The sequence below is a fragment of the Nocardiopsis moroccensis genome, from assembly GCF_055763695.1.
In genome coordinates this window covers 804,624-860,623 of the sequence record NZ_CP199747.1, presented here as the reverse complement: position 1 = coordinate 860,623, position 56,000 = coordinate 804,624, and the positions used below count along the sequence as shown (strand labels likewise).

51 protein-coding genes and 3 CRISPR repeat arrays (2 of these 54 cut by a window edge) are annotated in these 56,000 nt (G+C 71.6%); of the genes, 23 read left to right on the top strand and 28 right to left on the bottom strand.

The window, feature by feature from the left end; genetic code table 11:
- The 3 genes from ACUKCB_RS03585 to ACUKCB_RS03575 form a co-directional block, all read right to left on the bottom strand.
- Nucleotides 1-1,143, bottom strand: partial view of an SDR family NAD(P)-dependent oxidoreductase gene (locus tag ACUKCB_RS03585; protein ID WP_473039015.1) — the 5' portion only. Its footprint begins 6 nt before the window's first position; only the first 1,143 of its 1,149 coding nucleotides appear in the window; the start codon lies at nt 1,141-1,143; its stop codon lies off the left edge, out of view.
- Between the two features lie 286 nt (nt 1,144-1,429).
- Entirely contained in the window at nt 1,430-1,891 is a 462-nt protein-coding gene (locus ACUKCB_RS03580) for a PPOX class F420-dependent oxidoreductase (RefSeq protein ID WP_473039014.1), read from the bottom strand.
- A 71-nt stretch (nt 1,892-1,962) separates the two neighbouring features.
- Nucleotides 1,963-2,790, bottom strand: a complete 828-nt coding sequence (locus ACUKCB_RS03575) for an endo alpha-1,4 polygalactosaminidase (RefSeq protein WP_473039013.1) — start codon at nt 2,788-2,790, stop codon at nt 1,963-1,965.
- A gap of 452 nt (nt 2,791-3,242) precedes the next feature.
- Here ACUKCB_RS03575 and ACUKCB_RS03570 point away from each other — a divergent pair, with 452 nt between their 5' ends.
- Nucleotides 3,243-4,016, top strand: coding sequence for a potassium channel family protein (locus tag ACUKCB_RS03570; RefSeq protein ID WP_473039012.1), 774 nt, complete (start codon nt 3,243-3,245; stop codon nt 4,014-4,016).
- Between the two features lie 41 nt (nt 4,017-4,057).
- Nucleotides 4,058-5,134: a CRISPR direct-repeat array (repeat unit 29 nt; unit sequence GGGTCCATCCCCGCGTGCGCGGGGAGCAG).
- Nucleotides 5,135-5,232: 98 nt separating this feature from the next.
- Here the strand turns inward: ACUKCB_RS03570 and cas2e are convergent.
- From cas2e to ACUKCB_RS03520, 10 genes are all read right to left on the bottom strand, one after another.
- Nucleotides 5,233-5,583 (bottom strand): type I-E CRISPR-associated endoribonuclease Cas2e, encoded by a 351-nt coding sequence (gene cas2e / locus ACUKCB_RS03565; RefSeq protein WP_473040910.1) that lies wholly within the window; start codon nt 5,581-5,583, stop codon nt 5,233-5,235.
- A complete protein-coding gene (gene cas1e, locus ACUKCB_RS03560) occupies nt 5,580-6,524 on the bottom strand; it encodes a type I-E CRISPR-associated endonuclease Cas1e (protein ID WP_473039011.1) in 945 nt (314 codons plus the stop codon). Before cas1e ends, cas2e begins: the two co-directional genes overlap by 4 nt.
- A complete protein-coding gene (gene cas6e, locus ACUKCB_RS03555) occupies nt 6,521-7,261 on the bottom strand; it encodes a type I-E CRISPR-associated protein Cas6/Cse3/CasE (RefSeq protein WP_473039010.1) in 741 nt (246 codons plus the stop codon). The genes cas1e and cas6e overlap by 4 nt, the downstream gene beginning before the upstream one ends.
- Entirely contained in the window at nt 7,261-7,998 is a 738-nt protein-coding gene (gene cas5e / locus ACUKCB_RS03550) for a type I-E CRISPR-associated protein Cas5/CasD (protein WP_473039009.1), read from the bottom strand. The genes cas6e and cas5e overlap by 1 nt, the downstream gene beginning before the upstream one ends.
- The gene (cas7e, locus tag ACUKCB_RS03545) at nt 7,995-9,182 is read right to left on the bottom strand and encodes a type I-E CRISPR-associated protein Cas7/Cse4/CasC (RefSeq protein ID WP_473039008.1); all 1,188 of its coding nucleotides are present in this window, start codon (nt 9,180-9,182) and stop codon (nt 7,995-7,997) included. Before cas7e ends, cas5e begins: the two co-directional genes overlap by 4 nt.
- A gap of 94 nt (nt 9,183-9,276) precedes the next feature.
- Nucleotides 9,277-9,936 (bottom strand): type I-E CRISPR-associated protein Cse2/CasB, encoded by a 660-nt coding sequence (casB, locus tag ACUKCB_RS03540; protein ID WP_473039007.1) that lies wholly within the window; start codon nt 9,934-9,936, stop codon nt 9,277-9,279.
- Nucleotides 9,933-11,627 carry a type I-E CRISPR-associated protein Cse1/CasA gene (gene casA, locus ACUKCB_RS03535; protein ID WP_473039006.1) on the bottom strand — a complete coding sequence of 565 codons (1,695 nt, stop codon included), beginning with the start codon at nt 11,625-11,627 and terminating at the stop codon, nt 9,933-9,935. Before casA ends, casB begins: the two co-directional genes overlap by 4 nt.
- Nucleotides 11,628-11,676: 49 nt before the next feature.
- The gene (gene cas3, locus ACUKCB_RS03530) at nt 11,677-14,586 is read right to left on the bottom strand and encodes a CRISPR-associated helicase Cas3' (protein ID WP_473039005.1); all 2,910 of its coding nucleotides are present in this window, start codon (nt 14,584-14,586) and stop codon (nt 11,677-11,679) included.
- Between the two features lie 240 nt (nt 14,587-14,826).
- A CRISPR array of direct repeats spans nt 14,827-15,708; the repeat unit is 29 nt; unit sequence GGGGCCATCCCCGCGTGCGCGGGGAGCAG.
- 101 nt (nt 15,709-15,809) lie between these two features.
- A complete protein-coding gene (locus tag ACUKCB_RS03525; protein WP_473039004.1) occupies nt 15,810-16,025 on the bottom strand; it encodes a DUF397 domain-containing protein in 216 nt (71 codons plus the stop codon).
- Between the two features lie 2 nt (nt 16,026-16,027).
- On the bottom strand, nt 16,028-16,882 hold the full coding sequence (locus ACUKCB_RS03520; RefSeq protein ID WP_473039003.1) for a helix-turn-helix domain-containing protein: 855 nt from the start codon (nt 16,880-16,882) through the stop codon (nt 16,028-16,030).
- A 162-nt stretch (nt 16,883-17,044) separates the two neighbouring features.
- Here ACUKCB_RS03520 and ACUKCB_RS03515 point away from each other — a divergent pair, with 162 nt between their 5' ends.
- The 5 genes from ACUKCB_RS03515 (at nt 17,045) to ACUKCB_RS03495 (ending at nt 20,483) form a co-directional block, all read left to right on the top strand.
- Nucleotides 17,045-17,920, top strand: a complete 876-nt coding sequence (locus tag ACUKCB_RS03515; protein WP_473039002.1) for a DUF5753 domain-containing protein — start codon at nt 17,045-17,047, stop codon at nt 17,918-17,920.
- Between the two features lie 103 nt (nt 17,921-18,023).
- Nucleotides 18,024-18,557, top strand: coding sequence for an ATP-binding protein (locus tag ACUKCB_RS03510; RefSeq protein ID WP_473039001.1), 534 nt, complete (start codon nt 18,024-18,026; stop codon nt 18,555-18,557).
- Entirely contained in the window at nt 18,554-18,991 is a 438-nt protein-coding gene (locus ACUKCB_RS03505; protein WP_473039000.1) for a hypothetical protein, read from the top strand. Before ACUKCB_RS03510 ends, ACUKCB_RS03505 begins: the two co-directional genes overlap by 4 nt.
- Before the next feature lie 215 nt (nt 18,992-19,206).
- Nucleotides 19,207-19,344: a hypothetical protein gene (locus ACUKCB_RS03500; protein WP_473038999.1), complete on the top strand. Its 138-nt coding sequence runs from the start codon at nt 19,207-19,209 to the stop codon at nt 19,342-19,344.
- An 8-nt stretch (nt 19,345-19,352) separates the two neighbouring features.
- Nucleotides 19,353-20,483, top strand: coding sequence for a methyltransferase domain-containing protein (locus ACUKCB_RS03495; RefSeq protein WP_473038998.1), 1,131 nt, complete (start codon nt 19,353-19,355; stop codon nt 20,481-20,483).
- A gap of 799 nt (nt 20,484-21,282) precedes the next feature.
- Nucleotides 21,283-22,714: direct repeats of the CRISPR family, unit length 29 nt; unit sequence GGGTCCATCCCCGCGTGCGCGGGGAGCAG.
- A 176-nt stretch (nt 22,715-22,890) separates the two neighbouring features.
- Here the strand turns inward: ACUKCB_RS03495 and ACUKCB_RS03490 are convergent.
- Together ACUKCB_RS03490 and ACUKCB_RS03485 are read right to left on the bottom strand one after the other, a co-directional pair.
- The gene (locus ACUKCB_RS03490) at nt 22,891-24,066 is read right to left on the bottom strand and encodes a UDP-N-acetylglucosamine--N-acetylmuramyl-(pentapeptide) pyrophosphoryl-undecaprenol N-acetylglucosamine transferase (RefSeq protein WP_473038997.1); all 1,176 of its coding nucleotides are present in this window, start codon (nt 24,064-24,066) and stop codon (nt 22,891-22,893) included.
- Nucleotides 24,067-24,263: 197 nt separating this feature from the next.
- Nucleotides 24,264-24,899, bottom strand: coding sequence for a TetR/AcrR family transcriptional regulator (locus tag ACUKCB_RS03485; protein ID WP_473038996.1), 636 nt, complete (start codon nt 24,897-24,899; stop codon nt 24,264-24,266).
- A gap of 110 nt (nt 24,900-25,009) precedes the next feature.
- Here ACUKCB_RS03485 and ACUKCB_RS03480 point away from each other — a divergent pair, with 110 nt between their 5' ends.
- Entirely contained in the window at nt 25,010-25,390 is a 381-nt protein-coding gene (locus tag ACUKCB_RS03480) for a VOC family protein (RefSeq protein WP_191272046.1), read from the top strand.
- Nucleotides 25,387-26,268 carry an alpha/beta fold hydrolase gene (locus ACUKCB_RS03475; RefSeq protein ID WP_473038995.1) on the top strand — a complete coding sequence of 294 codons (882 nt, stop codon included), beginning with the start codon at nt 25,387-25,389 and terminating at the stop codon, nt 26,266-26,268. The genes ACUKCB_RS03480 and ACUKCB_RS03475 overlap by 4 nt, the downstream gene beginning before the upstream one ends.
- Here the strand turns inward: ACUKCB_RS03475 and ACUKCB_RS03470 are convergent.
- The 3 genes from ACUKCB_RS03470 to ACUKCB_RS03460 all read right to left on the bottom strand — a co-directional run bounded on the left by ACUKCB_RS03470 (nt 26,208) and on the right by ACUKCB_RS03460 (nt 29,493).
- Nucleotides 26,208-27,302: a sigma-70 family RNA polymerase sigma factor gene (locus ACUKCB_RS03470; RefSeq protein ID WP_473038994.1), complete on the bottom strand. Its 1,095-nt coding sequence runs from the start codon at nt 27,300-27,302 to the stop codon at nt 26,208-26,210. The genes ACUKCB_RS03475 and ACUKCB_RS03470 overlap by 61 nt on opposite strands.
- Before the next feature lie 125 nt (nt 27,303-27,427).
- Nucleotides 27,428-27,826, bottom strand: a complete 399-nt coding sequence (locus tag ACUKCB_RS03465; protein ID WP_473038993.1) for a VOC family protein — start codon at nt 27,824-27,826, stop codon at nt 27,428-27,430.
- Nucleotides 27,826-29,493: an MFS transporter gene (locus tag ACUKCB_RS03460; RefSeq protein ID WP_473038992.1), complete on the bottom strand. Its 1,668-nt coding sequence runs from the start codon at nt 29,491-29,493 to the stop codon at nt 27,826-27,828. The genes ACUKCB_RS03465 and ACUKCB_RS03460 overlap by 1 nt, the downstream gene beginning before the upstream one ends.
- Before the next feature lie 302 nt (nt 29,494-29,795).
- On the opposite strand from ACUKCB_RS03460, the gene ACUKCB_RS03455 reads away from it, so the two are divergent.
- On the top strand, nt 29,796-30,845 hold the full coding sequence (locus ACUKCB_RS03455) for an NAD(P)-dependent alcohol dehydrogenase (RefSeq protein ID WP_473038991.1): 1,050 nt from the start codon (nt 29,796-29,798) through the stop codon (nt 30,843-30,845).
- 66 nt (nt 30,846-30,911) lie between these two features.
- Nucleotides 30,912-31,211 (top strand): oxidoreductase C-terminal domain-containing protein, encoded by a 300-nt coding sequence (locus ACUKCB_RS03450; protein ID WP_473038990.1) that lies wholly within the window; start codon nt 30,912-30,914, stop codon nt 31,209-31,211.
- 34 nt (nt 31,212-31,245) lie between these two features.
- Here ACUKCB_RS03450 and ACUKCB_RS03445 read toward each other — a convergent pair whose 3' ends face one another.
- Entirely contained in the window at nt 31,246-31,791 is a 546-nt protein-coding gene (locus ACUKCB_RS03445; protein ID WP_473038989.1) for an HPP family protein, read from the bottom strand.
- Between the two features lie 120 nt (nt 31,792-31,911).
- Here ACUKCB_RS03445 and ACUKCB_RS03440 point away from each other — a divergent pair, with 120 nt between their 5' ends.
- Both ACUKCB_RS03440 and ACUKCB_RS03435 read left to right on the top strand, forming a co-directional pair.
- Complete coding sequence (locus tag ACUKCB_RS03440) at nt 31,912-32,541, top strand: CGNR zinc finger domain-containing protein (RefSeq protein ID WP_473038988.1); 630 nt, start codon at nt 31,912-31,914, stop codon at nt 32,539-32,541.
- Nucleotides 32,542-32,616: 75 nt separating this feature from the next.
- Nucleotides 32,617-33,402: an SDR family oxidoreductase gene (locus ACUKCB_RS03435; protein WP_473038987.1), complete on the top strand. Its 786-nt coding sequence runs from the start codon at nt 32,617-32,619 to the stop codon at nt 33,400-33,402.
- Nucleotides 33,403-33,497: 95 nt separating this feature from the next.
- Here the strand turns inward: ACUKCB_RS03435 and ACUKCB_RS03430 are convergent, their stop codons facing one another.
- The 6 genes from ACUKCB_RS03430 to ACUKCB_RS03405 all read right to left on the bottom strand — a co-directional run bounded on the left by ACUKCB_RS03430 (nt 33,498) and on the right by ACUKCB_RS03405 (nt 39,534).
- A complete protein-coding gene (locus ACUKCB_RS03430; protein WP_473040909.1) occupies nt 33,498-34,247 on the bottom strand; it encodes a DUF1295 domain-containing protein in 750 nt (249 codons plus the stop codon).
- A 59-nt stretch (nt 34,248-34,306) separates the two neighbouring features.
- Nucleotides 34,307-35,578, bottom strand: a complete 1,272-nt coding sequence (locus ACUKCB_RS03425) for a class I SAM-dependent methyltransferase (RefSeq protein ID WP_473038986.1) — start codon at nt 35,576-35,578, stop codon at nt 34,307-34,309.
- On the bottom strand, nt 35,575-36,825 hold the full coding sequence (locus tag ACUKCB_RS03420; protein ID WP_473038985.1) for a class I SAM-dependent methyltransferase: 1,251 nt from the start codon (nt 36,823-36,825) through the stop codon (nt 35,575-35,577). Before ACUKCB_RS03420 ends, ACUKCB_RS03425 begins: the two co-directional genes overlap by 4 nt.
- 68 nt (nt 36,826-36,893) lie before the next feature.
- On the bottom strand, nt 36,894-37,706 hold the full coding sequence (locus tag ACUKCB_RS03415; RefSeq protein ID WP_473038984.1) for a DUF1365 domain-containing protein: 813 nt from the start codon (nt 37,704-37,706) through the stop codon (nt 36,894-36,896).
- Entirely contained in the window at nt 37,703-38,995 is a 1,293-nt protein-coding gene (locus tag ACUKCB_RS03410) for an NAD(P)/FAD-dependent oxidoreductase (protein WP_473038983.1), read from the bottom strand. The genes ACUKCB_RS03415 and ACUKCB_RS03410 overlap by 4 nt, the downstream gene beginning before the upstream one ends.
- Before the next feature lie 215 nt (nt 38,996-39,210).
- Nucleotides 39,211-39,534 carry a hypothetical protein gene (locus tag ACUKCB_RS03405; protein WP_473038982.1) on the bottom strand — a complete coding sequence of 108 codons (324 nt, stop codon included), beginning with the start codon at nt 39,532-39,534 and terminating at the stop codon, nt 39,211-39,213.
- Between the two features lie 588 nt (nt 39,535-40,122).
- Here ACUKCB_RS03405 and ACUKCB_RS03400 point away from each other — a divergent pair.
- Nucleotides 40,123-41,598, top strand: coding sequence for a diacylglycerol kinase family protein (locus ACUKCB_RS03400; protein WP_473038981.1), 1,476 nt, complete (start codon nt 40,123-40,125; stop codon nt 41,596-41,598).
- 70 nt (nt 41,599-41,668) lie between these two features.
- Here ACUKCB_RS03400 and ACUKCB_RS03395 read toward each other — a convergent pair whose 3' ends face one another.
- Nucleotides 41,669-42,643: a phosphotransferase gene (locus ACUKCB_RS03395; protein WP_473038980.1), complete on the bottom strand. Its 975-nt coding sequence runs from the start codon at nt 42,641-42,643 to the stop codon at nt 41,669-41,671.
- Nucleotides 42,644-42,749: 106 nt separating this feature from the next.
- On the opposite strand from ACUKCB_RS03395, the gene ACUKCB_RS03390 reads away from it, so the two are divergent.
- Nucleotides 42,750-44,045, top strand: coding sequence for a winged helix-turn-helix domain-containing protein (locus tag ACUKCB_RS03390; RefSeq protein ID WP_473038979.1), 1,296 nt, complete (start codon nt 42,750-42,752; stop codon nt 44,043-44,045).
- A 184-nt stretch (nt 44,046-44,229) separates the two neighbouring features.
- On the opposite strand, the gene ACUKCB_RS03385 is transcribed toward ACUKCB_RS03390, so the two are convergent.
- Entirely contained in the window at nt 44,230-44,970 is a 741-nt protein-coding gene (locus tag ACUKCB_RS03385) for a maleylpyruvate isomerase family mycothiol-dependent enzyme (RefSeq protein WP_473038978.1), read from the bottom strand.
- 160 nt (nt 44,971-45,130) lie between these two features.
- Here ACUKCB_RS03385 and ACUKCB_RS03380 point away from each other — a divergent pair, with 160 nt between their 5' ends.
- Together ACUKCB_RS03380 and ACUKCB_RS03375 are read left to right on the top strand one after the other, a co-directional pair.
- Nucleotides 45,131-46,072: an MBL fold metallo-hydrolase gene (locus ACUKCB_RS03380; protein ID WP_473038977.1), complete on the top strand. Its 942-nt coding sequence runs from the start codon at nt 45,131-45,133 to the stop codon at nt 46,070-46,072.
- A gap of 205 nt (nt 46,073-46,277) precedes the next feature.
- The gene (locus tag ACUKCB_RS03375) at nt 46,278-47,723 is read left to right on the top strand and encodes a WGR domain-containing protein (protein ID WP_473038976.1); all 1,446 of its coding nucleotides are present in this window, start codon (nt 46,278-46,280) and stop codon (nt 47,721-47,723) included.
- 563 nt (nt 47,724-48,286) lie between these two features.
- Here the strand turns inward: ACUKCB_RS03375 and ACUKCB_RS03370 are convergent.
- Complete coding sequence (locus tag ACUKCB_RS03370; RefSeq protein ID WP_473038974.1) at nt 48,287-49,072, bottom strand: class I SAM-dependent methyltransferase; 786 nt, start codon at nt 49,070-49,072, stop codon at nt 48,287-48,289.
- 302 nt (nt 49,073-49,374) lie between these two features.
- Between ACUKCB_RS03370 and ACUKCB_RS03365 the strand changes: the two genes are divergently transcribed.
- The 7 genes from ACUKCB_RS03365 to ACUKCB_RS03335 all read left to right on the top strand — a co-directional run.
- The gene (locus ACUKCB_RS03365; protein WP_473038973.1) at nt 49,375-49,986 is read left to right on the top strand and encodes a hypothetical protein; all 612 of its coding nucleotides are present in this window, start codon (nt 49,375-49,377) and stop codon (nt 49,984-49,986) included.
- The gene (locus tag ACUKCB_RS03360; protein ID WP_473038972.1) at nt 49,983-51,128 is read left to right on the top strand and encodes a PrsW family intramembrane metalloprotease; all 1,146 of its coding nucleotides are present in this window, start codon (nt 49,983-49,985) and stop codon (nt 51,126-51,128) included. Before ACUKCB_RS03365 ends, ACUKCB_RS03360 begins: the two co-directional genes overlap by 4 nt.
- An 82-nt stretch (nt 51,129-51,210) precedes the next feature.
- Nucleotides 51,211-51,480, top strand: a complete 270-nt coding sequence (locus ACUKCB_RS03355; RefSeq protein ID WP_473038971.1) for a hypothetical protein — start codon at nt 51,211-51,213, stop codon at nt 51,478-51,480.
- A gap of 162 nt (nt 51,481-51,642) precedes the next feature.
- Nucleotides 51,643-52,884 (top strand): helix-turn-helix domain-containing protein, encoded by a 1,242-nt coding sequence (locus ACUKCB_RS03350; RefSeq protein WP_473038970.1) that lies wholly within the window; start codon nt 51,643-51,645, stop codon nt 52,882-52,884.
- A 132-nt stretch (nt 52,885-53,016) separates the two neighbouring features.
- Nucleotides 53,017-53,454, top strand: a complete 438-nt coding sequence (locus ACUKCB_RS03345) for a hypothetical protein (RefSeq protein WP_473038969.1) — start codon at nt 53,017-53,019, stop codon at nt 53,452-53,454.
- Nucleotides 53,455-54,437: 983 nt separating this feature from the next.
- On the top strand, nt 54,438-55,274 hold the full coding sequence (locus ACUKCB_RS03340) for a hypothetical protein (protein ID WP_473038968.1): 837 nt from the start codon (nt 54,438-54,440) through the stop codon (nt 55,272-55,274).
- Between the two features lie 157 nt (nt 55,275-55,431).
- Nucleotides 55,432-56,000: the 5' portion of a hypothetical protein gene (locus ACUKCB_RS03335; RefSeq protein ID WP_473038967.1), read on the top strand. 283 nt of this gene lie beyond the right edge of the window; the window shows 569 of its 852 coding nt (coding positions 1-569); it begins with the start codon at nt 55,432-55,434; the stop codon falls past the right edge of the window.

Genomic DNA, 56,000 nt, shown 5'->3' with positions numbered 1-56,000 from the left:
GGCTCGCTCCTCCCCCGCCCTGGAGCGCTGGTTCATCCGCCGACCCGCCCGTTCGTTGAGGACGGCGGCGGCGCCCACCAGGCGCCCCACCCTGCTCCGGGCCGCCTCCGCTCCGAGGCGTTCCTCCGCCTGGCGGGGTGCGTCGGGCAGCAGCCGGCCGACCAGCCGCATCGCCTCCTGGGTGAGCCCCGGCGCGAGCCCGTGCACGGCCAGGCCGACCCGGGCCGCCGGGGAGATGACGAGGAACCCGCGCCGCCGGGCGGTGGCGCGCACGATGCGGCGGGCGGCGTGTTCGGCGCTCACGCTGAGCAGCGGCAGCCCGGCCAGTAGGGCGAACCACGCGTACTCGCGTTCGGGGTCGCCGGTGAAGACCACGCCGCGGGGCGACCCGGTGCGCATCAGGCCGGGCACCACGGTGGTGACCCGCACCCCGGTCCCCGCCGTCTCGGCGGCCATGCCCTCGGACAGCGCGGCCCAGGCGTGTTTGGCGACGGAGTACGGCAGCAGGTGCGGCACCGACAGGTAGGCGCCGACGGAGGTGATGTTGACGATGCTTCCCCGGTGTTCGCGCAGCCGGTCGACCGCGGCCCGGGAGAGGTGGAAGGGTCCCCAGAACATGACGTCCATGGCCTGGACGAAGTGCTCGTCGGACATGGTCTCCTGGGGGCCGACCCGCATGATCCCGGCGCTGTTGACCACCGCGTCGAGGCGGCCGAAGCGCTCCAGGGCCTCGTCGAGCAGCGACTCGACGCTCTCCGGGTCGGTGACGTCGCAGGCCACGCCATGCGCGTCCACACCCCGACCGGTGAGTTCGGCGACCGCCCTCTCCAGGTCCTGCCGTCCGCGGGCGCAGATCACCACCGAGGCCCCGCAGGATCCGAACTCGCGGGCCAACTGGAGGCCGAGCCCGCGGGAGCCGCCGGTGATCAGGACGACCTTGCCGGACATGAGCCCCGAGCGTCGGTGTTCGGACAGCGCCGAGGCGCCCACACCGAGGACTGCTCCGGCCGCGCCCCAGGCGAGGAGTTCGAGGTTGCGCTTGTAGGCGGGCACGGGTTCGGGGGCCGGCGCGTACCTGTGGCGGACCCGGGTCCAGGCCCAGCGGGCCCCGGCCATCGCCAGGGGTGCCTTCCAGCCGGTCACCGGAGACCCCGTCCCGTGCCGGTGCGGGCTGCGGGCGTGTGGCGGGCCTGCGGCATGTGCTCCCCTGTTCGTCAGTCGTCGGATGTGTTTTCAGGGGGATGTGGGTGCTCCGGTACCCGGCGCGCGGGGACCGAAAACGAGAGCTGGGAAGAGATGGGAAAACCGGGTGTCCGCGTTGGGACGACGGGTTCCGGAGGGGTTTCGCGGACCGGGGCCACCGCCGGGGAGAAGCACCGCGATGCCGTCCGGGCACTCCTCGAAACCCCCGGAGCCGGAACCGGGCCGCTCAGACCCGGTCCGCGGGGAACCCGCCGGTCGCCACCGGCCCCCACCGCTGAGGGCTGACGCGCACCAGGGCCTTGCCCTGGCGGCGCATCGCCTCCCGGTACTCGTCCCAGTCGGGGTGCTCACCGGAGATCACCCGGAAGTACTCCACGAGGGGTTCGACGGCGTCCTCCCCCTCGATCACCTCGGCTTCCCCGTCCACCTGCACCCAGGGGCCGTCGAAGTCGTCCGAGAGGACGACGACGCTCACCCGGGTGTCCCTGCGGGCGTTGCGCGCCTTGGCCCGTTCCGGGTAGGTGGAGACCACGATCCGCCCGGCGGTGTCGACCCCGCACACCACCGGCGAGGCCTGGGGGCCGCCGTCCGCCCTCCGCGTGATCAGCAGGGCCCGGTGCCGGGGCCGTACGAACTCCAGGAGCCCGTCGAGGCCGACCTCGGTGTTGGTGGCGATGTTGGGTGCCATGTGCCCGCTTCCCAGAAGACGTCTCCCAGCCACGCCAGACTAGCCAGTGCCCGAGGCGCGGGGAAGAACCCTCAGCAGGCGGCGTACAGGTGTCCCGGTTCGGTGGCGGCCACCAGGTCGTGGTCGCGCAGGACGGTCCTGGCCGGGGCGGAGGCGCCGCCGCACACCTCGTGGAAGGTGAGACCGGCGTCCTCCAGTTCCTGCGGGTACTCCACGGCGAGCACGTTGTCGGGGCCGTAGACCTCGGTGTAGGCGCCGCACTCCGCCCACGCCGCGCAGGACTCGGTCACGGCGAAGTCGAAACCGGCTTCGTCCCTGCCCCGTTCGGCCTGCTCCGCCGCGTTCTTCTGGGCGGCGGCGAGCCCCCGGTCGTGGGCGAGGGCGGTGAGCTCACCGGCCAGGGCCAGGTTGTCGTCGGCGGTCAGCAGCCCGCCGGAACGCAGGTACGAGTCGAGGTTGTCGAACTCCACCGCGTCGAACCCCGAGTCGGCGCACCGGTCGACGGTCGCGGTGAGGAGCACGGCGATCCGCTCCCGCCCCGCGCGGGTGGAGGTGTCCAGCAGTACTTCGTCGGGCCACCCGGGGTCCGCGACCGGCTCCCCGTCCTCGTCGCGCAACAGCAGGTCCGGGGTTTGCGCCAGCCAACGGTCGAGGTCGCCGGGCTGGGTCTGGAAACCGTTGACGTAACAGATCGAGTAGAGCCCCGGGGCGGGCTCGGTTGAGGAATCGCGCACCACGGTGGTGACGCCTTCGGGCGGCGGGTACGCGCCGCCCAGCTGGTAGTCGAAACCGCCCTCGGGCAGGAGCCCTTCCGACGACCCGGTGGTGCCCGTGCAACCGGAGAGGAGCGCCGTCAACACCAGCACGCCGCCGGCGACACTTCCGGTTCGAAAACCCATAACGGCCTCCCAGTTCCCTACCGACAGAGCGGATCTCACAGCACAGAGACAGCACGGAGGAAGCGCAGAGGGGACGCAGAGGAGAACGGGGCCCGTGGCGCGTTCCGGTCATCGCTTCAAAGACCCAGTCAAGCAGTACGCCGAGACCACGGTGACGCCGCTCGCACTTCCGCGTCGGCGCGGAGCAGGGAGCTCATGGGCCCCGGCCGGGAAAGCGCTGGTGAAACAGTGGAACCACAGCACAGGACGCCTCGTCGTAAGCTGCGGTGCCCGTGCCGGTACAGGTCGATGCCGGAGCAGCCCGCAGGATTCCGTATAGTGCCCCTGACCTGTGTCAACCTTCGACACGAACGCAACGCATCCGACCGAATCCCCAGGGTCAGCCACCCGGACCAGGAAACGGCGCCGTCCCGGGTTCCGGGTCACGCCGAGGATTGGAGCCTCCCCCACTCATGGCAACCAAAGAAGAAATCGAACACGGTGAACGCGTCACGCGCTGGGAACGGCGTCTCGAGGTTCCGCTGCTGCTCCTCGCGGGTGCGTTCCTGGTCGCCTACGCCTGGCCGGTCATCGAAGAGGACATGGACCAGGTCATGCGGACCCGTCTCCAGATCCTGTCCTGGACGGTGTGGGCGGCGTTCGCGATCGACTTCCTGATCCGGCTCTGGCTGGCCGAGAAGCGCCTCCTCTACGCGGCACGGCGGTGGTACGACGTCGTGCTGATCCTGGTCCCCATGTTCCGCGCGCTCCGGGTGCTGCGGATGCTCACCCTCCTGCGCATGCTGAACCGTGCGATGGCCGGGACCCTGGCCGGACGGATGTCCCTCTACGTGGGCACCACGTCGGCTCTGATCGTGTTCCTGGGAGCCATCACCGTGCTCGACGCGGAACGGGGCGCGCCCGGAGCCAACATCACCGAGTTCGGGGACGCCCTGTGGTGGGCTTGCGTGACGGTGACGACGGTCGGTTACGGCGACTACTACCCCGTCACGACCGAGGGCAGGCTGGTGGCCGTGGGGCTGATGGTCATCGGCATCGCCCTCGTCGGTGTGCTCACGGCGGCCGTGGCGTCCTGGTTCGTCAAGAACGCGAGCCTGAACGATGAGGTCTCCGCCGAGGGAGCACAGGCCCCGGTGGAAGCGCAGGCCGCAGCGGAGCCCGGGAAGCAGGAGAGCGGTAGCGAGGAGGCCGTCCCGCAGGGCGGTGGCACTTCGTCGTCCGGGTAGCTCCGATCGCCCTGGTGGGGCGAGGGCGGGGCCCGTGTGAGGGCTCTATCCCCGCGTGCGCGGGGAGCAGTCTGGGGCGAGCTTGATGGTGGGGGCGGTCTCGGGTCCACCCCCGCGTGCGCGGGGAGCAGTGTCGGCAGGAGAACGCGGTCGCCTTCCCGCCAGGTCCATCCCCGCGTGCGCGGGGAGCAGGCGTTGGGTGCGGGCGGGTCGGGGCAGCGGGTGGGTCCATCCCCGCGTGCGCGGGGAGCAGCACTGGCAGCTCACGGCCCTCACCCAGGAGGCGGGTCCATCCCCGCGTGCGCGGGGAGCAGATCCGCAAGCCCGCCACGTTCACCGCCGAAGAGGGTCCATCCCCGCGTGCGCGGGGAGCAGGACTCCTTCAACTTCTACCGGTTGAGGCTCCGGGGTCCATCCCCGCGTGCGCGGGGAGCAGAGCCGCTCATCCTGAGAACCGGGTACGAACGCTTCTCCAGCGGGGGTCCATCCCCGCGTGCGCGGGGAGCAGATTCTACCTTCGGGCAGGGTTCGGGGAAATGGGGGTCCATCCCCGCGTGCGCGGGGAGCAGAGCATCCGTTGGCGGACCACCCAGGCGTACAGGGGTCCATCCCCGCGTGCGCGGGGAGCAGGCCTCATGGCACCACTGCCCCAACGGCCACGGGGGTCCATCCCCGCGTGCGCGGGGAGCAGCGCATAGAGATCCCCGGGGCGCACCCGCATGTGGGTCCATCCCCGCGTGCGCGGGGAGCAGGCCACCGGCGGGTGGGCCACCGCGTTCCTCGCGGGTCCATCCCCGCGTGCGCGGGGAGCAGTGGGACGAGCCGGTGGAGATCACCGTGGACCAGGGTCCATCCCCGCGTGCGCGGGGAGCAGCGGGTCGTCGAAGGTGCGGACGTAGGCGCGCAGGGTCCATCCCCGCGTGCGCGGGGAGCAGTGCGGAATCCAACCCCAGGTATTTAGATTCGCGGGTCCATCCCCGCGTGCGCGGGGAGCAGCTCGCGGCCTGGGGCATCGCCACCAACCCTGGGGGTCCATCCCCGCGTGCGCGGGGAGCAGGGGGGAGGCCGGTGGCGGGTGCGCATGGACGCGGGTCCATCCCCGCGTGCGCGGGGAGCAGACTTTTTGACCTGGCTACTTACCAGTGGCAAGTGGCCATTTTTCCAACTTCTCGAAAGACAGACACTGGGAACATATCCCCCATAGACCCCATACGACTCATCGTTTTCCGAACCTACGTCGTTTGGAAGCCTTGCTCCAACCAGTCTTGGGGATGGTGGAACTCCTCCTGGCGGGCTTCTTGGGGCGGTGCATCAGCACCAGCCCTTCGTGGTCCTTGGGCTCCCAGTCGTGTTCGAAGGTCTCGAAAGCGAAACCCTGCTCTGAGTCGTTCCCGTACACGAGCAGGGCCCGGCCGTTGTTCGCGTACTCCTGGACCTCGGCCCACAACGCCTCCCTGACCCTTCGGGACGGGTTTCCGATAAAGACCCCCGAAGAGATCTCCATCAGCCAGCGGCTGAGGAACCCTCTCAGCCCCTTGGGGCACTTGGCCAACACGATGACGGTCACCACACCACCTCCTCGGGGTGGTGTCGTCCGGCCTCCAACAACTGGTCGCCATCACCGACAAGGCCGACCTTGTCCTCTTCCGTCCCCTCCTCGGCCGCATCGCCGAGAAGTAGTTTCCGGACGTCCCCGACACACCGGTCGAGCAGACCCTCCTCGTTGATCCGGTCCCGGAGCAGCCTTCGGGTCACACCGTCAACATCGTCGTCGCCCTGCGCTGCCGCATCGAAGGCCACCGGAATTCCGATCTCCACCTTGTACAGGTCCGCGATGTCCATGACGAACCCCCGCTCGTGCCCCGAGTGCACGAAGCCCAACCCCGGGCTGCACCCCAGGGCGACCGTCACCGTGTGGGCCACCCCGTAGAGGCACTGCGCAGCAGAGGTGATCCCCTTGTTCGGCGCGTCGGACATGTCGTGCTGACCGGGTACGTACTTCCGCCCGCGCCACGGCACACCGGTTCGCTCGGACTCGGCCCGGTAACTGGCCTTGACCCGACCGCTCTCCTTGCCCAGGAGCTGCTGACGGCTGAACTGCTCGACCTCCAGGTCCGGGAAGCGCAGCCGGTACATGGCTCGGGCCACATCCAGCCTCCGTTGCCGGTTGGCCCACGCCGTCGCCTGTGCCTCCACCATCCGTGAAGAGCTCGTCAGCCCCCGCCCCGCCGCGTAGAAGCGCACCCCGTGCTCACCCACCCAGACGACGCTGGCCCCGCACTCCCCCAGGACCTTCATCGCGGCCTGTGTCACGGTCGTCCCCGGTCCCAGGAGGAGCGTGCCGATGGTCGCCCCGGGGATGTACCGGGTCCCGTCACCGTCCTCGGCGGTGATGGCGTTGTCCTCCCGGTGCACCACACACCGCTCCAGGTAGACGAACGACACCCGGTCCCGCATCCGGGTCAGCTCCCGCGGTGACAGTGCCCTCCTGCTGCCGATCGTCGTCATCGCTCCCCCACCGGCGCCAGGGTCATCAACCCGCAGCCGTAGGCCTTGGCCCGGCCGATCCCCGCGCTCAGGGCACGCCGCAGCGCCTCGGGGTCGGTGACGGTCAGCCTCCCGTCGAAGGTCGCGGTGACCACCGGCACCCGCATCCGTTTTCCCTTCCGCTCCGACCTGGGGTCGGGCTTGTCGAACCCCGAGCTGTTGCGGTCGTGCACCAGCAGTTCGTAGCCGTCCACCTCCGGCAGGGCCGGGTCCGGGTCCTTGGCCCGCATCACCTCGAACCCGCACTGCTGCTGCCGTTTGAGCAGCCACCCCGCCTGATGCCGCGGGGTGACGTGCGCGGTCGGTTTGGTGTCCTCGCCGTCCTTGCGCCGGATGCTGTGCACGGGGTTGGCCGTCAGCCGGAATGCCCAGGTCTGCCCCGCCTCCAGCCGGGACAGGAAACCGCCGTACTCGTGGGTCTGCCACCCCGCGCCCGTTTCGACCTGAGGCCAGCCGGCCTGCTCGACCAGGTGGGTGAGTTCGGGCCGGTCGGGGCTCACCACGTACAGGAAGACCTCCGCCCTGGCGTTGCGGTCCACCCGCCACAGCACCCGGGGCCGGCCGGGACCGCCGCCGGGGTCGCCGGGCAGCAGGTCGGGGAATCCACCCATGACGGCGGCGTGCAGGGCCTGCGGTGAGGAGAGCAGTTTCCGGGCGCCGGGCCGGTGGGTGTTGAAGCGGAATCGGGTGAGGTGCATCAGGGGCCTCCCAGCGCGGACAGGGGCTCGTGGTCGGGCGCCGTCTTCACACGGCGCGGGAACGGGTTGGGGACGGCGACCGAACCGGACCGCACCGCGCGCAGGCCGTAACGCCGGTGCCGGGGGTCGAAGCTGAGCGGAAGGTCGCGCAGGGAGTCGGCCCGGCCGTCCCCGGGGTCGGCGTCCACCAGGGTGCCCAGTTCGATCTCCGGCCCCTGGCACCGTCCGACTCGCCGCTGGTACCAGGCCGAGGCCTGCCACGGCTGGTCGCGCAGCACTTCCTCGACGGGGCCCGCGACCGGCTCACCCAGGTCGAGGGGGCGGGACGGCGGGCAGGAGCGCCTGCCGAGGTAGGGCAGGTAGACGGGGCCGCGCACCGCCTCGTACAGCTCCCCGACCAGCTCCGGCTCGCCCTCGACCGCGGCGACGAACACCGCGTCGGACAGGTAGAAGCGCTCGGACACCGGCATGGACACGCCGGTGACCAGGTGGTGGGCGGTCTGGTAGTCGCGTACCCGGGTCCCCGGCTGGTCGGCGCGCACCCCGTAGCGCAGCGCCGCCAGGTCGGACAGGTCGGCGGTGCGGTCCCGGCCCAGGGCCGCGGCGAGCAGCCCGACCACGCCGCTCTTGGTGGGGGCGTTCTCGGTGCCCCGGCGGGCGAACCGGGAGGAGGACCCCCACGCCTGGAGGGGGCCCGCCAGGACCAGGGGCAGGGTGTGTGTGGCGGGCCCGCTCATGCCTGCGGCGCCTGACGCTGGGCGACGGCCGCGCCGACCTGCTCGACCAGTTCGGGCAGGGTGACCTCGGCGCCGAGCCCGGAGAGCTTGGCGGTGCGCTCCCCCACCCGGACCACCCAGGTGTCGACGTCGTCGGCTGCCCCGAAGGCCCGCTCCACCTGCGGCACGTACTCGGCGAGCCGTGCGCTGGCCTGGGCGACGTGCCCGGCGTCGGCCTCGACCGGCTCCTCGAAGGCCCCGACGAAGCTGATCGGGCGCGAGTTGCGCAGCTTGACGATGACGGCGTCGGGCAGGGTGTGGTTGCCGAAGGTGTTGATCTTGCCGGTGGGCAGCGACTCCACGAACCCGCGCACGAACGCCTCCACGGCGCGGCGCAGCGGTTCGGTGACGGGCTCGTCCTCGCGCAGCCCCTCCCCCAGGTTCCTGCGCAGCAGGTCCACGTCCACGGCCGCGTACCGGTACAGGGTGGAGGAGTTGAACTCGACGGTGCCGATCATGCCCGCCCCGGTCTCCTCCTCGGGGTTACGGTCGTCGACCGCCGTGTAGTAGTCCGACTCGGTCTCCACGGGGTGCACGCCGATGGCGTGCGCGACCTGCGCGGCGGCGTCGACGTTGATGTCGGCCCCGTCGGCCACCATCCGGCCGAACAGGGCGATGTCGACGGAGTGGCGGGTGTCCGCGATGGACTTGGCGCGCGCCTTGTTGTCCTTGTCCTTGAGGAAAGCCTTGATGTCCTCGCGGCCCTCCACGGCGAGCTCGGCGAGCCCGTCGCGCTGGCGGGCGCTGAGGAACATCAGGTAGGCGGACTCGGGGGCGGGGTCCTTCGTGCCGTTCTTCTTGGCGGCGTCGGCCTTGCGCTTGGGCACCTCGATCTTGGAGCCGGTCGCCGTCTGCACCGTCTCCGCGGCGAGGGTGAGCGCCTCGGTCTCCTCGATGGAGGCGTCCAGTTCACGGATGCGGGCGGCGATGAGTTCGGCGACGCGCTTGGTGCGAGTGCCCAGGTCCTGGGGGTCGACCAGGGCGTCGAAGGCGAGCCGGGTGGCGCGCTTCCATGCCTGGCTGGAGACCCGGGATCGGCGGGCGCCGCCGTAGACGGCGGTCTTGGGGGCACCGGTGTCGTCTCGGTTGAGGTTGCTGGGCGGCACGGTCTGCAGCACGTGCACGTCGAGAATGGTGCGGCTCATGGGGAGTGTCCTCGTCTTGTCGGTGCGATGCGGTGTTCTATGCGGTGCGCGTACGGGGGGCGTGTCCACCCGGGGCGCGTGTTCACCCGCGGGTCTACTCGGCGGGGTCTGCGTCGCCCTTGTCCTGGTCCTGGCCCTGCGCCTCTGCCGGTTCGGCTCTGCTGGGCCGGTACGCCTGGAAGCTGCGTCCCCAGGAGCGGCGGACGCGTTCGGCTCCGGCGCGGGTCCTGGCGTCGTAGAGCTGGTCAGCGAGGAGCCCGTAGTCCAGCTGCAGGTCCTCGCCGCGCAGGAGGGTGACGATGGCGCGCAGCCGGTCGATACGGGTCGTGGGACTGTTCGCTGTCTGGGCCTGCACGAAGCGTTTGCGCAGGGGTTCGTCGATGTCGCCGGAGGGCATGAGGCAGCGGACCGCCGCGCCGAGTTCGTGTCCGCGCCGGTGCATGCCCTTCTCGCGTTTGGACTGCTGGTGGAGCGCGTAGAGGGTGAGTGCCTCGTGTACGGCGGCCTCGGCGTCGCCGATCCGGGGGTGGTCGAGGGGGAAGTGCTCGTAGAAGGCCTCGTTGGTGGTGAGTCCGACCAGCTCCGGTGCCTCCTCGATCGTCCTGCCCGCGCCCCGGCGGAGTTTGGCCAGGGTGGCCACGGACTCGGAGAGGTCCTTGAGGTATCCGGTCTGGAGCTGGCGGACCCGTTCGTCCACCGCCGTCCCCACGTTCCCGAGGTCGTGGATGAACCGGGTGGGGCTCGTCGTGGTCACTTGGCTTCCTCCATGCTGTGGTCGGAGACGGTCAGGGGCAGGCTCGCGCGCAGGGCTCTGCGGAAGCGCAGGTCGGCGCTGGAGGTGTTGAGCCAGAACGCGCCGCTCTTCGTCTCGATGACGCGTCCCTCCCAGGAGGCCTCGCTGGCCGAGTCGATGAGTTCGTCGCCGAGCCGGGCGAGGGTTTCGCGGACGGTGAGCTGCCACTCCCGACGCTGTTCGATCGGGTACCGAGGGTCGTCCAGGGGGTCGTCGGCACCGTCGGCGGCCCTGGCGGGCACCAGTTCGCTCAGCCACTTGCGGAAGGGTGCGTCGAGGTCGCCGAAGGCGCGGTCTCGGGCGGTGGCGCGCGGCCCGTCGCTCTCGGCCCCCGCGGCCTGGGCCAGGCCGGTGGCCAGGTCGCCCAGGGCGGTGACGGCCTCCTCGGCGTCGGTGACCGCGCTGACGGCGATCCGGGCCAGCTCGCGGTTGCGTTCGTGCAGCAGGACCACGGGCATGGCGACCGCGTCGTCGACGATCTCGTCGATGACGGACTGCTGGGTGCCGTAGACCGCTCCGACCAGCCGGGCCCGCAGGAGGTAACCGTGAGGCAGGTAGTCATTCACAGTGAGACGGGCGATCCAGTCCAGGACGCGGGGACGCACCTTCTCGGCCGCTTCCTGGCGCTGGTCGGCGCCCCGCATCTTCCCGGTGACGAGGGCGCCCAGGCCGCGCCAGGCGGCGCGGGACGGGTCGTGCTCCCGGGGCAGGTAGACGGTGGCCTCGCGGAGTTTCTTCTCCTGGGCGGGGCTGCGCCGCCAGGCGGACATGGGTTCGCGTGGATGCATGTTGCGGGGGGTGAGCGGGTCGCCGTAGGAGAGCAGAACTCCATACACCCCCTCGGTGTCGTGGTGCAGGCGCAGGCGTCGGCTCTGCCAGGTGTAGAGGTCGCGCAGCCCGTAGGGGCGGGTGGCGGCCTGTGCGCCGTCCAGGGGTGCGGCGGTGGCGGGCGGGTGGGCCCAGGCGGGGCGGTCCCGGTCGGGTTCGGTGGCGGTGTCGAGGTTGGGGGTGTCGAAGGCGATGAGGTTGAGCAGGAGGGTCTGGCGCAGGTCGTCGCCCTCCGCGTACACCCCGCCCAGGTTGCCCGCCCAGCCGACGCCCTGGGGGTAGCCCCTGCCGCCCTTCACCCGGGGGTCGCCCTCGGCCCCGGTCTTGATGCCGGAGGGGTCGTAGGCGTGGGCGTGCACCAGCCAGCGGGCGGCCTCGGCGTACCCGAGGCGCCGTGCCCCGTGGGCGCGCATGGTGAAGAAGCGGGCGCCGTTGGGGACGTCGGCGACCATCCTGTCCAGCGGCGAGTGCTCGCCCTTGCTGGTGTGCAGGTCCGCGACCTGCAGGAAGGGGGTGCGCGGGTGCAGGAGGTCGAAGCGCTCGCAGTGGGTGTCCAGGTAGGCGCGCAGCTCGTCCAGAGGCAGCCCGTCCTCCCACAGGTCCGCCCAGTCCTCGATCTCCTGGGGGCCGTCGAGTGTGTCGTGCAGGACGGCCAGGAGCAGGCGCAGGAGCGCGAAGTCCTGGGTGGGTACGTCGCCGACCAGGCGGCGCACGTCCGCGGCCTGCTCGAAGACCTCAGTCAGGGAGAGTTCGGTCTCGGTGCCGTCGTTGCGCAGTACCGGGATCCAGGGGCTGCGGGTGAGGTCGAAGGCGGGCGTGTCCACGAGCGGTGGTTCGCTCGGGGCCCCTGGGGTGGGCGCGGGCGGGGGTGCGTCATGGGGCACGGGTGACCTCCAGGCCGTCGGATTCGGTGTAGTGGAGCCGGTGCCCGGCCAGCTCGGCCCGGTTGTCCTCGTCCAGGAACAGGACCAGTTCCCCGGCGATCCAGTGGGCTTCCTTGGTCTGCCAGGCCTCGACCAGGTCGGTCTCCAGTTCGGTGATGGTGCGGTCGATCATCTGGCCGGTGAGGGTGAACTGGTAGGGCAGGCGGAGGCCGCTGGCCGCGAGCGCACGGGCGGCCTGGGGCGCGGGGACGGACTCGGTGGGCAGCGGCAACCCGCCGCGCCCCCCGCTCAGCCATGGGACGGTGGTGACCGTGCCGTCGGCGCAGCGGCGGGCGACCAGCACCTCCAGGCTCTCTCCGGTGTCGCGGACCTGCGCCTTTCCGCTCTGGCTGTCGTCGGCCTCACCGACCCCGGCGTCCACCCAGCCGATGACCGCCCGGCCGTCGCGGGCCGCCGGGTCGAGGAGGAAGGTGCGAGCCCGGGTGGCCTTGTCGGCCTGTTCGGCCTCCTGGGCGGCGCGGGCCTCGTCCAGGGCCGTGGTCCAGTCGGCCGGTGCGGTGTCGGCGTGGTTATCGGTGTCGCGGTAGGCGGCCTGGACCAGCGGGCTGATGTCGTCGGGCAGCCGGAGGGTGCGGGCGCTGTCGGTGTCCGCTTCGAGGTGCGGGCGGAGCGCGGCGAGGGCGCGCAGGAGCGGGTAGCCGCCGTAGACGGTGCGCGAGCCGCGCACCGGCCGGGGCGGCGTTTCGGCCCAGTCCACCCCGGTGACCAGGCATCGGGCCGTGCGCAGGCGCGGCGGGCGCTGGCTCTGGCCTCCGCCCCTGGGGTGGCGGTGCAGGCGGCCCGTGCGTTGCAGGACCAGGTCGAGGGGGGCGAGGTCGGTGACGAGCAGGTCGAAGTCCACGTCCAGGGACTGCTCGACGACCTGGCTGGCCACCACGATGTGCCGGGCGGGGCGGGTTCCGCCGGGTTCGGCGCCCTCGGTCGGCGGGCCGTACTCGCGCAGGAGTTGTTCGTCCCGGGCGGTGCGGTCCAGGTCGAGGAAGCGCGAGTGGGCGACGGTCACCGAGGCGGTGCCGAAGTGGTCGCGCAGGTGGGCGGCGGTCTCGTGGACCCGGGCGACGGTGTTGCGGATGACGAGGGCGCAGCCGCCGTCGGCCAGTTCCCGCTCCAGGCGTTCGGTGAGGGTCGCGGGGTCGTCACCGAGGGGTTCCACCAGCACGTCCGTGGCCCGGCCGGACGCGGCGGGGGTGTACAGGCGCGGTGCGGTGCCGGGTTGGGCAGTGGTGATCAGCGGGTAGGCGTCGGCCCGGCCGACCGCCTCGTAGCCGTGCTCGCCGCCCGTGCGGGGTGAGGCCCCCGTGTACGCCTGGGCGAGTTCGCGCCTGCGCCGGGCCGGGAGGGTCGCGGAGAGCACGATGACGGGCACGCCGTACCTGCCGAGCCAGGCCAGGGCGCGGTCGAGGTAGGCGTTCATGTAGGTGTCGTAGGCGTGCGCCTCGTCGATCACGACGACCTTGCCCGCCAGGGCGAGGTGGCGCAGGGCCAGGTGTTTGCTCTTGAGGCCGGTGAACAGGAGCTGGTCGACGGTGCCGACGGCGAAAGAGGACAGCATGCCCTTCTTGCGGCCGCGCAGCCAGCGGTGTGCGACCAGTGCCGTGCCGCCGGGCAGGCCCTCGGAGTCCCGGTCGGTGTCGGCGGCCAGGCGGGCGCCGCCGCCGAGGTAGTGGGAGAACTCCTGGTTGAGGTGGGCCTTGGAGTGCGCGAGGAAGATCGAGGCGGCTTCCTCGGGCATGCCGGGGAGGTGGTTCAGCCAGTGGGTGAAGCGCGCGAACATCGCGTTGCTGGTGGCCATGGTGGGCAGGGCGACGAAGCAGCCGCCCGCGCAGGTGTCGGCGGCGAGGATCTCGGCTGCGGTGAGGGCGGCCTCGGTCTTGCCCTCGCCCATGGGGGCTTCGATGATCATCAGGCCGGGCCCGGTCATGTCCCGGGCGGCTTCGACCGCCTGTTCCTGGACCGGGCGCGGGAGGGCTCCGGCGGGGAGGTCGAACCGTTCTGCGAAGAGTTCGGCGGGGGTGCCCAGGGGCTGCTGGGGGTCCCACTGGCGTGGGAGGTCGAGGAGGCGCCAGGCCTGTTCGGAGCGTTCGGGGTCGGTGCCGCGTTCGCCCGGGAAGTAGGGGAAGTAGTCGGAGTTGCTGGCGATCCAGTCGGCGGTGATGACCAGGGCGGTGAGCAGGACCTGGGCGGTCTGCGGGAGTTTGGCGGTGCGCCAGTGCGTGAGGCGTGCGGAGGCCCCGGTGGCGTGGGCGGCCGTGTCCAGGAGTTCGGTCTGGGCCTGCTGCCAGGCGGGGGCGCTGCCGGGGGTGCGCAGGAGTTCGGGGTGCTCGTCCAGCTCCGTGATGGCGAAGTCGGTCGGTGGGATGCCGTGGTGGCCGCCAGCGATGACCGTGAGCTGGTGGGTGTCGCGGAGGCGCCAGCCGTGGTGTTCGACCAGCCAGTCCCGGAGGAGGAGTTGGCCCGCGAGGCCGTGCGGGGCGAGGCGCCGGTCGGCCATCTGCTTTTGGAGTGGCATGTCGAGACCGTGCGCGCGCATGTCGTCCGCGAGGTGTTCGACCTGGCAGGCGAAGGCGGGGGTGGCCTTGCCGATGTCGTGGGTGGCGGCGAGCCAGACCGTGAGCAGACGGGCGTCCGCCTCACCTTCGGGGAGGGCTGAGGCGATGAGGGAACGGACCTGCCCGGGAAGCCACTCGTCCCAGAGTTTGGCCGCGACGAAGGCGCTGTCGGCCATGTGGCGGTAGAGCGGAAGCCAGCCGTCGGAGTCGAAGTCGTGCTTGGCCCATACGCGCCGGGCTGCCTCGGAGAGAGGGTCCCTCCAGGGCTGGGAAGGGGAGTGGGAGGTCATGGCGGCTATCTAAATGCCCACCGGTGACAGTCCAGGCCAAGAATCGAACATTTGCCTCGGCCTCATGTGGCCAGCATCTACTCACCAGTTCTCCGGCAAAAACGACATACCTGTGGTACGGGGTTCCAGGCGTGGGAGTAATGGGGCACTGCGCCCCGGGCGTTCGGGGACCAAGAAGGATATTGACCCCCGCATGCGCAGGGAGCAGGCATACGACCGTGCGCTACCCGCCATCGCGCAGGGTCCATCCCCGCCTGCGCGGGGAGCAAAGGTACGGCGACGCCCAGTGTGGCCGCGTGCTGGGTCCATCCCCGCGTGCGCGGGGAGCAGGTGCGGGACACACCGACGTTGTTGGTGGCCGCGGGGCCATCCCCGCGTGCGCGGGGAGCAGTCCGAACTGGAGCCGGTGCACGCCTTCGACGAGGGGCCATCCCCGCGTGCGCGGGGAGCAGCCCTCCAGCCCTCCGACAAGTCCTCGCGCCCTGGGGCCATCCCCGCGTGCGCGGGGAGCAGCCTTTCGGTGGAAGGGGGCGCGCGGAGCCCCTGGGGCCATCCCCGCGTGCGCGGGGAGCAGGGCGGACGCCACCCACGGCCACACGACCGCGCGGGGCCATCCCCGCGTGCGCGGGGAGCAGTGTTCGACAGCCAGAGCGGGTTCGTGGTCGGAGGGGCCATCCCCGCGTGCGCGGGGAGCAGGGTTGCCGACCCGCATCCCCTACGCCCCAGGGGGGCCATCCCCGCGTGCGCGGGGAGCAGCGCCACAGGCCGCCCCGAACCGGGGGCGGCCTCGGGCCATCCCCGCGTGCGCGGGGAGCAGGGTCACCGTCTCCTTCACCACCTCACGCACCGGGGGCCATCCCCGCGTGCGCGGGGAGCAGCCGGTACCGGGTGTCGGTGCCGTCGCACTGCAGGGGCCATCCCCGCGTGCGCGGGGAGCAGCCGGTACCGGGTGTCGGTGCCGTCGCACTGCAGGGGCCATCCCCGCGTGCGCGGGGAGCAGCAGCCCGGCGCGGGCAAGCCAGAACAGTCCCTGGGGCCATCCCCGCGTGCGCGGGGAGCAGGCTCACCACGACGAGCACGGCCGCGAGGTGCTGGGGCCATCCCCGCGTGCGCGGGGAGCAGCCTCAATGACCTGCAGCTTTAGGCGGCAGGGATGCCGAAATCTGCAAGTTGTTGAGAATAAGACATAAGGCGCTTTTTTCCATAAAGATCGCGAAGAATTTTCAACGTGGACAATTCACCACTCGGGACCCGGCCAGGAAGGCCTGCCATTCAAGGCCGGGGAAGGTCAACATACCCAGCGAGCGATGCTTGGTGTCACGCATCGCTGAGCCGTTGGCCAGATTGGCGACCTCAATGCATTCACCATGTGACCCGCTGTAGCTGCTCTTGAACCAGTTTCCCAGCGGTGCGTGCTCTTCGGACCTGTTGGATCCCATGTTCATCCTTCTGGTGATTCGTACTGACGCAGGAGCCGCGACAGAAGCCGATGGGTCTCAGGAGTGTTCGCCGCCGCAGCACGCAGGTGGTCCAGCATGCCTCGATGCGCTGTGACCTCGCGCGGGTGGTCCAACAACAGGTTCCTGGTGTGCGCCTCAACGTAGACAGCCTGCAGGGGCGGGTTCTCCACTTCCAGGAGCACGAACGATCCCGATTGAAGCGCAACGTGCGCCCCTGCGGAGTTCGGAAGGACCTGAAGGTCCACTCGCGGATGCTGGACTACCTCAAGCAGATACTGCACCTGCTCGCGCATGACGGCCACGCCGCCTATGTGCTTCTCCAAGGCAGCTTGGTCGATGATCGCCCAGAACAGAGCATCTCCCTGAGCCCATTCCTCCTGGCGCGTGAGTCGCACCTGGAGCAGGCCGTCGATCTCTTCCGGTGTGGCTCTGGGGTGTCCGGCCACCAGGATGGCGCGGGCGTAAGCCTCGGTCTGCAAGAGTCCCGGGACCAGGCGGTCCTGGTAGGTGGCGATTTGGGTGGCGACTCGTTCCAAGTCGATGTACTGGCCGTAGGCCTTCGCGACATCGCTGTCCTGCCACCACGAGGGGGCCGCTGCGTCGGTGCGTAGCTTGACGAATCTTTCGATCTCAGCCTCGGCCACCTCGAAGTGGGCGAGCACCTTGCGTAGCTGCTTCTCCCTGGGGACCGTCTCACCCCCTTCCCAGCGCACGAGCGTACTGGCGTCGATGTCCAGCTCCTTGGCGAGCTGTCGCTGAGGGGTGCGACCGCGTAGAGCAGCGAGTGCCTGGGCGAGCTGCCATTGCGCGATCGTCGGACTCTCCTTTGGCGGCATGGGTCAAGCCTCCCGCCCTTCCTCGAACTACACAACTCGGACATGCAATGCATTAACGCAAAGCATATTGCAATGCATGCACGCATTGTGCTTCAGTGTAGTTGGGCCTCAACGCACCGCACACGTTTTGGGCGCGGTGCCCCACTTCTCCGTGGAGGCGTTATGCCTGAACGCAGTCAGATACGAGCGAACACCAACGACAAGCCACCTACTGGATCCGGGGCGGGATGGGAGGGGTTCGGGGCTCGGGTGTGGGCCGCGCGCAAGCAGCAGCACTTCCAGCTCGGCATGCTCGCCGACATCACCCTGACCACCCCGGAGCTGCTCCAGGAGGTGGAGGCCGGGGACCTGGACCCCGGCAGGCGGCTGGCTCAGGACCTGGACCGCACCCTGAACTGCGGTGGCCGGTTGTGGGACGCCTGGGCCCAGACCCACCTCACCGAACTCCTCCGTCGCCCGGTGACCATCACCGACGTGCTCCCCGAAGCCTTCCAGGTCCGCGCCTACGCACCCCTCGTACTCCCCGCCCCCTACCTGACCGACAGCTACCGGGCAGCCCTGGAACAGGCCGAACACCCCATGGAGTCGGCCCACCTGGACGGCGACCGCCCCCACCTGCCCCGCCTCTCGGTCGCCGGCACGGGCGGGGCGCCCTTCCACTGCCTGGTCGTGGACGACACCGCCCTCACGCGGTCCCCCGCCGAGCCCGAAGTGACGCGCGCCCAATTGACCCACCTGCACCACCTGGCCCAGGCCGACGGGATCAGCGTGCACCTTCTCCCGAACGGGACCGGTTTCCACCCCGGCCTGGGCGGGGCGTTCTGGACCCTGTCCTTCTCCCCCAGCCACACCCTGGTCTACATCCCCCACCCGCGCGGACCGGGTCAGGTCATCAGCGAGGTGTCACAGGTCAAGAGCTACACGGACCTGTTCGCCACCCTCCAGGGGGCCGCACTGCCGGTGGAGGAATCCCAGCACCGACTGGTGGAACTCGCCTCCCGCATCCGCCCAACACCGGCGCGAGCTCTCACGAAGTAGCCCGCACAACAAGCCCTTGCACGAAAAAGCTCTGGCGGGTGCACCAACACCCCCAGAGCAGGTCAACCAGTTCCACCCGTTGAAAAGAGAAAGCGTGATTGACATGGCCATTGTGCCCCAACCCCGATCCACGCACCACTCCTACGCCGAATCCGAACCGGTGCGCCGCTGGCCCACCCGCGTCTACCCCGGCACCCTCGAACAGACCTCCTGGGTGCGCGCGGACCTCAACGCCGACCTGCGCCAGCTGCCCGAACTCGACCAGGAGACCGCCGAGGCGATGGTGCTGTGCGTGAGCGAGATGTTCGCCAACGCCGTGGACCACTCCCGTTCCGGCGCCGAACCCGAGGGGCGGGTGATCCGGACCCTGACCGTCCCGGCCCCGGGCAGGGTCCGGATGGAGGTCGTCGACGACGGGCACCGCCCCGACCGGCCCCAGACCCCCGCTGTCCCGCGTGAGCGTTCGGTGGAGGAATGGGCCGAGGCCGAACGCGGCCGGGGTCTGCTGCTCATCGACCACCTGGCCGCTGCCTGGGGCACCCGCCGGGTGGTGGACTTCCCCTTCTGCGAGGGGCTGGGCACCGTCACCTGGGCCGAGTTCGAACTCACCATCGAGCTCGGGAGGCCGATCCGATGACCACGACACCACCCGTACCGGTCTCCGCCGGGGTGCGCCAGGTCCTGTCCGCGCCCCGGGGCCGCCGCTTCTCCCACACCCCTGCTCCCCAGCGGGCCAGCACCCGACCGCAAGCGGCCGGCCGCCAGGAACAGCTGCTCTCGCAGATGCGCGGAAACCCCCGGGTGGAGCACCGGCTGGCGCACGGGGAACTGCCCACCTGGATGCACGTGGCCGCTCAGCGACGCCGACCCCCCGCCCCGGCACCGCGCCCGCGCCCGCGCCCGGCCCCCGACGACGGTCCTACCCGGCCCGGCCCCGGACTGCCCCCGCTTCCCCGGCGCCCCCGCAGCCACCGCAAGCCCCGGCGTAAATTCGGTTGGTTCGTGACCATCTATGCTTTGGCCACCGCAGCGGGCGCCCTGATCCAGCACGTCTTCTCAAACCTGCTGTAAACCTCCCCATTTCACCCACACGAGGAGCACGCAGCCGGTAGGAACGACGTCTGGGAGGCCGAAGTCCACCAGACGCTCGACCTCACGGCAGAGGGCCGCCACACCGGGTTGACCGACCAGTCGCGCGAGCCGGACACCATGGCCCGGACAGCTCGCCTGCCTCCCAACACGCCGCCCGGCCCACGGCCGCGGCACCCCCCATTGAGAGGACAGCCTTGAAGATCCCGACCCCGCACACCACCGCGTACAAGCACCAGGACTCCGCCGGCAGCGACGGGCGCCGGACCGCCCGCCCGCTCCCCGCGCCCGCCTCCAACCCCAGCGGCTCCGGCTGCGGCAAACACGAGAGGTAGGACAAGCCGTGACCCCCTCACACGAAAAGCTGGTCGCCCACCTGCTCCAGGCGGGCGGGCTTCCCCCGCACTGGCGAAGCGCGTTCGAGTTCGTGGAACGCCACAGGTTCCTGCCCGACCAGGTCACCCTGCCCGACGGGACCACCGTGGACCGGCTCAGCGCATCGGAACAGTGGCTCGGGGTCGCCTACGACGACATCCCGCTCGTCACCCAGGTGGACGACGGGGCCGAGGACGGCACCGGGTATCCGACCAGTTCGGCGTCCATGCCCTCCGTCGTCGCCGACATGTTGCGCCGACTCGATGTCCACCCCGGTATGCGGGTACTGGAGATCGGCACGGGCACCGGGTACAACACGGCCCTTCTCTCCCACCTCCTGGGCGACGAAGCGGTCACCACCGTCGAGGTCGACCCGACCGTCGCCGAGCAGGCCCGCGTCAACCTGATGGGCACCGGATTCGTGCCGCTGGTCGTCACCGGGGACGGGACCCAGGGCTGGCCCGCACGCGCCCCGTTCGACCGGGTGATCAGCACCGCGGCCGTGAAGCGGGTGCCCTACCACTGGATCGCCCAGAGCCAGCCGGGCGGGAAGATCCTCACGCCGTGGGGCAACGCCTTCCACAACGGTGTCCTGGCCGACCTACAGGTCGGCTCACACGGCACCGCGAGCGGGCGGTTCTGCGGCAACGTCGCCTTCATGTGGGTGCGCCACCAGCGCACCCCCGGCCAGGTGGTGGCGACCCACGTCAGCGACGAGCACGAGTTCAGAGTCAGACGCACCGGTACGCAGCCGAACGGCCCACTGGCGTTCGACGCGAACTTCGCGATCGGGCTGCACATGCCCACCGTGGTCAACGTGATCGAGTTCCACGAGAACGAGGACGACCAGCGGTTCGTCATGTACCTGGTCGATCCCGACAGCGGGTCCTGGGCGTCCTGGCACGTCGATCCGGGCGCGACCTCACACGAGGTTCGCCAGTACGGGTCCCGGCAGCTGTTCACGGAGTTCGAGGCGGCCTACCAGTGGTGGCTCGACTCCGGCCGCCCCGGCGTGGACCGGTTCGGGATGACCGTGTCCGTGGACCAGCAGACCGTCTGGTTGGACGAAGCAGCGAACGTCATCTCATCGATGCCCTGACCGCACATCGGGGAGCGGTCGCAGCTGGCGGCTCCCCTTTTCCGCAGGCCAAGGGAATCGCGTACGAAAGCAGTTGATTCGGCTTGGCTGGCTCCCGGGGCCTGGGGGTGGCGACCCGGCCGTGCCGCGGCCGGTTACCGGCTCCCGCGCGGCAGCGGGGGGCGTCAGGGGCGATGGCGGTGCCAGCGGTGGCGATGGCAGGCAGCGGGGATGGAAGCCGGGGCCGTTGGGGTCCGAAACCCGGCCCTCTGAAGATCCGCTGCTTCCGAAACCCACTAATCCGCGGTGATCTTGCTACCAGAGGCAACTTGGGCGCCGAGATTGCCCCTGGTAGCAAGATCACGCCGAAAAAGGCCCCAAAATCGCCGGCCCGGAGGGGGCGGGGCACATCCCCTCGCGCCCGAGCCGGTCAGGCAGGTGGGGCGTGCTCGGCCCCACACCCGACCTGTTCGGGCGCTTCGTCGCTGCCCGGTCACTGGATTGGGACGCGCCTGCCGATGAAGCCAGGCAGAAGGACGGGAATCCGGCTGACCACAGCCGGACCGCTGGCCGGGGCCGGGCGAAGCCCGGGGACGTCTGCCGCCCCGACCACACGCCCCCCCGTTTCCCGATAGCCGCCCATCCGCCGTCGTAGCGAAGCGGGTCAAGGTGGAGCGCCCGGAGCGAAGCGAGGACGTACGACCTTGACGCGCGAAGCGAAGACGGCCACACTCACGCGGCGGGGAACGGGGCAATTCCATGTCAAAGTCTTCCAAGTAACCCGAAGCAACATCAGGCAGAGCGGGCGGGATACGTAGGTAGGCCCATCCCCGCGTGCACGGGGAGCAGTCCAGGGTCAGGGTGGAGTCGGCGACGGGTGTGGGTCCATCCCCGCGTGCGCGGGGAGCAGCGCAGTCGGGGTTTCCCGAGCTTGCCCCGCTCGGGTCCATCCCCGCGTGCGCGGGGAGCAGCAGGCGCAGCTCGGGGACCTCGCGGCGCAGGTGGGTCCATCCCCGCGTGCGCGGGGAGCAGCCCTGATGGGTGTTGCTGCACACGTAGGACTCGGGTCCATCCCCGCGTGCGCGGGGAGCAGGCGTTGTCGTTGCGCTGTTCGGGGTCGATCTGGGGTCCATCCCCGCGTGCGCGGGGAGCAGCACACGGACGTCCTGGCCGCCCTCGTGGCGGAGGGTCCATCCCCGCGTGCGCGGGGAGCAGGCGTTGTCGTTGCGCTGTTCGGGGTCGATCTGGGGTCCATCCCCGCGTGCGCGGGGAGCAGTGCTGCTCGGTGTCGCTCGCGTACAACGCCACGGGTCCATCCCCGCGTGCGCGGGGAGCAGTAGCCGATGTGCAACCGCACGGTGTGGTCGTAGGGTCCATCCCCGCGTGCGCGGGGAGCAGGGCGAACGCCTGGAGCAAGCACCGACCTACCGGGGTCCATCCCCGCGTGCGCGGGGAGCAGGCAGCGGCGGCCGGACCCGGCGCGACTCCCGGGGGTCCATCCCCGCGTGCGCGGGGAGCAGACGCGCAGAAGCAGACGCACGCCCCCGCCCGGGGGTCCATCCCCGCGTGCGCGGGGAGCAGTCGTCGTCGGTCGGGCTGGCGTCCGGGGCGACGGGTCCATCCCCGCGTGCGCGGGGAGCAGACGCCAAGCAGTGGGCCCGCGACCTCGTCCGCGGGTCCATCCCCGCGTGCGCGGGGAGCAGCGGAGGACTTTCGGCTCGTGTTCTCCCACGTCGGGTCCATCCCCGCGTGCGCGGGGAGCAGGCTGGTCTTCGGCGTAGTCCACGAGTTCGGGGGGGTCCATCCCCGCGTGCGCGGGGAGCAGCCCCACCCCACGCCTGGTCGGCCCCACCCTGGGGGTCCATCCCCGCGTGCGCGGGGAGCAGTACGGGCAGGTCTTCGCCCTGCCTATTTCTTGGGGTCCATCCCCGCGTGCGCGGGGAGCAGAACGAGGAACTACCCACCATGAGTGAATTGCTGGGTCCATCCCCGCGTGCGCGGGGAGCAGACCCCGCGCACGTTCGACAAGCAGACCAACGAGGGTCCATCCCCGCGTGCGCGGGGAGCAGTGGTGGTCATCTAGCTGCTCCTTCGTTGTGGTGGGTCCATCCCCGCGTGCGCGGGGAGCAGCAGACATGGCCGGTCGCCATAGAACGAATTCGGGGTCCATCCCCGCGTGCGCGGGGAGCAGCAGATGCCGGGCGTCTCGCTGATCTTCGACGAGGGTCCATCCCCGCGTGCGCGGGGAGCAGACTTTTTGACCTGCGAACTTACCAGTGACAAGGGGTCGTTTTTCCAACTTCTTGAAAGTTGGACACTGGTGATTCCCTTCGCAAAAGGGCCAAGAGTGAATTCTTGGGCGCAGAGAGATCCTATTCACTGGCATATGAGTGGGCCACCCCTCCGGGGAAGAGATGGCCCCTCTGGATCAGCTGGCAGCCCTGAGCACCACGTCCACCAGGCGCTCGGCGGCGTCCGGCCTCCCGTGGGAACGGGCGTTCTCGGCGATGGTCTCGCGCTTGGCGGGATCGACCAGCAGGGGCTCGACCGCCGCCTGCAGGTTGGCCGGGCTGACCTCGTCAAGGAGAGCGACGGCAGCACCCGTCTCCTGAAGATGGCGTGCGTTGTGCGCCTGCTCGTTACCGGCGGAGGTCGCCAGGGGGATGAACACCGCGGCCTTGCCCAGAGCCGTGAGTTCGGCGATCGTCCCGGCCCCGCTGCGGGAGATCACCACGTCCGCGAGCGCCAGCACGTCGGGAAGCTCCGGGCCCACGAAGGCGGTGAGGTGGTACCTCTCCGCAAGCCCCGGCGGCAGGCCCTGGGCGCTCTCCCGAAGGCTCTCGACGTTGTTGGCGCCGCACTGGTGGACGACGTTGGCACGGGCCAGCAGCCACGGGAGGATCTCGCGGACGTTCGTGTTGATCTGCGCCGAACCCTGCGCCCCGCCGGTCACGTACACGGTGGGCAGGTCGGGGTTGTGCCCGTCGAAGCCCAGCCCCTTCGCACCCAGGTCCGCCTGGCCGGTGAGGACCTCGGGCCGCACCGGGTTCCCGGTGACCACCGCGTCGTCCTGGGAGGAGTCGGGCAGCAGCCCGAGGGAGGACTCGGCGGACACCGCGATCTGCGCTCCGGCGCGGGCCAGGACCTTGTTGGCCAGACCCAGGCGCACCGTCTGCTCGTGCACGACCAGCGGGCGACGGCACATACGGGCCGCCAGGCCCACGGGCACCGCCACGTAGCCACCGGTGGCCAGGACGACGTCCGGGACGAACTCGGAGACCAGCCTGCGCGCCTGCATGACCCCGCGGGGGACGTTGGCCATGTCCTTGACGTTGGCCCGGGAGACCAGCTTGATCGGGTTCTTGGAGCGGCGGATCTTGCCGGTGGCGACGTCGGCGAAGTCGATCCCGTTGGCCTCGGAGACCCGGGACTCGAGACTGTTGGCCGCGCCCACCCACAGCACCTCCAGGGTGTTGCCGGTCTTCTCCAGGCGTGCGCGCAGCGCGTTGACGGCGGTCAGCGCGGGGTAGGTGTGGCCGCCCGTTCCGCCTCCGGTGACGATCAGGCGCAGGTCCCGGGGCGGGCGGTCGTTGGTGCTGTTCACGCGTTTCCCATCTGGCTGCCCGTGGGTGAACCGGCGGGCGGGAGGAGTGGTCAGGTCAGGGCCGGAACGCGGGCATTCGGGGCTTCTCGCGGTCACGGCCCACCAGCACGGTAGCCGTGCGCGGGGGTTGTTCGGGCCAGTGGAGGGGGCGAATCGGCAGGAAATACGCCGGGGTCCTGGTCACACACCCCGCCCCGCTACCTCCGGGGCCCTCCGTAGGCGGCGAGGAAGACCCGGACGCTCTCCGCGGCGTGCGCGCGGAGCTCCTCCCGCGCGGGGATGCCCTCGTCGCCGAGGAGCATGGCCCGGTTGACGGGTTCGGACATCACCAGCCAGTTGAACCGGGACGCGGCGGCGTGCGGGTCCTCGACGGACAGGCGCCCCCGCTCGGCCAGGCGCTCGAAGATCTCCCCGAGCGCGCCCACCGCCCGCCGCGGACCGTGCTCGTACAGGGCCCCGGCGAGCTCGGGAAAGCGCGCGACCTCACCGATGACCAGGCGGCGCAGCCGCATCAGGCGCGGGGTCAGCACCACGGTGAGCTGGCGGAGCGCGTAGTCGCGCAGGTAGTCGGCGAGCTCCTCGTCCTCGGCGGGGTCGGGCACGTCCTCGTGGACGAGGTCGCCCGCTCCGGTCGTCATGTGGCTGACGATCTCGACGAACAGGTTCTCCTTGCTGCCGAAGTGCTTGTACACGGTCTGCTTGGACACCTCGGAGCGCGCCGCGATCTCGTCCATGTTGGTGCCCAGGTAGCCGCCGCCGAGGAAGACCTCCTCGGCGGCCTCCAGGATCGCGCGCCGTTTGCGTTCCGAACGCCCCTCGGCAGGTTGCCGCACCTGATTCTCCCCGTGTTCTGTTGACTCGTGGGTACTGGACAGTCTAGTTTTGCATACATCCAGAGTACTGGACCGTCCAGTTTCACTCTGGGAGGATCGAGGCGCCCGTCATGCACATCCAGTTCGCTGAGTTGCCCGTGTTCGACCAGGACCGGGCCAAGGACTTCTACACCGACAGGCTCGGCTGCCGCGTACTCGCGGACGTCCCCATGGGCGAGGACGGCTGGCGGTGGATCGAGCTCGGGTTCCCCGGGGCGGACACCGCGCTGCACCTGGTCCCCCGGCCCGACGAGGAGCCCTCGCCGGGCCCCGTCCTGGTGCTGGTCGAGGACGACGTCAAGGGCACCGTGGAGGCGCTGCGCGCCAAGGGCGTGGAGATCGTCACCGAGCCGGAGGAGGCCGCCTACATGCCGGGGGTCACGGTCGCGGAGTTCCGCGACAGCGAGGGCAACCGGATGGTCGTCAGCGGCCGGATCAGGGAGACGCCGTGAACGACCGCCGCTCCCCCGAGGTGCGCACCCTGCGGGTGCCCGGTGCCCGCCTGCACGCCGAGGTGCGGGGCTCGGGCCCGCTGCTGCTCATGGTCCCGGGCGGGCCGCAGGACGCCGGGGTCCTCGCCGGCCAGGCCCGGCGCCTGGCCGAGGGGTACACGACCGTGGCCTACGACCCCCGGGGCAACTCGCGCAGCACCCTGGACGGCGGCCCCGGCGCGTGGGAGGAGGACCAGCGGCTCGACGTGCACGCAGAGGACGCCGCACGGCTGATCCGGGAGTTCGGCGACGGGCCCGCGCACGTGTTCGGCACCAGCGGTGGCGCCCAGATCGGGCTGGCCCTGGCCGCCCGGCACCCGGAACTGGTGCGCACGCTCGTGGCCCACGAGCCCCCGTGCGTGCCGTTGCTCGACGACCCCGAACCGGTGCTCGCGCGGGACCACGAGGTCCACCGGACCTACCTGAAGGAGGGGGTCGAGGCCGGGATGGCCCTGTTCCTGGGGCTCAACGGCCTGGACGCCGAGTCCGGCCCGGAGGATGCGGAGGACGCCTCGTCCATGGGCGGGGCACCGCCCATGGACGGGGAGGAGGCCGCGACCTTCGAGCGGGTCAGCGGGAACTTCGGGTACTTCCTGGCGCACGGCCTGCTGCCGATCTCCCTGTACCGGCCGGAGGTGGAAACCCTGCGGCGCGACGGCACCCGGGTGGTCGTGGCCCTGGGCGAGGGCTCGGCGGGGGCGGACATCCACGACATCGGCTCCGCGCTGGCCCGGGCCCTGGGCGTCGATCCGGTCGCCTTCCCCGGGGACCACCTGGGCTACGAGGGCGACCCGGAGGGTTTCGCCGCCGCCCTGCGCCGGGTGCTCACCGGAACCTGACCCGCCCCTGGCCGGCCCCGGCAGGGGCGGGTCAGGGCCTCGGGCAGCGCGAAGAGGCGGAACAGCGCGGTGTCGAAGAAGACCGAGCAGCGGCTGACGCCCCCGGAGGACAGCTCCAGGACGTGGATGCCGAAGGCCCGGTGCGTTCCGTCCGCCGCGCGCAGGTACATGCCGAAGGCGGGCTGGCCGTTGGCGGAGGTCGGCACCATCGCCAGGTCGCCGGGGGCCCCGGCCGGGCAGTGGGCGGCGACGAGCCGTCCGATGTGTTCGGCTCCGCGCACCCAGGTGGCGAACGGGGGCATCTCGAAGGCGGCCTCTGCGGTGAACAGCTCGGTGAGCGCGCCGATGTCGTAGGACTCGAAGGCGGCGACGTAGCGGTCGAGGATCTCGCGCTGGTCGGAGCGGGGTTCGGGGAGGCTCTCCCGGTCGGGGGCGGCCCGGCCGAGCTGGGCGCGGGCGCGTTGCAACAGGCTGTTCACCGCCGGGACCGAGGTGTCCAGGATGCGGGCGGTCTCGGCTGCGCTGAAGCGGAGTACGTCGCGCAGGAGGAGCACGGCCCTCTGGCGGGGCTGGAGGTACTGGAGGGCGGCGACCAGGGCGAGCCGGACGCTCTCGCGGGCGGTCACCACCGCGCCGGGGTCGTTGGTGCCGCCGTCGGAACCGCCGAGGCCGGCCAGGGTGTCCGGCAGCGGTTCGATCCAGGGCAGCTCGGGGCGTTCGGCGAGGGCGCCCTCCGGGGAGTCGGTGGGGCCGCCGAGCCCGGTGGGCAGGGGGCGGCGGCCGCGCCGCTCCAGGGCGGTCAGGCAGGCCGTGGTGGCGATCCGGTGCAGCCAGGTGCGCAGGCTGGAGCGGCCCTCGAAGCGGTCGTAGCCCTTCCAGGCGCGCAGGTAGGTCTCCTGGACCAGGTCCTCGGCGTCGTGCGCCGAGCCGAGCATGCGGTAGCAGTGCGCGTACAGCTCCCCCCGGTAGGGAGCGGCGAGCCGCTCGAAGTCCTGGTTGCTCGTCCCCGTCACGTGTTCGGCCACGGCCGTCACGTTACGCCTCCCCTACGACAGGACGCGCGGGTCCGTGTCCGGCCGTCACCCCGCCGGTCCCCCTTCTGCGCCGCGGGCGCCGGCCCCGCGGGCGGCCGTGCGGGCCGTCCGCGGGGCCGACCCGCCTACGTGCCCGCCTGCGCGCCCTCCATGGCGGCGAGGTGCTCCTCGCTCAGCTGGATGATCTGCACGTAGTTGCCGTCGGGGTCCTTGGCCGTGGCGAAGAAGTTCCCGTCCCGCTCCTCCAGCGGCGCCACCCACTCGGTGCCCCGCTCGTCCATGCGCCCGGCGACGGCGCAGGCGTCGGCCACGTCGAAGTTGAGGATCACCCGGGCGGGGTCGGCGGCCTCGGGCCCGACGTCGTCGCGCCGGTCGATCAGCAGGTGGAAGCCGCCGAAGCGGAGCACCCGGTAGTGGTCCACGGTGTTGCTGTCGGCGGGGTCCAGCACGGCGGCGTACCAGTCGCGCAGGCGGTCGGGGTCGGTGCTGGCGAGCAGCATGCTGTCCAGTTGGGGGCGCTTCATCAGGTCCTCCCGGTGGGTTCGGTGTCGGTTTCCACTGCCTGTACTGACTCGTCCGGGCGCGGGAAGTCATCGGTCCCCCCGGTCCCGTCCCCGCTCCGGCCTCCGTCGCTGCCGGGTTCCCGCGGCCCCTCCGCCGTTTCCTCCGCGGCGGTCTCCGCCGAGCCGCGCAGCAGCCACAGGGCCATGCCGCCGAAGACGGCCATCCCGACGATCCCGATGCCCGCGGTCACGTTGAGTCCGGCGGTGAACGCCTCCCGGGCCGACTCCACCAGTACGGCCGCCTGGGCCGGGGGCAACCCCTCGGCGGCGCCCACGGCTCCGGCCAGGGTCTGGCCCGCGGCCTGGTCCGCGATGGCCTCGGGGACCTCCACCCGGGTGCGGTAGACGGCGGCGGCCAGACTGCCGAGCAGCGCGACCCCGATGGCGATGCCGAACTCGCCGCTGGTCTCGGACATGGACGCGGCCGATCCGGCCTTCTCCCGGGGCGCGGAGCCCACCACGATGTCGGCGATCAGTGCGGCGCCCGGCCCCAGGCCCACCGAGGTGAGCAGCAGGCCCAGCACCACAGCGCCCGTCCCGCCGTCGGCGGGGAGGAAGACCAGCACCAGGAAGCCGAGGGCGCTGACGAACATGCCGCCGCCGATCACGTTGGCCCGGCCGACCCGTTGGGCCAGGGGCGCACAGAACATGGTGCTGGCGATCATCGCCAGCGCCGGCGGCACCAGCCACAGCCCGGCCGCCAGCGGGGAGTTGCCCGCGACCAGCTGCAGGTACTGGCTGAGCAGCAGGAAGGTGCCGCCCATGGCGACCGCCCCGGCCATCATGACGGCGAGGGCCGCGCCGAAGGAGGGCGCCCGGAACAGGCGCAGGTCCAGCAGCGGGTCGGGCAGGCGCAGTTGCCTGCGCACGAACCACGCCCCCACCGCCGCGCCGAGCAGCACCGCCGTGAGCGCGGTGGTCCCCGCGCCCCCTTCGGCGGCGGTCTTGAGCCCGTACACCACCGGCAGGATCGCGGCCAGCGACAGGGCGACGCTGAACAGGTCGAGGCGGCCCGCGCCGGGGTCGCGGTACTCGGGCAGCAGCAGGGGCGCGCAGACCAGGAGCAGGAGCATCACCGGGACACCGAGGAGGAACACCGACCCCCACCAGAACCACTGCAGGAGCGCGCCGCCCACCACGGGGCCGATGGCGGTACCGCCCATGAAGCAGCTCGTCCACACCGAGATCGCGACCGCGCGCTGGCCGGGGTCGCGAAACATGTTGCTGATCAGCGCCAGGGTGGAGGGCATGAGGGTGGCCCCGGCCACGCCCATGAGGGCCCGGGTGGCGATGAGCAGCTCGGCGCTGGTGGAGAAGGCCGCGGCCACCGAGGCCAGTCCGAACGCGGCGGCGCCGATCATCAGGAGCCTGCGGCGGCCGATCCGGTCGCCGAGCGTGCCCATGGTGATGAGCAACCCGGCGATCATGAAGCCGTAGACGTCCATGATCCACAGGGTCTGGGCCCCGGTGGGCCGCAGGTCCGCGGCCAGGTGCGGGAGCGCCAGGTAGAGCACGCTCATGTCCAGGGAGAGCAGCAGTGTGGGCAGGGCGAGCACCGCGAGCCCCAGCCACTCGCGCCCGCTCGCGCGTGCCCCGGCCCCGCGAGGCCGGGATGGTGTCGTGTTCATCCGTGTCGTTCCTTGTCGCCTGGTCCGATTCGTTCACGTGTACGGACCAGGGCAGCGCGGAGAACTCATCGGGCGGGCGGGGACGATTTCGGCGGCACCGTCATGGGCGCCGCCCAGACGCGGGACCCTCAGTCCCTGGACCCGGACCAGGGTCAAACAATGCGGACGAATCCGTGCACGCCCCTTGGGCGACACCCGGATCCGACCGGTGTTAACTTCGCGTGGGCATCGGGACACGAAACGTGTCCGCACTGCGGCGCCCCGGTCGGGGCACCGCGCCTCACGCGGGGGGAGAGCAGCACATGCGCGCAGTCGTGTTCGAAAACTACGGGGAGTTCCCCTCCCTGACCGAGGTTCCCAAACCCGAGCCGGGCCCCGGAGAGGTCCTGCTCCGGGTGGCCGGGGCCGGGGCCTGCCACTCCGACATCAGCGTCTACCGGGTGTTCGAGGAGGGGCAGCCGGGGGCACAGAAGCCGCCGTTCGTCCTGGGGCACGAGAACGCGGGCTGGGTGGAGTCGGTCGGCAGCGGGGTCAGCGAGCGGGTCACGGTGGGCGCCGCCTACATGGTGTACGGGCCGATCGGCTGCCAGCACTGCCGCAAGTGCGCCCAGGGCCGGGAGACCTACTGCGAGAACGCCGCGACCATGCCGTACCTGGCGGTGGGGCTGGGCCGGGACGGCGGCATGGCCGAGTACATGACCGTGCCCGAACGGCACCTCATCCCGCTGGGCGACGCCGACCCGGTGGCCGCGGCGCCGTTGGCCGACGCGGGGCTGACCCCCTACCACGCGGTCAAGCAGTCCCTTCCGTACCTGAACGGGGGTGGCCGGTACGCGCTGGTGATCGGCCTGGGCGGGCTCGGCCAGATCGGGGTGCAGGTCCTGCGGGCACTGAGCGGGGCGACGGTGATCGCCACCGACGTCAAGGAGGAGGCCCGGGCCCGGGCGGAGGCCGACGGGGCCGTCACGGTGGGCGCCGGGGACCGGCAGGTCGAGGGCATCCGGGAGCTCACCGGGGGCCGGGGCGCGGACGCGGTCTTCGACTTCGTGGGTGCGAACCCGACCGTGTCGACGGCGGCGGCCTGCGTGGCCCAGGGCGGCCGGGTGAACATCGTCGGCATCGCGGGCGGCACGCACGAGTTCTCGTTCTTCACCAACCCGTACGAGTCGTACCTGACCAACACCTACTGGGGTTCGGTGGGCGAACTGTGGGAGGTGGTGGACATGTACAGGGCGGGGCAGATCCGCCCGGAGATCGAGCGCTTCGCCATGGACGACGCCCTGGAGGCGTACCGGAGGCTGGAGGCGGGCGAGATCAACGGCCGTGCGGTCGTGGTGCCCAACGAGAGCTGAGGCCCGCCCGGTCCTCTGGTTTCCCTGTTCGTCTCAGGCCGTCCGGCCTGCCCGTTCCCGGGCGTGGTGCCGGGCGGCCTTCGCTCGGTTGCCGCAGCGCTGCTCGGACAGGAGGGCCCGGCACGCGACACCGTGCCCTCCTTCTGGTCCGACCAGTTCGGTCTGCGGATCCGCTCGGTGGGACTGCCCCAGCTCGCCGACCGCACCGAGGTCCGCGAACACGACCCGGTCCGCTCACGGATGGAGGTGGCCTACCACCGGGGACCGCGGATCGTGGGGGCCCTGACGGTGAACCGCACCTCACGTCTGGCCGCCCACCGGGAGCGGATCAGCCGGGAGTGGCACCAGCGGACCGCCCCCGTGTGACGCCGCGAGGACGCGCGGTGCCGGGACAGCCCGCTCACCACCAGTAGACGGGGTAGGGGCGCGCGGAGATCCGGTTGCCGACCAGGCCGACCAGGACCAGCACCGAGGCTGCCACCGCGAGGAGGCCCATGAAGGACCAGAACGGAGGCGCCTGCAGGGCGACGATCAGGGCGGTGGCGGCGGCCGGCGAGTGCGGGGTGCGGGCCAGGGTCATGGCCCCCAGGGCCAGCCCTCCCGCGACCGCGGCGGCCCAGATTCCGGGGTCGGCCACGAGCAGGACCGCGAAGCCGGTCAGTGCGGACAGCAGCTGTCCGCCCACCACGCTGCGGGGCTGGGCCAGCGGCAGGGCCGGGGCGCCCGCGACCAGGGCCATGCTGGCGGCGAGCGGCGGAATGAGCAGGGGCACGCCGAACGCCACCGCCCCGGCGGCCAGGACGAGGAGTGCGGCCACGCTGGTGGCGGTGCCGACGGCGACCGCGCGTGGCCCGGCCGGTTCCGGGGCGCGTCCGGCCAGGAGTGAGCTGATCCGGCTGGTCGGCGCCGGACGTGCGTCAGCGGTCGTCGTGGAGGGTGTGGTCATGTTCCTGCCGTCCCTGACTCGGTGTTGCTAACGCATAAATAAAGCAAATTGCATTAGCTGTTGACACGGGGAAGTCTCCCAAACGCCCTAACGACACACAAGCTTCGGTACCGTTAGGTGATGGTCATCTCAGCAAGGGTGCGGGACATGCCGGTGCTCGGCGAGCACCCGGCACTGGACCTGGTGAACACCGTGTTCATCCGCGGCGGGCTGCGCGGACAGCTCGTGGACGCGCTCACCACCCCCGCCGACCTGGCCGACTGGATCGCCGTGCAGGCCGAGGTCCTGGGCCCGCTCGGCCCCGATCCGGTCCTCGACGACCCCGCGGGCCGAGCCGCGCTCGCCGCCTTCACCGACCTGCGCGAGTCCCTGCACCGGGTGGTCGCCGCCGCGGCGGCCGGAACGGACGCGCCCCCCGAGAGCGTGGCCGCGGTCAACGCCGCCGCCGGCGCCCACCGGGACACCGTCGAACTCCCGCCCGCCGGATACGGCCCTGCGCTCCACAGCACCGACGCCCCGGACACCCTCTCCGCCGTGCTGGCCCGGGTCGCCCGCGCCGCAGTGGACCTGCTCACCGGAGCGCAGCTGGAACAGCTCCGCGCCTGCCCCGCACCCGGATGCGTCCTCTTCTACCTGCGCACCCACCCCCGGCGGGAATGGTGTTCCAAGGGCTGCGGCAACCGGGTCCGGGTAGCCCGCCACAGCAGACGGCAGCAGGACGGGGCAGACCGTTCCCGGGGCGCCCCCTGAACCCGACCCGGCTGGCCTGATCCCCGGGGGCCTGCCAGGATGCCGTGAGCACTGCTGGAAAGCCTGAGGAGTGACATGGATCTGGGAATCGCCGGCAAGGTCGCCCTGGTGACCGCGGCCACCTCCGGACTGGGTCGGGCGGTGGCGGTCGCGCTGGCCGCGGAGGGTGTTCGGGTGGCGGTGACCGGGCGCGACGAGGAGCGCCTGGACGCGGCCGTGGCGGCCTGCCGCGCGCACGGCGCGGACGCCGTCGGCGTCCGCTGGGACCTGGCCGAACACGGCCGCGCGGGCGAGGTCGTCTCCCGGGTCGTCGACGAGCTGGGCCCGGTGGACATCCTGGTCAACAACACCGGCGGACCGCCGCCCACCACGGCGCTGGGCCAGCGCCCCGGTCTGTGGCAGGACATGTACGCGGCGATGGTGCTGCCGGTGATCGGGCTGACCGACGCCGTGGTCGGCGGGATGCGCGAACGCGGTTGGGGCCGGATCATCACGAGCACCTCGTCGGGCCCGATCGCGCCCATCCCGAACCTGGGGGTGTCCAACACGCTGCGCGCCTCGCTGCACTCCTGGTCCAAGACGGTGGCCAACGAGGTGGCCGCCGACGGGGTGACGGCCAACGTGATCGTGCCGGGCCGGATCGCCACCCCGCGGGTGGAGTCCCTGGACCGGGCCCGCGCCGAGCGCTCGGGCCTGCCCCTGGATCAGGTCCGGGAGCAGGCCCGCGGGTCCATCCCGGCGGGCCGCTACGGCGACCCCGAGGAGTACGGCGCGGTGGCCGCGTTCCTGGCCAGTCGGCAGGCCGCCTACGTGAACGGCTCGGTGGTCAGGGTCGACGGCGGCCAGATCCCCTCGGTGTGAGGCTGCTCCCGGTGTGACCACGGCGTGACCACGGCCGGGCCGGGAAGGGGTCCCCCTTCCTCGGCCCGGGCCGTCCCCTCGTGTCCCGGAGCCCCCTACCGCCCCCGGGCGGGCCTCTTCGGCGGCAGGGGGAGGAAGGCGCTGGTCCTGGCCGCGTACTCCGCCCAGCCGGGACGCCCCGACATGTGCTCGTCGAGCAGCCGCTGCCCTGAACCCCTGGTGAGCAGGTAGGTCATCACCAGGGGCGCGGGCAGGGTGAGCAGTACCCACCACGAGCCGGCCGCGACGAGGAAGAGCCCCCACCAGACGCAGGCGTCGCCGAAGTAGTTCGGGTGCCGGGTCCAGGACCACAGGCCCCGGTCCATGATCTTTCCCTTGTTGGCGGGGTCGGCCTTGAACCGGGCGAGCTGGGCGTCACCGACGCTCTCGAAGGCCATCCCGACCAACCAGAGCGATGCGCCGAGGAAGGCCGCCCAGCCCAGGGGCCCCGCGGTGAAGGCGGCCACCTGGATCGGGAGTGAGACCAGCAGGACCAGGGCGCCCTGGAGCAGGTGGACCACGCGCAGCGCGTACAGGTTCGGGTTCCCGGGGGCGTTGGCGAGGAACCGCTCGTAGCGGGGGTCCTCCCCCTTGCCCCGGCTGCGCAGACCGATGTGGGTGGCCAGACGCAGCCCCCACACCGCGGTGAGGACGCACAGCAGCCAGTTCCGGACGGGGTCGCCGAACCCGGTGGCGGTGGCGAAGGTCGCGGTGGTCACCGCGACCGCGGCGAAGGCCGGGCCCCAGGCGACGTCCACGACGCTGTGCCTGCCCAGGCGCACCCCGACGGCGAAGGTGGCCAGCATGAGGGCGCCCAGCACGGCGGCGGTGAGGCCGAGGTTGAGCAGGAGGGCGGTGGTCGTGCTCACTCGTCCGCCTCCGCCGGGTCCGGGCGGCGGGCGAGGATCTGGTCCACGCCCATACGGCCCTCCTCGAAGGCGAGTGCTCCCCCGGCGAGGTAGAGCCGCCACATCCGGGCCGCCTGCGGCCCGGCCAGGGAGACCAGCTCGTCGAACCGGCGCTCCAGCGTGTCCGACCAGGCGCGGGCGGTGCGCACGTAGTGCTCGCGCAGGGCCTGCACGCCGCGCACCTCCAGGCCCGCCTCCTCCAGCAGGCCGACGGTCTCGCCGAGCGGGCGCATGTGCATGTCCGGAGCGACGTAGCGTTCGATGAACGGGCCGCCGCCGGGGTGGGCGCCGCGCCGGGACATCTGCTGGACCAGCAAGGACCCGCCGGGGGCCAGCAGGTCGTGGAGCCGGCGGGCGAAGGGCGCGTAGGTGTCCCGGCCCACGTGCTCGCCCATCTCCACGGCGGCGACGGCGTCGAAGGGCCCGGGCCCGAAGGTGTCGGGTTCGATGTCGCGGTGGTGCAGCAGGCGCACGTCCACGAGCTGGTCGAGCCCCTCCTCCTCCGCGCGCCGGTGCACGTGGTCGCGTTGGCGTTCGGACAGGGTCACCGCGGCGACCCGCGCCCCGTACCACCGGGCGGCGTGCAGGGTGAGCGAACCCCAGCCGCAGCCCACGTCGAGGAGCCGGTCGCCCTTGGTCAGCCCGAGCTTGTCGCAGACCAGGTCGAGTTTGGCGCGCTGGGCCTCGGCCAGGCTCTGTTCGGGTTCGTCCTCGTCCCACAGGGCGCAGGAGTAGGCCATGGTCTCGTCGAGGAGGAGTTCGTAGAGGTCGTTGCCCGCGTCGTAGTGGTGCGAGATCGCGGCGGCGTCGCGCTGCCTGGAGTGCAGCCGACCGCCGGTCCGTGCCTCGGCCGCCGGCGGGGGCGGCGGCGGGCCGACCACGCCCAGGACCAGGGCGACGTGGGCGATCCGCGCCCAGGTGCGCGGCCCGGGCAGGGACGTGCCGTGTTCGCGGACCGACGCCCACACCCGGCGCAGCGCCTCGGTGAGGTCGCCCTCGACCTCGATCCCGCCGGTGACGTAGGCGCGGGACAGGCCCAGCTCCCCGGGCCGGGCCAGGATGTGCCGGAGAGCGTCGCGGTCGCGGACGGTCACGCGCGGGGCGTTTTCGGGGCCGGTCTCACTGCCGTCCCAGGCCCGCAGGCGGACCGGCAGCACACCGTTGAGGAAGGCGGCGGCCAGGGGGCCGATGAGGTGGGCGGCGCCCCGGGGGCGGGTCGTGGTGCTCATGCGGCACGCTCCATGGTGATCTGCTCGACGTCGATGATCCCGGACCGGAAACCGGCCTCGCAGTAGGACAGGTAGAAGTTCCACATCCGGCGGAAGGTGTCGTCGAAGCCCAGGGCCCGGACCCGGTCCGCGGCGCCGGTGAAGCTGTCCCGCCACACGCGCAGGGTGTCGGCGTAGTCGTGGCCGAAGGCGAGGCGGTCGGTGATCCGCAGGCCGGTGCGGGCGGCGAGCTGTTCGCGGACTGCGGTGACCGAGGGGATGAGCCCGCCGGGGAACACGTACTTGTGCATCCAGGTGTAGGAGGTGCGGGAGGCCCGCATCATCCGGTGCTCCATGGTGATGCTCTGCAGGGCGACCCTGCCGCCGGGGCGGACCAGCCTGTCCAGGGCGGTGAAGTAGGCGGGCCAGTAGCGTTCGCCGACCGCCTCGATCATCTCGCAGCTCACCACGGAGTCGTAGGAGCCGGTGGCGTCCCGGTAGTCGCACAGGTCCACGGTTACCAGGTCGGACAACCCCTCGGCCGCCACCCGTTCTCGGGCGAGGTCGCGCTGTTCGGCGGACAGGGTGATGGAGGTGACGCGGGCGCCGCGCCGGGCGGCGCGCACGGCCAGCTCCCCCCAGCCGGTGCCGATCTCCAGCAGGCGGGTGCCGTCGGTGACCGCGGCGGCGTCCAGGAGCCGGTCGACCTTGCGTTCCTGGGCGCGGGCCAGCCCCTGCGGGTCGCGCGGGTCCCCGTCGGTGAACAGCGCCGACGAGTAGGTCATGGTGCGGTCCAGGAAGAGCGCGAAGAGGTCGTTGGAGAGGTCGTAGTGGTGGCTGATGTGGCGGCGGGCCCCGGCACGGGTGTTGCGGTCGGAGGGGGGTCTGCGCGGCAGCGTGAGGTGGCGCAGGGGCTGCAGCGGCCTGGGGACGAGCTCCTCGTAGTGCTCGGCGAAACGGGTGAGCACGGCCACCGGGTCGGGTGAGTCCCACTCCCCCGCCATGTACGACTCTCCGAACCCGATGAGGCCGTCGTGGGCGAGGCGGGCGTGGAAGGCGTCGGGGTCGCGCAGCCACAGGACCGGGGCTCCGTCCCCGGCGGGCGGGGACTGGGGGCCCGTGTGCAGGCGGATGCCGACCGCGGGGACGGCGCGGGCGACAAGGCCGCGGGCCACGGCGGTGCGCAGCCTCCCGGACGGGACCCGGGCCACGTCGGGCCAGCGGTGCGGGTCGACGGTCCCGGGCGGGTTCGGGTTGGTGGTCGTCATGGTCGTGTTCCTCGTGGTTCGGAAGGGGTCGGGGCTCTCCCGGGTGCGACCGCACCCGGTGTGTGTCCTCAGGAGCCGTCGGTGGATGGTCCGGATCGTGCGGGCGGCCCGCCGGGGCACGGGGACGGCCCGGGCCGTGCCTGGACGGGAAGGCCGCGCAGGTACAACCAGACCCCGTGGACGCGGATGCGGACCGCGTTCACGAGGGGGGCCAACGGCTGGCGCAGGGACAGGCCCAGCAGCCGGGCGGCCGTGGCGGGTCGGCGGCGGCCGTGCACGGAGGCGGTGAAGGGCGGCCGCCCGCCGCGGTGGAGGGCGACGGTCAGGGCCAGCCGTTCCCCCGGTTCGGGCAGGCTGAGCCGGTAGTGGCCGTCGACCGCGTTGAAGGGGGACACGTACAGGGCCTTGGTCACGGCGGCGCGGCCCCGCTCGTCCGGGTGGAGGAGGTAACGGTGTCGGCCGCCGTAGGTGTTGTGCACCTCGGCAACCACCGCGAGCGGGGACCCGTCGGGGTGGTGGCACCAGTAGACGGTGAGCGGGTTGAAGACGTACCCGAGTACCCGCGGGTGCGCGAGCATCAGGATACGGCCGCCGTGCGGGGTGACGCCGTGTGCGCGCAGGTAGGCGTCGAGGTCGGAGCGCAGGGTCGCGGCCCGGCCGTCGCCGTGGTCGGCGGGGTGGAACCCGGCCAGGAACCGCAGCGGCCACGGGAGCCGGGGCGGGTGGTCGAGGTCGATCAGCCAGTAGTGGGTGCGGTGCGCGAAGGCGTGGCGCAGGGGTTCGACGCGCACGTGCCGCACGGTCGCCTCGTACAGCGCGGGTGCCGCCGGTACCGGCGGCACCGCGCGGGCGGCCGCACCCCGTTCCCGGGCGGTGGTCACCACTGCCTCCCCAGGGCCGCGGCCGCCTCGACCCCGGCCCGGCAACCGTCCTCGTGGAAGCCCCAGCCGTGGTGGGCCCCGGCGAAGGCGAGGGTGGGCCCGTCGAGGTCGCGCAGGCGGCGCTGCGCGGCGACCGACTCCGGGGTGAAGACGGGGTGGGTGTAGTCCATGGCGGCGACCACCCGGTCGGGGTCCACGTGGTCGTCGGCGTTGAGGGTGACCACGTAGTCGGTGCTCCCGGGCAGCCCCTGGAGGCGGTTCATGTGGTAGCTGACCCGGACCGGGGCGCGGCCCGGTTCGCAGGAGGACAGGCGGTGGTTCCAGGAGGCCCAGGTGTCGCGGTCGGCGGGCAGGACCGAGGTGTCGGTGTGCAGCAGGGTGCGGTTGCGGGAGTAGGTGAAGGCGCCCAGCACCTCGGCCTCCTGCGGGGTGGGCGCGTCGAGGAGGGCGAGGGCCTGGTCGGCATGGGTGGCGACCACGGCGGCGTCGAACTCCAGGTCCTCGGTGGCGGTGCGCAGCCGTACCCCGTCTCCGGTGCGGGAGAGGCCCAGCACGGGGGTGCCCAGGCGCACCGAGTGCAGGTTCTTGACCACGCGCTCCACGTAGGCGCGCGAGCCGCCCTCCACGGTGCGCCAGCGCGGCGACCCCCAGATCCCGAGCATGCCGTGGTGCTCCAGGAAGGTGAACAGGTGGCGGGCGGGGTAGTCCAGGGCGGTGCCCGCCGGGCAGGACCACACCGCGGAGACCAGGGGCTGGAGGAAGTGGGCGGTGAAGTAGGGGGAGAACCCGTGCCGCTCGACGAAGGCCCCGAGGGTGGGGCCGACCGCACTCCCGCGGGGGTCCACGGCCCGGGCGGCGCCGAGCAGGCGGCGGGCGGCCCGGTGGAAGCGGGGGATGTCGGCGAGCATGCGCAGGTAGGCGGTGCCGTGCCGGGCGCGGCCCGGCCACAGGGCCCGGAGCCCGCGTGCGCCCGCGTACTCCAGCCCGCAGCCCGCGCAGCTCACCGACAGGCTCATCTCGGTGGGCCGGGTGGTCACGCCCAGCTCGTCGAAGAGCCGGAGGAGGTTCGGGTACGTGCGGCGGTTGTGCACGATGAAGCCGCTGTCCACACCCAGTTCCCCACCGTCGGGGCCGGTCAGGGAGTGGGTGTGGGCGTGCCCGCCGGGGCGGTCGTCGGCCTCGAACAGGGTCACGTCGTCGTGGCGGTGCAGGACGTGCGCCGCGGTCAGCCCGGAGACGCCGCCGCCGATGACCGCGACCCTGCGACGCCCGGGGATGTGTGTGCTCATGCGTCCTCTCGCGAAACCGGTGTGTGGGTGACGCGAGGGATTCGGAGCAGACGGCGGCGCGGATTGGTGGCTGGCAGAAAAGATTCACGGAATGCGAGGGGGATGCCGGCGCGGCCTGTCGGCGGCCTCCTCGCGGTCCGTGCCGTACGCGGTCGGCCGCGGTGCGCGGGAGGGGCGGGAGGACCAGCCGGGGCCGCCGTCCCGCGACCGGCGGGTCAGAGGTCGGCGGGGGCGGTGGAGTTCGGGGCCAGACCGAGCCCGGAACGGAGTTCGGCGCACGCCTCCCGACAGGTCCGGTCCCCGGTCACCACGTCGATCCGCCCGCCCCGCGCCCACCGGGCGAGCTGGTCGGCCCACTCCGAGCGCGGCATGGACACCACGTCCGGGAGCTCCACCTCCTCGCTGACCTCGGTGGGGGCGCCGTCGGTGAGCACGGTGACCCGGCAGCCGGGGTGGGCCTCGGCGGGGTCGGCGGTGAGCGGCTGCTCGGAGTGCAGGACCACGACGTGGATGGGGTCGGGGGTCTCGGTGGTGGCCATGGGTGCCTTTCCTAGGGGAACGCCCGAAACCTACTCTTCCGGGGCCCCTCCGAAACCTCGCCTTCAGGGCCGAAACCGGCCACCAGTAAGCGATCCGGGGCTGCGGAGGAGGGTAGGGCGCCCGCCGGCCAAAGGGGCGCCCACCCCGGGCGCCGGGCCGGGTTCGTCGTCGATCCTCCGGACTCTGCCGGTGGGGCGGGGGAGGCGGGGAAGGCGGTGTCGACCGGTTCCTGGACCGAGGGCCCGTACCGGGGCCCTCCCGGGCTGGAGGAAAGACGGGAAAACCACAGCAAGCGAAACAAGGGCAGGCTAACCTAAAAGGAATCGGTGGGTGTCCCGAGGCGCGTACGGGACACAGCCGGAACGCGGTGCGGGGGCGACGGCTCTTCCCCAGTCGTCGCCCCCGACCCGTGCCTGCGATGACCGGCCTCTCACGAGCTGCTCGCGGATCCCGCGGCCCGGTCGAACTCCCGAGCCGCCCAGGACGCGGCTGCCAACGCCGGGGGCGGCGTGGGGCGGGCCCGGTGTGGCCCGGGCGACGAAGCCCGCCTATGGACAATCCGACCCTCGGGTACCAGGCTGAGCCCCATGCGACTGCTCCAGCGACTCCAGCGGATCGACGAACGTGTCTACGACCGGATCACCCGGGTGGGCACACCCGTCCTGGACGGTTTCACACCGAAGTTCGTTCAGGGCACCGACAACATGGCGCCGTGGGTACTGGTCTCGGCCACGCTCGCGGTCACCGGCGGGCCGCGGCTGCGCCGCACCGCTCTGCGGGCGATCCTCGCCGCAGGGGCCGCCAACATCGGTGCCACCGCGGTCAAGTACCTGGCGCAGAGGTCCCGACCGGACAGTTCGGCGGTACCGGAGGCCCGCTCCCCCTACCGCACCTACCCCAGCTCCTCCTTCCCCTCCGGGCACACCGCCGCCGCGACCGGCTACGCGGGCGGCGTCATGGCGGACGCGCCGCTCCCGCTGTCCGTCCTGGTGTCGGCGATCGCGGGCATGGTGGGCTTCTCCCGCGTGCACAGCGGCGTCCACTACCCGGGCGACATACTCGGCGGAGCGGCCCTGGGGGTCGGCTCGGCCCTGCTGGCCCGCGCCCTCGTCCCGCCCCGTCCTGAACTCGTCTTCGGGGCGAACACCGTCCCCGCGGGCGAGGCTCCGGAGGACCCCGAGGGCGTCGGGGTGACCGTGGTGATCAACCCCCGCGGAGGCGACAACACGGTGCCCGCCCTGAGCACCGCCGACACGACCGCCCGGGTGGCCCGCCGACTGCCCCGGGCGAGGATCGTGCCGATGTCCGCCGACGACGACGTGGCCGAGGTGATGGACAAGGCCGCACACGACTGCGAGGTGCTCGCGGTGGCCGGCGGTGACGGGACCGTCAACGCCGGGGCCACGGCCGCGCTGGCCCACGACCGGCCGCTGCTGGTGCTGCCGGACGGCACCCTGAACAACTTCGCCCGCACCCTCGGGCTGACCTCGGTGGAGACCTCGTTGCGCGCCTTCGCCGGACGCCGCCTGGCCCGGGTCGACGTGGGCGAGGTGGACGGACACGTCTTCCTCAACACGTCCTCCTTCGGTTCGTACCCGCGCATGGTGGAACGGCGCGACCGGTGGGCCGACCGGATCGGTAAGTGGCCCGCCTTCGCCCTGGCGCTCTGGCGGGACCTGCGTGAGGTCCAGCCGACCCCGGCGCTGGTGGACGGGAGCCCGGCCAAGGTGTGGTGGGCGTTCGTGGGCAACTGCCGGTACCGGACGCACGCGCGGATGCCTGGGCTGCGGGAGAACCTGGACGACGGACAGTTGGACGTGCGGGTGCTGTGCGCACGAACGCCGTTCCCCCGGCTTCGGGCCCTGGCGGACGTGCTGCTGGGCCGGATGCTGTCCGGCGCGGGCTACACCGAGCGGCTCACCGAGTCGCTGGCCCTGGCCATCCCGGACGAGCCCCGGTTGCTGGCGGTGGACGGCGAGGTCATGGAGGGGGCGCCGACGGTGGTGTTCCGCAAACGTCCGGCCGCCCTGAAGGTGTTCGTGCCCACGGCGGCCAACGGCTGAACCGCCGCCGGAACGCGACGGCCCGCGTGCGAAGGTCGGGGCCCGCCCGGTGCGGGTCCCGCGACCGTGGTCAGCGGCCCAGCCCGGCGAGGATCGCGCCGAGGTCCCGCCATGCCTGTTCGGTGTCGGCTCCGCGCCGGTGCGGAGCGGCGAACCAGTCGACGAACTCCACCACGTCCTGCAGGTCCCAGCGCAGCCGGTACAGGGTGAGCAGGGCGGGGTCGGGTGTGTGTCCGGCGACCTCGGTGTAACGGGCGAGGTCCTCGGGGTCGTCACCGACCAGCCACAGGTCGCGTTCGGGAACGGCGAGCCCGACGGTGTCCCAGTCCACGAACAGCGGCCCCGCCTCGCGCCACAGCAGGTTTCCGGGGTGCGGTTCGCCGTGGGTGGTGACGACGCGGGCCCCGTCGGCCTCGGCGGCACGCCGGCCGAACTCCTCCAGGCGGCCCAGCAGGACGGTGCCGTGCTCGGCGAGCAGCTCGGCGGTGAGCTCCGCGAAGGGGCCCTGGTCGCCGATCTTCTCCGGGTCCGCGGCCAGCTCGGCCAGGCGGTCGGCCCCGGCCAGGTACGGCGGTGCGGCCCGGACGGTGTCCGGCGGAGTGCGCCCGTGCAGACGGGCGAGGGCGTCCAGGACCCGGGCGCGCTGCTCGGGTTCGAGGGTCTGACCGAAGTGGCCGGGGGTGCCCCGCGTGTACGGGAAGACGCTGAGCGCGTAGCGGTCGCCGACCCGTCGGACGGTGGCGCCGCGGACGGAGCGCAGCGGAGCCACCACGAACCCGAGTCCGCCCTCGTCGTGCAGGCGGGCCGCGGTGTCCATGGCCAGGCCCAGGTTGCGCAGGACCGTGTCCGGGTCGGCGCCGAGGAACGGTTTGTGCTCCAGGTCGGCGAGGGTGAGGAACCAGCGCCGACCGGAGGTGTCGGTGGTGCTCCAGTGGTGGTCGCCGAACCCCAGCGGGAGGTGCGCCAGGGCCGCCGTGTGGATGCCCCATTCCGTCAGCGCGTCCTGGATCGAGTGTTCGTCGAGGTCAACAGGCCTGTCCCACATGGCTGTGACGCTAGCACCCGTTCTGTCGGTGCGGCAGGGTATTTTCGCGCGGTGTCGTCTCCGGCGCGGTGCCGGACGCCCCGCCCACGACCTGTGAGGAGCCCCCTTGACCTCCCCTCTCTCGGCCCCAGGGCCCACCGTCTCCCCTGCGGCCGAACTCGACCGGCGGGCCGTGCGCCGCCTGGCCCTGGTCCGCCAGCGGCTCGCCGGTCCCCCGCCTTCCCCGTCGGAGGGCGGACTGCGCGAGGTGCTGCGGGCGCTGCGCTGCCTCCAACTCGACCCCGTGGGCGTGGTCGCCCCCAGCCACGAGCTGGTCCTGTGGAGCCGGGTCGGGGCCTTCGACCGGGCCGACCTGGACCGGCTCCGGTGGGAGGAGCGGTGGCTCTTCGACTACTGGGCGCACGCCGCCTCCGTCGTCCTGACCGAGGACCACGCGCTGCACCACCTCATGATGCGGCGCTACCCGCGCGGGACCTCGGACCACGGCAGACGCCTGACGGCCTGGATCGAGGCCAACGGTGTGCTGCGCGAACACATCCTCCAGCGGCTCGCCGAGAGGGGGCCACAGCCCACCGACGGGTTCGAGGACCTGGCCGTGGTGCCCTGGGAGTCGTCCGGGTGGACCGCCGGGCGCAACGTGGAGCGGATGCTCGACGTCCTGTGGACCCAGGGGCGGGTGATGGTGGCCGGGCGTGAGGGGCGCCGCCGCCACTGGGACCTGGCCGAACGGTGTCTGCCGGAGGGAATGGAGCACATCGAGCTCCCCGAGGGCGAGGTGGTGGCCCGTGCCGCCGAGCTGGCGCTGCTGGCCCTGGGGGCGGGCCGGGCCCGGGACATCGAACGGCACTTCCTGCGCGACCGCTACCCGGGGCTGGGCGGGGTGCTCGCCGAGCTGGTGGAGCGGGGCCGGGTCCTGCGGGTCCGGGTGGCGGGCACCCGGCCGGACGACCCCTGGTACGTGCACCGCGACGCCCTGCCCGACCTGGAGCGGGTGGAGTCCGGGGAGTGGGGGCCGCGCACGGCCCTGCTGTCGCCCTTCGACAACCTGCTGTGCGACCGGGAGCGCACGGAACTGCTGTGGGGTTTCGCCTTCCGCAACGAGATGTACGTGCCCAGGGCCAGGCGTGAGTACGGCTACTACGTGCTGCCCGTCCTGCACGGCGACCGCCTGGTGGGCCGGGCCGCGCTCCGGATGGACCGCCGGACGCGCACGCTGAACGCGGAGGACGTGTTCGCGGAGGAAGACACGCAGAGCGCGGAGGATCTGGCCGAGGCCGCCCCGGCGGTGGCCGCGGCGCTGACGGACCTGGCGGGCTTCGCCGGGGCCGAGCGGGTGCGCTTCCCGGGCAGGGTTCCCCAGGCGTGGCGGGGCGCCCTGGGCCGGGAACTGGTCGTGGGCTGACCGGGTTCGGCACCGGAGGGGCCCGCCCATGGGCGGACGGCCCCGGGCTCTTCGTCCGAACCGTCGGGGACTTCCTCGACGGCTGAGGAACGTCCGCGGGTCCCTCGGGCCACGGAGCCCGGCCCGTAGAGCGTTTCGGCCGCCTCCACCTCCCCCTCGCGCCCGATCCCCGGGACTCCCCCGGCTACCCGGTTTCGGCCGCGGCGAGGAGGCGGTCGAAGGAGGCCTCGCTCCCGGTGATCTCGAGGGTCTCGGTGCCGGTCCGCCGCCACAGGGCGAGCAGTAGTTCCGAGGCGGTGGCCTGGACCGCGCAACTGGCCCGGTAGGCCTCGCGGCGTACCCGCCAGTGCTCCCCGGTGTGATCGATCGTCCACGCGTGGCCGGTGTCGGTGGCGCTCAGCAGGACGGAACCCACCGGCCTCACCGGTTCCGTCGGCAGTCCGAGGACCTCCCGCAGCCCCAGGAAGAAGCTGAGGAACTCGTCCACCCCGTCCGCGGCCACGTCAGCGGGCAGGGGCCCGGCCCTGCCGACCGCGTTGAGCAGGTCCCAGGCGTGCACGGAGGTCTCCTGCGCCATGCGTCTGTGGATGAACGCGGCGTCCTTCTGCGGCGCCCAGGTCCAACGCGGCTCGGTCGGATCGACCCCGGTGAGCACGGTGAGGGTCTCGGCCAGGCCGTCCCGGTACCAGCGCAGCAGGTCCTCGTCCCCGGGCCGCTCCGGCCGCACGTACCCGTCGTCGGGGTCCCTGACCGCGCCGGAGGCGATGGTCCGCCAGAAGTGGTGGGTCTCGCCGACGTGCCAGACCAGGTCGTTGACGTTCCACTCGGGGCAGGTGGGTACGTGGGCGTGCGGTCTGTCCTGGGCCGCGTCGGCCAACAGTGTCCCGCTCTCGCGGAGAACGGTGAGGTATCGGGGGGCGTCCATGTTCGGGACGTTAGCACCTCGTACCGGCGCGGACCCGGTTTTCCACAGCCCGGCGCAGCCCGCCCCGGCGGGTTCGGGCGGAGCGCCCCCTCCCCGCCCGGCGGCGGGATACGCTGCTGCCGCCACAGGGCGCAACGAGCACCAGCCGAAAGGGCCTCGCATGGGACAGACCGCGCTGACCGGGCCGGACGCCGGGGAGCTGAGCGAGATCGTCGAGGGCGTGTACGCCTGGGTACAGCCCGACGGCACCTGGTGGGTCAACAACGCGGGCGCCGTGGCGGGGGACGACGGGCTGCTCGTGGTGGACACCTGCGCCACCGAGACCCGGACCCGGCGTTTCCTGGACGCGCTCGCCGCCGCCACGGCCGGGGCGCCCCTCAGGTGGGCGGTCAACACCCACCAGCACGGCGACCACACCTACGGCAACAGCCTGCTCCCCGACTCCACCGCGCTGATCGGCCACACCGCCATGCGCGAGGCGCTCAGCGAGGACCCCCTCCTCGAGAGTCCGCCCCCGGTCTGGGACCCCGTCCCCGAGTGGGGCGACGTCACCCGCAGGCTCCCCTCCCTCACCCTCGAACGCGAACTCACGCTCCACCTGGGCGGGCGCCGCGTCGACCTGCGCCACCCCGGCTACACCGCGCACACCCCCGGCGACGTGGTCGCCTGGCTGCCCGAGGAACGCGTGCTGTTCACCGGCGACCTGCTCTTCCACGGGCTGACCCCGCTGGTGCTGATGGGCTCGCTCGACGGGGCGCTGCGCTCCCTGGAGTGGGTGCGCTCCTTCGGCCCCGAGCACGTGGTGCCCGGTCACGGGCCGCTTCTCACCGGCGCCGAGCTGGACGGGGTCCTGGCCGCGCACGAGCGGTACTACCGGTTCGTCCTCGAGGCCGCCGAGGGGGCCGTGCGCGAGGGACGCCCGCCCCTGGAGTGCGCGCTCACCGTTGAGCTGGGCGAGTTCGGCGACTGGGCGGACGCCGAGCGGATCGTCATGAACCTCCACCGTGCCCGGGCCGACCTCGTCGGGGAGCCGTTGGACCTGGCGCGGGCCCTGTCGGACGCGGCGCGGTGGAACGGCGGGCCGATGTCCACGAGCCTGTGACCGGTACGGCGGGGGCGGACCCCGGAGCGGGGACGCGGTCCCCGTGGCGGCGGGGCGGGTTTCCGGAGCGCCCGATTGTCGGTGCCCGCCGATAGTTTCGGAACCAGTCGACACGGCCTCCGGGCCGGTGACGTCCCCCGTCCCCCTGTCCGGCGTCCGTTTCCCCGGTGTGCGCCAGGCACACGATCACCGAAGGGTAAGCTCCATGGCCCCCAGCACAACCAGCCCCCACACCTACCTGGAACTGTCGGAGGAGGGCGGCGGCGCGCACAAGTTCTACGAGGTCAGGATCGACGGCACCGACGTCACCATCCGGTACGGGCGTATCGGGGAGAGCGGCCAGTCACGCACCGCGAGCCACGCCACGGCCGCCAAGGCCGAGGCGACGGCGGCGAAGAAGATCGCCGAGAAGATGCGCAAGGGGTACGCGCCCGCGGTGGCCGGGGTCCGCCAACGGCGTGCCGTGACCAGGCGGACGATCGTCAGCCGGCGCTCGACCGCCCGCCAGGCGCCGGTGCTGTGGCGGTTCCGTTCGGGCAGCCCCGCCTTCGGCATCTTCGTCGACGACGAGCGCTGCTGGGTCGGAAACGAGCAGGGGAACGTGTACACCCTCTCGCACGAGGGCACCGTCACCGCGCGTTACGGTCTGCCGGACGGCGTCAAGTGCATCGTGGCCGACGACTTCTGGATCTACGCGGGCTGCGACGACGGCAAGGTCTACGACCTGGGTGCCAAGATCCCGCACGTGGCGTACGAGATCGCCGAGGACGTCGACATCTACTGGCTGGACATCCACGACGGCGTCCTGGGGGTCTCCGACGTCGCCGGCAGGGTCACCGTGATCGACCACGAGGACGAGTTCCAGTGGTCACGGCGCAGCGCGGGCAGTTCCGCGTGGATGGTCCGCCACGACGAGGCGGGTGTCTACCACGGCCACTCCCGGGGCGTGACCATGTACGACGCGCACACCGGGGACGAGCGCTGGTCGGTCCCGACCAGCGGCGCGGTGCTGTTCGGCTGGCAGGAGGGCGACGAGGTCTTCGCCGCCACCTCCCGCAACTCCGTCGACCGCATCAGCAAGGGCGGGGAGCACCGGTCGACCTACCGCTGTGACGGAGCGGTCTTCTCCTGCGCGGCCTCACCGGACGGGCGATACGTCTTCGCCGGTGACAGCCACTCCTCGGTCTACTGCTTCGCCCGGGACGGACGCCGCCTGTGGAAGCTGGCGACGGGGTGCGGGTCGGCCTACTCGATGCAGTTCCACGAGGACCGGCTCTACATCGTCACCACTGACGGTTCCCTGGCCTGCATCGACGCCACGGAGTCCGCGATCGTCTCCGCGGAGCGGGGCAGTGTCCCCGACCCGGTGAGCGTGAAGGCTCCGGCGTGGGACGCGGTCACCCCCGCCACCGAGTTGGAGACCGTCCGCGCGGGCGAGGTCACCGACGCCGACGGGGTCGTCGTGGAGTGTGTGGACGAGGGCGGTCGGCTGCGCGTGCGCGTGGTGTCCGAGGGGTTCGACCCGTCCCTGAGGGTGCAGTTCCCCAAGGACATCCGGCGTCCGGGCGCCCGCTACGTCGTGGGCGAGATCCTCACGTCCAGCGGCGGCGGTTTCTACCGCGTCCGCGGCGACATCCGGCGCCTGGGCTGACCGTCCGCGAGCCGTGCCGCCCACGCTCGGGGCCCGTGCGGACACGGGCCCCGAGTGTGTTCCCCGGCCAGACGGCGGTGCGCTCCGCGCCCTCCCGGTACCGCTCCTCCAGTTCCCGGCGCACCTGGCGGACTGCGAGTAGGGGGCCGAACCTTCTGGTCGATGGTCACCCCGAAGAGGACCAGGAAGAGTCTGCGGGCGTTCTTCCCGGACCGGTCGAGCACCGCCGACGTAGGCGGAGTGGCTCGTGATCCGGACCTGCGGACCGCTTCGGCCTGGCGCCGCTCCTCCCGTCGGGCTCTCACGGAGGGGGAAGCAGGCGTCCGGCGGGGCGCGCGCTGTCCGACCGCTGCCGCCCCGGGGTGGTGACCGGGGATGGCGGCGGGACCACACTCCTCGGACCCGCGATCCGCCCACACGGATGACAGCTTCGGTGACAGGGGTCCGAACAAAGACCGACCTGCGACTGGACCGCAATCATTCAGCCCGTGTGTTGACACGGAACGGTCGTGTTCCCGACCGATGGTGACGAAAGTGTCGTCAGCTCGTTCCCTGCCGACCGCTCACTCCGGTGCCGTGACCCTGATCTTCGACTGGCCGTGGGGAAGCTCCTCCCAGTCCTGCATGAACCGCGCCCGGAGGCCGTGCTTCTCCGCGAGCGCGACGAGGGTCTCGGTGCGGTAGTAGAAGTCCTCCCGCAGCACGTGGTGTTCGGTCCCCTCGGTGCGGTCGAAGGTGAAGTCGAAGAAGCCTCCGGGGGCGAGCACCCGGCCCACGTGGGCGAGGCACTCGTCGATCACCTCCAGGGGCGAGTGCGAGAAGACGCTGTGCGCGTGGACCACGTCGAAGGCGCCTTCGGGCAGGAAGTCGAAGGTGAGGTCGTGGGTGAGGGTCAGGTGGGGCAGCTTGTGCTGGAGTCCGCGCTGGGAGAGGACCTTCTTGCCCGCGATCAGGATGTCCGGGGAGATGTCGATGCCGTAGTAGCCGCCCGTGTCCAGGTAGTCGATGAACCGCCATCCCGCCCGGAGGTTGCCGCAGCCGATATCGAGCATCCGGTGCTCCGGCTTCAGCCCGTGTCCGAGGAGGTAGTCGAACTGCATCTGCCCGAGCGCGAGCCAGCGATCCTCGTTCCGGCTGCCGACCGCCGCCCGGGGATCGCGGGCCGCGTCGGAGGCCATCACCGCGCGGTAGTAGGAGACGTGGTCCCGGTGGGTGAGGCGCAGGCGGAGGTCACGGGCGGACCGAAACAGATACGGTCCGATCCGGCCGGGGTTGCGCAACGCGTAGCGAATCCGGTGCACCAGTGAGGAGCGATCCGCGTTGAGGGGGTCGATGGTCTGTTTCGGCATCGGTCGCCCGTGCCCTCCGTCGGTGTCGGTAACACTGGGATTGGCATCACATCACAGGCGGACCACCACACCAAGGAACCTCTCGGGACAGGCCGCTTTCGGTCGGTCGAGGCCGTCCTTCCCTCCGGCCGGTGGCCCGGGAGGGGGCGTTCGGGTGGCAAAATGCCGGTCTCGCTGTCCCCGCTTCTGGTGAAATCACCACAAACATGTGCCAAGTGCCCGCTGTTTCGTCAAGGCGCCCTCCCCCGGATGTTTCGCTGGTGATGAGCACTCATGTCCGAGAACGCAGAGACGGGGGCACGATGGCAGAGGAGAGCGCGCAACTGCGCCACGCCAGGCCACGGGGACCGCGGAGCAACTGGGTCCCGCTGGGCGTCGCCGCGGCGGTGGTGGCGGTCCTGACCCTCGGTTGGGCGATGGTGAACGCCGCCCTGCCCGCCACCGAGGCCGTCCCCGCGGGTCGCAGCATGACGCTCGGCTCCGGAGAGGGTTATGAGGCTTCGGTGACCTTCGACGAGGACTGGCAGCTCGACACCGGCGCCAGCTCCCAGGGACAGCAGTACCTGTTCACGAAGGGCCCGGTGAACCTGCAGATGAGCGTGGTCACCCCGCCCCAGAAGGCCACGAGCACCGAACTGTGGGAGGGCCTGCGCGACATCGTGCGGGTCGGTGACGCCTCGGCGGCCCTGGGCGAACCGGAAAAGGTCACCTCGGACAGCGGCAGCGAGGGCCTGCGCGGCGACCTGCACCTCGGGCAGCACACCGGCACCGCGACCGTCTTCCCCTCACCGAACGGGGGCTTCGCGGTCGAGACGCGTACCGTCGGCGCCGAGGCCGGTCAGTCGGAACTGGCCGAGGCGGAGGAGCTGGTCCAGTCGATCCGGTTCAGCCGGTCCACGGGAGGCACCTCATGAGTCACGCACGCCCCGAACCACACGTTCCGTCCACCCACAGCGGCCGGGTCCCCTCCCCCCGCGACTCCGGACAGGGCCAGGAGGGGGGTGAGCGCCTCCCCGACCCGCGACGGGACCGTCCCCGCGCCCAGCGCCTGCCCGGGCTGACCGCAGCGGTGCTCCTCGCCGTGCTCTGCCTGCTCGGCTTCGGTTTCACCCTGTTGAACTTCGCCGGAGCGATCCGGGTCTTCACCGTCGAGGCGGTGGTCTCGGCGCTCCTGCTCACGGCGGTGGGCGTGCTCGGGTTCTGGCTGCTGCGCCGCATCCGGCCGGTCCGTGCTCCGGGCCTGGCGTCCTCACTCGTGGCCCTGCTCTGGGGGGCGACCGGGGCGATCGGCCTCGCGCTCTTCACCAACTCCACCCTGATGTCGGCCTGGTCCAGGGCGGGCGGACTGGAGTTCGGGACCACCTGGGGCGCCGCACTGACCGCACCCGTCAACGAGGAGCTGCTCAAGGTGACCGGGGTCGTCCTGATCGCGGTCATGGCCCCGCGCGCGGTCCGCGGCCCGATCGACGGCTTCGTGATCGGTGCGCTGGTGGGGCTGGGCTTCCAACTGGTGGAGAACTTCACCTACGCGTTGAACACGATCTCGATGCAGGGCGCCACCGACGGCATGCTCTCCGTCCTCCAGAGCTTCTTCCTGCGGATCGGTCTCACCGGCCTGGGGTCGCACTGGGCGATGTCGGCGGTGGCGGGCACCGCGGTCGGTGTGCTGGCCGCGGTGGCCTGGCGGCCCGGCGCGCGCCGGGCGGCCGGGGCCGCGTTGCTGCTGCTGTTGGCGATGGGGGTGCACTGGTTCTTCGACTCGCCGCTGCTGGGAAGCCTGGTCGGCATGCTGCTCAAGACCCTGACGGTGTTCGTCGCCGCGATGGCCGTCTACTTCGCGGCACGGCACGCCTACCGCGGCAGGGTCCGCCGGGCCCTGGCCGAGGAGGGTGAGGAACTGGGTGTCCGCCGCTCCTCGGCGACGGCCCTGGCCACCCGGCACGGACGCCGCACGGAGCTGGGCCGGGTGGCGCGCCCGGAGCGGCCCGCCGTCCGCGCCCGCCAGGAACAGATGGTGGCGATGGCCGAAGACCGGGCGTCGGAGTACCGCGCCTGACACCGTTCACGGAGCCTTCGGAGCGGCGGCCGTCGTCGCGCTGGCACCCGCACTGCAGTGGCGTCGCACGCACCCGCTGCTGGTGATCCTGCTCATCTTCGGCGTCTCGGCGGTGCTGCGGCTGCTGACGGGCGGACAGGCAGCGGAGCTGTACACCGTGGTGGCCTTCCTGCTCCTTCCGTACTCCCTGCTGCGTTGGGGTTCCGGTCGCGAGATCGTCGCCCACCACATCGTCGCCCACCACGTCAGCGCGATGGCGATCCGCGCACAGGCGGGTCTGGCCGTGCCGGGGGTGCGCTCCGGCGTTCCTCCTCCCCCGCCGGGTCCTGACCGGTCTCCCGGGCGGACCTGAGCGGCCTTTCCCGGCGGACCCACCCCGGGGCTCGGAGGGGGTCCGGAGGAGCCGGGCGACGCCGGAGGGGGCCCGGTCGGAGGAGGTCGGGCCGTTTCCGCCCCGGGGCCGGAGGGGCCCTCGTAGCCTGGACTCCGCGGCACCCCAGGGAAGGACGATGCGATGCCCGTGGACGGCACCCCGGACCCGCACGAGGTCGAGATCCCGTTCGGCACACGCCTCAAGCTGAACCGCACCAGACGCGGTATGACCCGGGAGGTGCTGGGCGGCCTGGTGGGGCGCTCCGCCTCATGGGTCAAGGCCGTGGAGACCGGGCGTCTGGGTACCCCCAAACTCTCGATCCTGCTCCGCCTGGTGGAGGCGCTGCGTATCCGCGACCTTGCCGAGCTCACCGGCGAGCAGTCCGTTCCGGTGGAGCTGTTCACCGGCCCGGGGCACGCCCTGCTGCCGAGGGTGCGCGAGGCGGTCAACGCCCTCCCGGTCGGCGACCCCCGGCCCGCTCCCCCGCTGGAGCACCTGCGCGCCCGACTGGCCGGGGCCTGGCGGGCCAGGCACTCGGCACCCAACCACCGCGAGGTGGTCGGCCGACTGCTTCCCGGATTGTTGGAGGACGCACAGCGGGCGGTGCACCAGGCCGATGGGGCGTCGGTGCGGGCCAGCGCACGGTCGGTACTGTCGCAGGTGTGTTCGCTGGCGCAGTTCTTCATCGCCTACCAACCCGCGCAGGGCCTGCTGTGGCGGGTGGCCGAACGCGGTATGGCCGCGGCCCAGGAGGCGGACGACCCGCACGCCCTGGGGGTGGCCGCCTGGCTGCTGGCCCAGGCGCACCGGGACGCGGGTGATTGGGAGGCCGCGGACGCGGTCACCGAGGACGCCAGCCACCACCTCGCCCGGCACCTGCCGGACGGCGGCAGGGACGTGCTCGCGGTCTGGGGCGCCCTGCGGTTCGAGGCGGGGTACACGGCGGCACGGCGCGGAGAGGCCGGTTCGGCGTGGCGGCACTGGGACACCGCACACCGGGCGGCCGAACGGCTGCCCGCCTCCTACTACCACCCGATGACCTCCTTCTCCCGGCCGGTGATGGGCGCGCACGCGGTGACCGTGGCGGTGGAGCTGCGCAGCGGCCACGAGGCGGTGCGCCAGGCGGAACGGGCCCCGGCGGAGGCGATCCCCTCACGGCCGCGGCGGGCCCGGCACCGGATCGAACAGGCTCGAGCCCACCGTCTGGCCGGACAGCGGGACGAGGCGCTGCGGGTACTGGAGGCCGCACACGAGGCGGCCCCCGAGACGGTCCGGTACAACGGTTTCGCCCGCCGGATGGTGCTGGAGGAACTGGAGTCACGCGAGGGGCGGCACCGGGACCGGGCGGGCGGACTGGCCGAACGGATCGGTTTACTGTCCTGAGCTGACCGGGAATCCATCCGGGGACACATTCTGTACCCCTCGAATCATTGTCGACACCTAGAGTTACCAACCGTCAGAGTTCCGGGTGTTTCAGGGGGTGCCCGGGGCCCGTTCAACAGTTCGGGGGGCGCCGTGGGCGACGCCGCCACCATCGAGGCACAGAACCGGTCGGCACTGGAGGCCTGGGCACGGGCCATGCACGCGACGATCGTTCCGGTGGCCGAGAACTGGTGGTCGATCACCTACCAGGCCGAGGCCGTGCTGGCCGACGGCAGCCGGATGCGCTGCCGTTACCGCTACATGATTCCGCCCCAGGCCGCCCTGCGGCGCTGGCGGCGCACGTACGTGGTCGGCCTGGTCCACACCGACGGCCGGGCCCGGTGCCACCACGTGCGGCAGGTGATCCCGGTGGGCGACACCGAGGCCGAGGCCAGACACCGGGCCGAACTGATCGCCTCCGCCCTGGTCGCCACGGAACGCAAGGGCGCCTGCGGTGCGAGCGTCGCCAACCTGGAGGCGTACGTGGTCGAACCGGCCACCCTGTGGAAACCGCGCGTCGCGAGGTACTGAGCGGGCGCGCGGGAAGCCCGAGGTGCAGCACCCGTCTGCCCCACAGGACCCCCGGGAGATCTCATCCTCCGGCGCGCCCCCGACTGAACCCATCCACCCGTACTCCACGGTCCGGGGCACCCTGACCAACGGCGAGGCACTCTCCCGGAGGAACTCGTCGGGTATTACCGGACCATGCTCTCCACCGACTGGGATTCCGGTCCGGTGAGTTGCTGACCGAGCCGGTCGAGGGACAGCGCCAGACCGTGGGAGGACTCGCCGTAACCGGAGAAGACTGATCGTCCGGGATGCCGGAATCAGCGACACGCCCCGGGTCCTTGCCCGACTCGTCGACAACGGTGAGTTCACCCAGGTCCTTCAGCGACCCGGCAGCTGACGAGTTCCAGCGCTCGGACGAACCTGTTCCTGGAACGATCCGTGAGCTGAATCCCGTCTTTTCGTCTTGCTCGTTTCTGTCAGCGGGATGGGCTGAGACCCATCGCCACCATCACCGGCGAGCGCGAGGACACGAGCCTTGGGACCCATCTCGTTCGACCGGTACCGGAGACCGAAGAGTGTCACGGATTCCCCTCGCCGCCCCGCACGTGCGGGACCCGGACATATCGACCTGGTTGCACATATCAGAGCCTTCGACCTGCAATCGTCCGCCCGCACCGCAAATAAAAACCATCAATCCCTTCAGCCCCGGGACTGGCAAGCAGCTCGCGACTTCACGGACGCCGACCTGGTGGCCAGGTTGCCATTTGACTCCCGTCGGAATTATCCACTTTTTTTCACTTCTTTCTTGTGGTCGACCAAGGACAATTCCACGAGAATGTCCACCTCACCCGGAACCTGCTGGTTTTTGCCCACTGTTTTTCCAAGGATCCGTGTGATAGATCATTGACCACGGAGGCCAAAGAATCCGACCCTTGAATATGGGGCGCCGATTCCGAACTCCCAAGCGAATACCCACCAGCCGAAAAAGCGGACACGGAGAGATAATGATCAATTCCGCACAGGGATCGCAGATCCCAGCTGTGACCCTCGATGACGTCGAGAGCCTCGACGGCGGCACCCCGGAGGTGCTCTACCTCACCTCAGGGGAAGGGGGGCTGGCCACTCCGCACCTGATTGACCCGAAGAAGGGGCAGAACAGCGAGAACCACGACGGCAGCAAGGTACCCCAGCCGAACGGCAACCCGACGCTCACTGCCGAGCAGTACGGGGCTTATTCCAAGTGCATGGTCGCGGCCAACCTGTACGCCTGGGGGACAAGGTACTTCGCCGAGGACCCGGAGGACGAGAAGAAGCAGTTCCCCATCGACCCGCGCAAGAAGACCGACCTGTGGTACACCCGCTACTTCCGAATCCTGCCCCAGATGGGTTGGTACTACAACGAACTCTCCTGGAGCGGGATCGGCGGCAGCTCCGGATCGCTCAAGATCGACGCCAAGATCCTGGAACTCGCCGCGAAGATTCTGACGGAGGACCAGATTTCGGCGATCAAGGCGTTCCTCAAGGATGCCGAGGAGGCCTGGAACAACAACCGCAACAAAATCGAACTCTTCGGAACCTACGAGAAGAACTCCGAACAGGGAGAGTTCAAGGTGGGAACCCCAACACTCAATGAGTACAAGGCCGTCACCTACGGGGCCATGTACTTCTCCATGGCAACCAGCGTGAAACTCCAGAACATTCTGTTCTTCAACCTGGACATGTCGAAATCGAAGGTCTACTACGGAAGCCAGAAGGTCACGCTGGACTGGTCCACCTACACGAAGAAGAAGGACTGGATCGAAAAGATCGCCAGCGGCCACGAACCCACGCCACTGCCTTAAACGGCCTGCACGGCCCTGAAGCCAGGCGTGGCCACCTGGCCTGAACAGCCGACCAAAGGGCCGTGGGGACAGGCGGAGGCCGCCTGACCCCTCTGCGTGGGCGCGGATCGACCTGGTCCGCGCCCGCCCCCTGCATCATTCACGCCAAAGGAGACACATGATCTCGACGCACACCACACACGGACCCGTATCCGCTTCTCATGTGGAGAAACTCAGGGACAGCGCACCCGAGGTGCTCACCGCGGCCCCAGCACCGGAGGCGGAGCATCTGCCCCACCCAGACTCCGCTTTCCCCCAGGTGCGAAGTCTGAACTTGGGTGACTACGCCGGATGCGCGATCACACAGGAGAAGAACCGCCCTGCCCTGAACCCTGAGCAGTGCGAAGCCGTTCTCTCCACCAGGCTCTTCGCGCAGATCTACGCACACGGACTCCTCTACTTCGCCAATGACCCGGCTGAGGAGAAACAGGAGTTCCCTATCGATCCGCGCGAGAAGACCGACCTGTGGTACACGCGTTACAACAGGATCCTGCCTGCCATGGGGTGGTTCATAACCGGGATGACGTGGAGTGAAGTCCGGGGGACGGGCACACTGTCCGTACGGGCCGAAGCCGGTCAACTACTCAAGAAGACAGCCTCCGCCAGCGAGCAGAAGGCGTTCGAGCACTTCCTCAAGGACTACGACACGGCCTTGGCGAAGAACCCGGCCGGCATCGACCGGCTCGG

Bases quoted from the DNA above. Each gene is read 5' to 3' on its own strand.
- ACUKCB_RS03580 (WP_473039014.1), bottom strand. From the start codon at position 1,891: ATGGCACCCAACATCGCCACCAACACCGAGGTCGGCCTCGACGGGCTC.
- ACUKCB_RS03575 (WP_473039013.1), bottom strand. From the start codon at position 2,790: ATGGGTTTTCGAACCGGAAGTGTCGCCGGCGGCGTGCTGGTGTTGACG.
- ACUKCB_RS03570 (WP_473039012.1), top strand. From the start codon at position 3,243: ATGGCAACCAAAGAAGAAATCGAACACGGTGAACGCGTCACGCGCTGG.
- cas1e (WP_473039011.1), bottom strand. From the start codon at position 6,524: ATGACGACGATCGGCAGCAGGAGGGCACTGTCACCGCGGGAGCTGACC.
- cas6e (WP_473039010.1), bottom strand. From the start codon at position 7,261: ATGCACCTCACCCGATTCCGCTTCAACACCCACCGGCCCGGCGCCCGG.
- cas5e (WP_473039009.1), bottom strand. From the start codon at position 7,998: ATGAGCGGGCCCGCCACACACACCCTGCCCCTGGTCCTGGCGGGCCCC.
- cas7e (WP_473039008.1), bottom strand. From the start codon at position 9,182: ATGAGCCGCACCATTCTCGACGTGCACGTGCTGCAGACCGTGCCGCCC.
- cas3 (WP_473039005.1), bottom strand. From the start codon at position 14,586: ATGACCTCCCACTCCCCTTCCCAGCCCTGGAGGGACCCTCTCTCCGAG.
- ACUKCB_RS03525 (WP_473039004.1), bottom strand. From the start codon at position 16,025: ATGGGATCCAACAGGTCCGAAGAGCACGCACCGCTGGGAAACTGGTTC.
- ACUKCB_RS03520 (WP_473039003.1), bottom strand. From the start codon at position 16,882: ATGCCGCCAAAGGAGAGTCCGACGATCGCGCAATGGCAGCTCGCCCAG.
- ACUKCB_RS03515 (WP_473039002.1), top strand. From the start codon at position 17,045: ATGCCTGAACGCAGTCAGATACGAGCGAACACCAACGACAAGCCACCT.
- ACUKCB_RS03510 (WP_473039001.1), top strand. From the start codon at position 18,024: ATGGCCATTGTGCCCCAACCCCGATCCACGCACCACTCCTACGCCGAA.
- ACUKCB_RS03505 (WP_473039000.1), top strand. From the start codon at position 18,554: ATGACCACGACACCACCCGTACCGGTCTCCGCCGGGGTGCGCCAGGTC.
- ACUKCB_RS03480 (WP_191272046.1), top strand. From the start codon at position 25,010: ATGCACATCCAGTTCGCTGAGTTGCCCGTGTTCGACCAGGACCGGGCC.
- ACUKCB_RS03465 (WP_473038993.1), bottom strand. From the start codon at position 27,826: ATGAAGCGCCCCCAACTGGACAGCATGCTGCTCGCCAGCACCGACCCC.
- ACUKCB_RS03460 (WP_473038992.1), bottom strand. From the start codon at position 29,493: ATGAACACGACACCATCCCGGCCTCGCGGGGCCGGGGCACGCGCGAGC.
- ACUKCB_RS03455 (WP_473038991.1), top strand. From the start codon at position 29,796: ATGCGCGCAGTCGTGTTCGAAAACTACGGGGAGTTCCCCTCCCTGACC.
- ACUKCB_RS03445 (WP_473038989.1), bottom strand. From the start codon at position 31,791: ATGACCACACCCTCCACGACGACCGCTGACGCACGTCCGGCGCCGACC.
- ACUKCB_RS03440 (WP_473038988.1), top strand. From the start codon at position 31,912: ATGGTCATCTCAGCAAGGGTGCGGGACATGCCGGTGCTCGGCGAGCAC.
- ACUKCB_RS03435 (WP_473038987.1), top strand. From the start codon at position 32,617: ATGGATCTGGGAATCGCCGGCAAGGTCGCCCTGGTGACCGCGGCCACC.
- ACUKCB_RS03430 (WP_473040909.1), bottom strand. From the start codon at position 34,247: ATGCTGGCCACCTTCGCCGTCGGGGTGCGCCTGGGCAGGCACAGCGTC.
- ACUKCB_RS03425 (WP_473038986.1), bottom strand. From the start codon at position 35,578: ATGAGCACCACGACCCGCCCCCGGGGCGCCGCCCACCTCATCGGCCCC.
- ACUKCB_RS03420 (WP_473038985.1), bottom strand. From the start codon at position 36,825: ATGACGACCACCAACCCGAACCCGCCCGGGACCGTCGACCCGCACCGC.
- ACUKCB_RS03410 (WP_473038983.1), bottom strand. From the start codon at position 38,995: ATGAGCACACACATCCCCGGGCGTCGCAGGGTCGCGGTCATCGGCGGC.
- ACUKCB_RS03405 (WP_473038982.1), bottom strand. From the start codon at position 39,534: ATGGCCACCACCGAGACCCCCGACCCCATCCACGTCGTGGTCCTGCAC.
- ACUKCB_RS03400 (WP_473038981.1), top strand. From the start codon at position 40,123: ATGCGACTGCTCCAGCGACTCCAGCGGATCGACGAACGTGTCTACGAC.
- ACUKCB_RS03395 (WP_473038980.1), bottom strand. From the start codon at position 42,643: ATGTGGGACAGGCCTGTTGACCTCGACGAACACTCGATCCAGGACGCG.
- ACUKCB_RS03385 (WP_473038978.1), bottom strand. From the start codon at position 44,970: ATGGACGCCCCCCGATACCTCACCGTTCTCCGCGAGAGCGGGACACTG.
- ACUKCB_RS03380 (WP_473038977.1), top strand. From the start codon at position 45,131: ATGGGACAGACCGCGCTGACCGGGCCGGACGCCGGGGAGCTGAGCGAG.
- ACUKCB_RS03375 (WP_473038976.1), top strand. From the start codon at position 46,278: ATGGCCCCCAGCACAACCAGCCCCCACACCTACCTGGAACTGTCGGAG.
- ACUKCB_RS03370 (WP_473038974.1), bottom strand. From the start codon at position 49,072: ATGCCGAAACAGACCATCGACCCCCTCAACGCGGATCGCTCCTCACTG.
- ACUKCB_RS03365 (WP_473038973.1), top strand. From the start codon at position 49,375: ATGGCAGAGGAGAGCGCGCAACTGCGCCACGCCAGGCCACGGGGACCG.
- ACUKCB_RS03360 (WP_473038972.1), top strand. From the start codon at position 49,983: ATGAGTCACGCACGCCCCGAACCACACGTTCCGTCCACCCACAGCGGC.
- ACUKCB_RS03350 (WP_473038970.1), top strand. From the start codon at position 51,643: ATGCCCGTGGACGGCACCCCGGACCCGCACGAGGTCGAGATCCCGTTC.
- ACUKCB_RS03340 (WP_473038968.1), top strand. From the start codon at position 54,438: ATGATCAATTCCGCACAGGGATCGCAGATCCCAGCTGTGACCCTCGAT.